This window comes from uncultured Shimia sp. (assembly GCF_947493595.1).
Lineage (GTDB): Bacteria > Pseudomonadota > Alphaproteobacteria > Rhodobacterales > Rhodobacteraceae > Shimia.
This window is the reverse complement of sequence record NZ_CANLRL010000015.1, coordinates 1-43,305: the sequence shown is the minus strand read 5'-3', so window position 1 is coordinate 43,305 and position 43,305 is coordinate 1. Positions and strand designations below refer to the sequence as shown.

The following is a 43,305-nucleotide window of genomic DNA, read 5'->3' as shown; positions in this document are numbered from 1 at the left end:
GGTTTGATCCAATCCACACGCTGGCCATGCTCGCGCCAAAACCCCTCAGGATCAGACATCGATGCGGCGTACATTTCTTGATACTTATCCGCCGTGATGATGGCGTTTTCGGCGAGTTCTTTGGAGGGGGGGAATGTGGAGTCAGACATGTTTGGACCTCGAATGGTAATTCTTTGGGGGCGAGGTTAGGGGGCTGCGCCGCGAGGTCAACTCGACTTTTGGCGCAACCCCGACTTGTTTACGTTAGATTGCCAGATATTCGGCGCGCAGCTCTTCGTTTTCGAGCACTTCGTTGGCGGAGCCGTCAAACACAACCGAGCCGGTGTCCAGGATCACCGCGCGATCAGCCAGTTCCAGCGCGCGCACGGCATTCTGTTCCACAATCACGGTGGTGATGCCTTGCTCTTTGATGATGCGCAGCGTCTTTTCGATCTCGTCCACGATCACCGGCGCGAGGCCTTCATAAGGCTCGTCCAGCAGCAGCACTTTGATGTCGCGGCTGAGGGCGCGAGCGATGGCGAGCATCTGCTGTTCGCCACCGGAGAGCGTGACACCCTCCTGCTTGCGGCGTTCGCCAAGACGCGGGAAGAGTTCGTAGAGGCGTTCGATTGACCAGCCGATGGGCGGGGCAATTTGGGCCAGCTGAATGTTCTCTTCCACGGTCAGACCGGGAATGATCGAGCGATCTTCCGGCACCAGACCGATGCCAGCCTGCGCGGCCTCATAGCTTTTCATCAAGTGCAGCGGTTTGTGGTCGAGCCAGATTTCGCCGTGTGTCACCTGAGGGTCGTCCATGCGGGCGATGGAGCGCAGAGTGGAGGTTTTGCCAGCCCCGTTGCGGCCCAGGAGTGCGAGGATTTCGCCTTCGTGCACGTTGAAGCTGATGTTTTGCACAATGTAGCTCTCGCCGTAGTAGCTCTCCATGTTCCAGATGGAGAGGTAGGCGGGGGCGGTTTCGGCCAGATTGTGGCCTTTGGAAAAGTCGGGTTTGACGTTCATCTGTCCTGTTCCCCTTATGCAGCGGTCTCGCCGAGGTACGCTTCGCGCACTTTCGGGTGACCTTTGATGTTTTCAGGATCGTCCTCGACCAGCGGTGTGCCCTGAGCAAGCACGGTGATGCGCTGTGCCAGAGAGAACACCACATGCATGTCATGTTCGATGATGGCGATGGTGATGTCGCGCTCGTCACTGATCTGCTTGAGAAGGTCGATGGTGTTGTTGGTGTCCGCCCGGGCCATACCGGCGGTTGGCTCATCCAGCAGCAAGAGACGTGGCTCCTGTGCCAGACACATGCCGATCTCCAGACGACGTTTGTCACCGCGAGACATGGAGGCCGCGTGCATGTGATGCTTGTCGGCCATGTTCATGTCCTCAAGCATCGCTTCAGCTTTTTCCACGATGTCCTTTTCACGCATCATGTCTTCGATGGCGCGCATCCGGAACGCCCCGTCCCGTTTGGCAAAACAGGGGATCATCATGTTTTCCATCACGGTCAGATCACCAAAAATTTCCGGTGTCTGAAAAACGCGGGAAATGCCCATCTGGTTGATCTCGTGTGGGGTGCGGCCCAATACCGATTGGCCGTCAAACATGACAGAGCCGGTGTCCGGGATGAGCTTGCCCACGAGGCAGTTCAGCAGGGTGGATTTCCCGGCCCCGTTGGGGCCGATGATTGCGTGTACGGTGTTTTCCTTGACGGAGAGGTTCACGTCGCCGAGGGCCTGAAGACCACCGAACCGCTTACCTACGTCTTTGACTTCGAGAATTCCCATCTTTCAGTCTCCTTATTCTGCGGGTTCAGTGGAGCCGCCAGTGTCTTTGGCTTTGCGGCGGTTTTTGATCCATTTGCTGATGCGCTGACCGCCTTCGACCAGGCCACCTGGCAGGAAGATCACCACCAGCATGAACAGGATACCAAGGGTCAGGTGCCAGCCTTTGCCGATGAACGGGTAGACCAGAAAGACGATGAAATCTTCGAGACCATCCGGCATAAAGGCGAACCATTCGTGCAGAACGTCTTTGTTGATCTTGGACAGGATGTTTTCCATGTACTTGATCACACCTGCGCCGAGAACCGGACCGATCAGCGTGCCAACACCGCCCAGGATGGTCATCAGAACCACCTCACCAGAGGCTGTCCAGAACATACGCTCCGGTCCAACCTGTGTGTCCATAGCGACCAAGAGACCGCCAGCGAGACCAGCGTACATGCCGGAGATCACAAAGGCTGCCAGCGTGTGCGGACGTGGGTTCAGGCCGGTGTAGGACATGCGGGTCTGGTTGGATTTGATCGCACGCAGCATCAGACCAAACGGGCTGCGGAAGATGCGGATCGACACGTAGAAGGCAATCAGCATCACCACGGCTGCAATGTAGTAGCCGACGTTGAAGGTGAAGAGCCAGTCGCCGACGCTCAGCTCAAAGCTCTGACGCATGTCCATGCCAAACAGGTTGGCGCGGCCAGTTTCGCCTTCTGCCAGATTGGACAGCAGCGGACGGTCAGTGGATTTGATCTGCAAGCCAGTTTCACCACCGGTGATTGGTGTGAGAACCGAATAGGCCAGCGCGTAAGACATCTGGGCAATCGCCAAGGTCAGGATCGAGAAGTAGATGCCTGAGCGGCGCAGACAGATGTAGCCCACTGCCACCGAGAAGATACCGGCCACAATCACGCCCATGAAGATGGCCGGGATCACGTTGAGCGAGACCAGCTTCATCATCCAGATGGCGCCATAAGAGCCCACACCCAGGAAGGCGGCGTGGCCAAAGCTGAGGTAGCCGGTGAGGCCGAACAGCAGGTTAAAGCCAATGGCAAAGATGCCGAAGATCACAAAGCGTTGCATCAAGTCGGGGTAGCCCGCGTTGAATTGCGCCATGCCGGAGCTTTCCGGGAAGGGGTTGAGAATGAAGGGCGCCAACATGGTCAGCCCGGTAACGATCAGCATAAGCTGAAGATCTTTTTTGGTGAGACCGAGCATGAGTTAGTCCTCCATGACGCCCTTGCGGCCCATAAGGCCACGGGGACGGGTCAGCAAAATGATGATGGCGACGAGGTAGATGATGATCTGGTTCAGACCCGGCAGAATCTCCAGAACCTCGCGCATGGAGGCGAAACTTTCCAAAATGCCCAACAGGAAGCCTGCCAGCACCGCACCCGGAAGGGAGCCCATGCCGCCGACAACAACCACAACGAAGCTCAGCACAAGGAAGTCCATGCCCATGTGATAGTTTGGCGAGTTGATTGGCGTGTACATCACACCGGCCAGACCGGCGACAGCGGCGGCAAGGCCAAACATGATGGTGAAGCGCTTGTCGATGTTGATGCCCAGAAGGCCAACGGTTTCACGATCTGCCATGCCAGCACGCACAACCATGCCGAAGGTGGTGTATTGCAGGAAGGCAAATACAGCCCCGATGATGATGGCGGAGAAGACAAAGTAGATGATGCGCCAGTAGGGGTAGATGATCAGGTTGGGGTCAAACCCAAGCAGGGCGCCGAAATCAAGCGAACCTGCAAACGCCTGCGGGGCAGGGGTCGGGATCGGGTTGGCGCCGTAGAAATACTTGATCACTTCCTGCAACACGATCGCCAGACCAAAGGTCACAAGGATCTGGTCGGCATGGGGGCGGTTGTAGAAGTGTTTGATCAGGCCGCGTTCCATCGCGTAGCCGACAAACATCATCACCGGGACAGTGAACAGAATCGACAAGGGGACGGCCCAATCGATGATCGCGTCGCCGGTGGCTTGGCCAAAGAGGTCATGCAGATAAGGCACGTCAACTTTCAGCGGGTTGCCGAGAAAGTCGGTCTGTGTCTCATCAATAACTGTGCGTGAGAGGGTCAAGATGCGGCTGAAAGTCACCGCGCAGAAGGCACCAATCATGAACAGTGCGCCGTGCGCAAAGTTCACAACACCCAAGGTGCCAAAGATCAGGGTAAGGCCAAGTGCGATCAACGCATATGCGGATCCCTTGTCCAACCCGTTCAGAATTTGAAGGATAATTGCTTCCATCGGTCCGTCCCTGTGGTTGTCCGATTTCGCCTATGCTGGCGAAGTGGGGCGGGCATTGCTGCCCGCCCGATTGGGGCGTGAATTACGCGCCGTTGTTGCAGGCACCCAGAACGGCCTCTGGGCCGCCCATCTGTGGGTGATCAGGTGCGTAGGTCACCTGCTCAGCCGGGGTCACTTCAACGATTTCCAGAAGGTCGAACTCGGAAGTTGGGTTCTCTTTACCCTTCACAACCAGCACGTCTTTGAAACACTGGTGGTCAGCGCCGCGATACAGCGTCTTACCGTTGCCCAGACCGTCAAACTCAAAGTCTTCCAGCGCTTCTGCAACTGCACATGGGGCAAAGGAGCCCGCACGCTGAACAGCATCCGCATACAGCAGGGTTTGCACGTAGGTGGTGTGCGCCGCCTGGGATGGTGGGAAGCCATATTTGGTGCCGAAGGATTTAACGAAGGCTTTGGAGCCCGCGTCCTGCAGCGACCAGTGCCAGTTGGTGGAACCGAAGATGCCCTTCACGTTGGCACCGGCACCCTTCGCCATCAGGCGGGAGTACAGTGGAACAACGATCTGGAAGTCTTTGCCGTTTACCTGCTTGTCGCGCAGACCAAACTGAACCGCGTTGGTCAGCGAGTTCACCATGTTGCCGCCGTAGTGGTTCAGAACCAGCGTGTCGGCACCGGACTGCAGGACAGGCGCGATATAGGAGGAGAAGTCGGTCTGTGTCAGCGGTGTTTTCACAGCTGCAACAGTTTCCCAACCCATGGCTTCAGTAGAGGCACGTACCGCTTCTTCGGTGGTGTAACCCCAGTTGTAGTCAGCGGTCAGGTGATACGCCTTACGGTCTTTGCCGTAAGCGTTTGCCAGAACCGGTGCCAGCGCAGCACCCGACATGTAGGAGTTGAAGAAGTGACGGAAGCCGTTGGCTTTCTTGTCTTTACCGGTGGTGTCGTTGGAGTGGGTCAGACCCGCCATAAAGATGACGCCGGCTTCTTGGCAGAGCGCCTGTACGGCCACAGCCACACCAGAGGACGAGCCGCCGGTGATCATGATGGCGCCGTCTTTTTCGATCATGGACTTGGCGGATGCGCGGGCGGCGTCAGACTTGGTCTGGGTGTCGCCTGTGACGTATTCCACTTTTTTGCCCAGGATGCCGGTGCCGTCCAGCTCTTTGGAGCTGAAGGTGTTCAGCATGCCGCCGTCGCCGCCACCGTTTAGGTGCTCAACAGCCAGCTGATAGGCGCGCAGTTCGTCTGCACCCTCGTCCGCGTAGGGACCGGTCTGTGGCACGTTGAAGCCCAGAGTAACTGTGCCGCCGGTAGGTTCGTTGGTGAACGCATGTGCGGACTGAGCTGTAAAGATCGTTGGCAGTGCCAAACCGGCGCCGGCTACGGCACTGGTTTTGAGCAAACCACGACGTGTGAAGTTGCTTTTGGACATATAATCCTCCCGTTGTGTCATTTGTGGTTTGGGCTCCTCTTCCCGCCCCACAGGCACTATTTGTGCAAAACTATTATCGCGGTCGGTCCGAAAATTTCGCAACAACTGCTTTCAAAGACACAATTTTTTTGTAAAGTAATTCGCATTGCTTTGCAGCATGGTGTAAAGAAATTATTTTGCAGCGCAGCAAAATGTTGAAACTGGGGGAAAAGCCAATGGTCCAGCAAACCCTTGCAGGCAGTCGCATCAGAGAGCGCCGGGTGATGGCGGGCTTACGCCAGGCCGAACTTGCCCGGCAGGTCGGGATCTCCGGCAGCTACCTCAATTTGATTGAGCACAACCGGCGCAGAATCGGTGGGAAGCTGCTGAATGACATTGCTCAGGCGCTGGACGTTGAACCATCTTTGTTGAGCGAAGGTGCAGAAGCGGCGCTTTTGTCGGCGCTGCGGGTGGCAGCCGCTGAGGTGGAGACGGTGGCCGTTGAGCTCGAAAGGGGCGACGAATTTGCCGGGCGGTTTCCGGGATGGGCGGCGTTGATTTCGGAACAACACAAACGCTTGCGAAGTCTGGAGCACACCGCAGCGACGTTGACTGACAGGCTAACCCATGACCCGCATCTTGCCACTTCTGTGCATGAGATGTTGACCATGGTGACCGCGATCCGCTCGACAGCGGGTATTTTGGCGGACACCAAGGAGATTGAACCGGAATGGCGCAATCGCTTCCACCGCAACCTGAATGAGGACAGTCAGCGGTTGGCTGAAGGGGCGGAGCAACTGGTGGCGTATCTGGATGATGCGGGGGACGCCTCTGCGGGGCTGACCTTGCCGCTGGAAGAGGTCGAGGCGATGCTTGCAGCCCATAAGTTCCGGTTTGACAGTCTGGTTGATGCGACGCCGGATGCGCTGTCTGAGTTTGTGGGCAATCAGTCGCAGCTGACCTCGGATGCGGCGCGCGACATGGCGATGACCGTGGTGCGGCAGTTGCGGGCTGATGCGCGGCTGCTGTCACTGGAGATGTTGGAACGGCAAGTGAACGATGGGGTGGTGGAGCCTGCGCAGATTGCCTCGGACTACGGTGTGCCACTGAGTACGGTACTGCGCCGGTTGGCAGCTGTGTCAGATGACATGTTACCAATGCCATTGGGGCTGGTGATGTGTGACGCATCTGGCACCTTGATGCTGCGCAAGCCCGTGGAGGGCTTTGCCATTCCACGCTTTTCTGGTGCTTGCCCTAAGTGGCCGCTGTTTCAGGCCTTGTCCCGTCCGATGCAGGCGTTGCGCCAGACGGTGACGATGACAGGCCGTGAGGCCAAGCGGTTTGATTGCTACGCGGTGTCTGAACCGATTGGCACGATTCAGGTTAATGTTGCACCGCTGTATCACAGCTACATGCTGATTGTGCCGTTGGAAGAAGCCGGTGAGGCGGAAGCGGAGGTGGGGTCCTCCTGCCGGGTGTGTCCGTTGGCGCAATGTGAGGGGCGTCGAGAGCCGTCTTTGTTGGCGGATGTCGGGTAACGTTGGAAAATCTCTTTTCTTTTTGCGGGTGGTCGCTAAGAATGGCGCACCGCTTGTGGACTTTTGGGGAGGGGAGGCTGCATGGGCAAAAACGTGCTAGTCATCGAAGATGAGCCCAATATCATCGAAGCGATCAGCTTCATCTTGTCTCGTGACGGCTGGTCCGTTGCGACCCATTCCAATGGTCATGATGCTGTTGGTGTGGTGCAAGGTGCGATGCCCGATTTGGTTATTCTGGACGTGATGCTGCCGGGCAAAACCGGTTATGACATCCTGCGTGAGCTGCGCAGCGAAGATGCCACACAGGGACTGCCAGTGTTGATGTTGACCGCCAAAGGGCAGGTCAAAGACCGTGAAATGGCGGAGCGCGCCGGGGCAAGCCGGTTTATGACCAAGCCGTTTTCCAACGCTGAGGTGCTTGATGCGGTGCGAGAGCTGGTGGCCGGGTGAGTGCCAAACACACCATTCCGTTTTTGGAGCGACAAAGCTATCGTCGCCGGCGATTGATTGACACAATCCGCACCCTGCCAGTGATTGGCGCGGTGCTTTGGGCGGTGCCCTTGTTGTGGCAGCAGTCTGAAGCGCCGGATGTGGTGACCACCTCTGACGCGATTGTTTACATTTTTATGGTCTGGCTGTTGCTGGTTGTTGGAGGCGGGTGGTTGGCGCGTAGCCTCAAACGCAGTGATGCGGAGGAGACGGAGCGCGAAGGCTGATGGGTACGCTCAATATTCTGGTTGGCGTCTGTCTGATTTACGTCGTGTTTTTGTTCCTGATCGCGTTTGCAGCGGAACGCGCGGCCCTGGAAGGGCGTGGCGGGTGGCTGCGCAGCCCAATGATTTATACGCTGTCGTTGTCGATCTACTGTACAGCCTGGACGTTTTATGGGGCGGTCGGTTATGCGGCGCGCTCAGGCCTTGAGTATTTGACCATCTATATTGGCCCGTCGTTGGTGATGATTGGCTGGTGGTGGTTGCTACGCAAACTGGTGCGCATTGGGCGCAGCCAGCGTATCACCTCAATCGCGGATTTGATCTCTTCGCGCTACGGAAAATCCAATCTCTTGGCGGTTGGGGTGACCGTTTTGGCAGTGATTGGAACCACGCCCTATATCGCGCTTCAGTTGCAATCTGTAACCGTGAGTTTTGATGTATTTTCAAGCGCTTATGGTGGTGAGTTAACGCAAGCGGCGCAGGGGAGTAACGCGCTTTTGGTGGCCGCTGGCCTGTCCTTGTTCACCATTGTTTTTGGCACGCGAAATTTGGATGTAAACGAGCGCCACCACGGGGTTGTGATGGCTGTGGCCGTTGAAGCAATTGTGAAATTGCTGGCGCTGTTGGCGGTTGGCATTTTTGTGGTTTGGGGTCTGGCCGGTGGCGTCGGCGATACGTTTGCCCGTATCGATGCAAGCGAGATTGGCCAGTGGCAAATGCGGGGGGACCGTTGGGCAACGTTGATCTTCCTGTCCGGTGCGGCGTTTTTGTGTCTGCCACGTATGTTTCAAGTCATGGTGGTTGAGAACGAAGACGAGGACCACCTGCGCACCGCCAGCTGGGCGTTTCCTGCCTATCTGATGGTGATGAGCCTGTTTGTGGTGCCGATAGCGGTGGTGGGGTTGGATCTATTGCCACCGGGAAGCAATCCCGACTTTTTTGTCCTGACAGTGCCGTTGGCAACTGGCAACGACGCGTTGGCGATGTTGAGCTTTCTAGGAGGCTTTTCCAGTGCGACATCTATGGTGATTGTGGCCGCGTTGGCATTGTCGACCATGGTGTCAAACCACATTGTGATGCCGATTTGGCTGAGCATGCAGACCGGCGGTGCATCGGTGTCTGGTGACGTGCGGCATGTTGTGCTGTTGTCTCGGCGCATTTCCATCGCAGCCGTGGTGTTTCTTGGATACCTCTATTTCCGTCTCTCCGGAGGCGGTACCGCGCTGGCCTCGATAGGTCTGATTTCCTTTGCCGGGGTGGCGCAGTTTCTGCCGGTGCTGATTGGCGGGATTTTCTGGCGCGGGGCCACCCGGACCGGGGCGTTTGTGGGCCTGACAGTAGGCTTTCTGATCTGGGCTTACACGTTGTTATTGCCCAGTTTCGGAGCCGGCACATTGGTGTCGGAAACAATGTTGACCGAAGGCCCATTGGGATTGAGTTGGCTGCGCCCGCAAGCGTTCTTTGGTATCTCTGGCATGGACCCGTTGGTGCATGCGGTGTTCTGGTCTATCTTATTGAACACAATGAGTTTCTTCATTGCCTCTTTGGTTGGATTTCCGTCTCCTCTTGAGCGGTTACAAGGGGCTCAGTTTGTAAATGTGTTTGAGCACAGCTCCACGCCACAAAGCTGGGCTGGGAGCTTGGCGCAGACCGAAGACCTGATGGTCATGGCGCAACGTATCATCGGTGCGCGCGAGGCGCAGAACCTGTTTGAACGGGAGGCCAAGCGTCAGGGCATGAGTGGGCTTTTGCCGGAGCCGTCACCGGATTTCTTGCAGCGTTTGGAGCGGGAGCTGGCGGGCTCTGTTGGGGCGGCCACGGCGCATGCGATGATTGGACAAATTGTCGGTGGGGCGTCGGTGTCGGTGGAAGATCTGATGGCGGTGGCCGATGAGACGGCGCAGATGATGGAATACTCCAGCAAGCTTGAAGCCAAATCCGAAGAGCAGGCGCGCACGGCGCGGCAATTGCGACAGGCCAATGAAAAGTTGACGTTGATTTCGGAGCAGAAAGACAGCTTCCTCAGCCAGGTGAGCCATGAGCTGCGCACGCCGATGACCTCGATCCGCGCGTTTTCAGAGATTTTGCGGGACAGTGACCGGCTGACTGAAGATGAAAAGATCAAATACAGCTCGATCATCCACGATGAGGCGTTGCGGTTGACCCGGCTGCTGGATGATCTGTTGGATCTGAGTGTGCTGGAAAGTGGCCGGGTGAACCTGAACATGCAAAGCGGGAAGCTCAGAGGCATTCTGGATCACGCGGTGGCCAGTGCTTTGACCGGGGCTGGTAAGGACAAAATGCGCGTGGTGCGTAATACGGCTGCTGAAGAAATCACGCTCAATACTGATCTTGATCGGCTTAGTCAGGTGTTTATCAACCTTATTGGAAACGCTCAAAAGTACTGTGATTCTCCGTCGCCCAAACTGCGTATCGAAGTGAGCCAAAGTTCAGGAACGTTGGTTGTGGATTTTATTGACAACGGAAGTGGTATTCCAAAAACGGAGCAAGCGGTGATCTTTGAAAAATTCTCCAGAACCGGAGAGCAAAAGGTCAAAGGCGCCGGGCTTGGTCTGGCGATTTGCCGAGAGATCATGACGCGTTTGGATGGCGCCGTAGAATACCTGCCGGGGCAGGGTGGCGCGGCGTTTCGGGTGACCTTGCCAGGAGAGGTCGCCTTGGCGGCGCAATAGACACAATTTCACACGGATTTTGAGGGTCTCGTAGAGGCCCTGTTAACCTTATTGCGGCACATCTGTCGTGTAAGGAGCCACAAACAGGGCAGATCCGGATATGAGTGAAACTCAAGCCACCTCTATTCTAAGACGTAAAGCAGCGGATGGGCGGACCGAGCATCAAGCGCGCGCGATGACCCCCAACAAGGCTCTGCGCCTTGGCCTCGCTTTGGCTGCGGAAAAAGGTATGGATCTGGCATTGGATGTGACCGATGTGCGCCATGTTAAGCTGCCGCACCGCGCCGTTGAGGTGACGCTGGACAATGAATCCCTGTTGATCTTGCTTGAAGGGCAGAATGGTGAGCCCGGCGCCCTGGCGATGGATATGCAAGTGATGGCTGGGTTGGTGGAGTTCCAAACCCTTGGCCAGGTTGTTCCCAAGCCGGTAACGGACCGTGTGCCCACCAAAGTGGATGCCGCGCTGATCACGCCGTTTTTGGAAGATGCGCTCATGCGCTATGTGCGCATGTTGGCAGAGGAAGGTGAAGCGCCTTACTGGCTACAGCACTACAAATTTGGCGCAATGATGCTTGATACGCGCACGCTGTCCTTGGCGATGACGGCGCAGGATTACCATATGTTTGTGCTCGACGTGAAACTCGAGCGGGGCAAGAAAACCGGCACCATGGCGTTGCTGTTCCCGGATGTGCAGGTGTTGGTCAATGAACCCGAAGAAGACGCGGAAACCGACGCCGAGAAGTTTCAGAATGGTGTGAAAGAGGCCACGACGTTGCTGAATGCTGTCGTCGGCAAAATCAGCCTGCCTATAGCGCAGATTCAGGGGCTGCAAGTTGGCGATACCCTGCCTCTGGGGGAAGAGGCGATGCAGAACGCCACTTTGCAGGCACCAACCGGCGAAGAGATTACGGAAGTGCGTATTGGACAGCTCAATGGCATGCGTGCGGTTTGTGTGCCTGGGTTGGTGGGGGCGGTTGCACCTTCAACAGAACTGACGGTGCCGGATACGGCAGAGATGAGCATGGCTGATATGGGCGCGCCGGAGATGCCGGCGATGGAGATGCCGTCTATGGACATGCCGAGCATGGATATGCCTGCGATGGGCGGCATGGATGATATTGGTGGCGATCTGCCGGGTATGGCGGAAATGCCTGCGCTGGATGGTGCTGGTTTGCCTGATATGGGGGGCGATCTGCCGGATCTTGGTGGCGAATTGCCTGATTTGGGTGGCGGTGGCTTGCCGGACCTTGAGCCAATGGGCGAGATGGGTGTTGGTCTGGATGCAGACAACGGAATGGACGATTTTGCTGGCTTGGACGATCTCGATGATCTGATTCAGCTGGGCAACGATGAAATTGGCGATCCAGCGGCGTTGGCCGATCTGGATTTGACAGGCACATAAGACTTTCGAGCAGTCTTAACGAGCAGACACAAAAAAGCCCCGCCGGAAGAGCGGGGCTTTTTGTTTTCAGGTCAGATGCTTATCCCTGAGACTTGAGCGCTTCTAGGTGTGGCACAAGGCCAGAGACATCATAGCCGCCATTGGCTGCGGCGTTCACGATGTCGGCGACATCCATCTCTTTGGCCTGAGACAGTGCCCAGCAGATGGTCGAGCGTGTGCCAGAGCGGCAGTAGGCCAGAACCTTGCCGTCACAGCCCGCGGCGCTGTCACGTTGCAGGGCCTGGCGGTCCGGCGTCATGGTGTCCATGGTCAGCGGGTTGACCACATATTGCAGACCAGCCGCTTCGGCGGCGGCGCGCATGGTCTCGGAATGCTGATCCGGACCAACCTCGTTGTCAGGGCGGTTGTTGATGACAAGCCCAAAGCCGGCCTCGGCCAATGCGGCAAAATCTGCAGCCTCAATCTGAGGCGCGGCGAAAAAGCGGTCGGTGATCTGACGAATATCCATGGCGATTGCTTACTCGGCGGGAACGGCGCTGTCCAGTTGCGCGCGCGCCATAGGAGCCAGTGCCATGCCTGCGAGCATCGCGGCGAAGAAGACCCAATGTGGCCAGCCGCCATAGCTGAGAGACGCTACGGCTGGGCCCGGGCACAGACCGGCGAGCCCCCAACCAACTCCGAATAGAACCGAGCCGAGCACAAGGTTGCGGCCGAGCTTTGGTTCAGGTGGTGCCGGGAATTCGCCTCCCACAGCCGGCTTGCGGCCGTTGGTGAACAGCCAGGCGATGGCCATCGGAATGATCGCGCCGCCCATTACAAAGGCCAGTGTTGGATCCCAGTTGCCAAAGACGTCCAGCCAGCCTTGTACCTTGGTGGTGTCTGTCATTCCGGAAATGAACAGGCCTGCGCCAAACAGGCCGCCTGCGAGCAGGGCGAGAAGAATGCGGGTCATCAGATCACTCCCAGAATATGGCGGAACAAGACCACGGTGAGGCCGCCTGCCATTATGTAGAACACTGTGGCAACCATGCCGCGCAAAGACAGGCGGGAGATGCCGCAAACGCCGTGGCCGGAGGTGCAGCCATTGGCGAGGCGGGTGCCGACGCCCACGCAGAGCCCTGCGGCGATCAGCACGGCCACGTTGGTGGTGGCGTGGGTGTTCACATCAGAGAACAGCGGGTAGAGCAGCACCGGCACCAGAAAGACCCCGGCCAAGAAGGCCAGGCGTTCGGCCATATTGCTTTTGCCAGAGCCATCGACGAGACCGCCGATGATACCGCTGGCGCCCATGACACGGCCGTTGCCAAGCAGGAAAACGGCGCCGCCGAGTCCAATAAGGAGGCCGCCGCCCAGCCCGAAGAGCCAGTCGGTAGGTATTGAGTTCAGCATGATTTTTCCTTTGATGTTCGCGCTTTAAGGATCAAAGTTTATTTACGGGAACCTTGAGGAAGACATCGCCTTCTTCATCCGGTTCCGGCATTTGCCCGGCGCGCATGTTCACTTGCAGCGACGGGATGATGAGTTTGGGCATGGCCAAAGTGGCATCGCGGCTGTCGCGCATTTCGACAAATGTGTCTTTGTCGGCGCCGTCGCCCACATGCACGTTGTTGGCTTTTTGCTCCCCCACGGTGGTTTCCCAGGCGTATTCATCGCGCCCTGGTGCTTTGTAGTCGTGACCGACAAAAATGCGGGTCTCGTCCGGTAGGGCGAGGATTTTCTGGATCGACTGATAAAGAGTCTCGGAAGAGCCGCCGGGGAAGTCACAGCGGGCTGTGCCGAAGTCCGGCATAAACAGCGTGTCGCCGACAAAGGCGGCGTCACCAATCACATAGGTCATACAGGCGGGCGTGTGGCCGGGTGTGTGCAGCACATCGCCTCGCAACTGGCCGATCATGAAGCTGTCGCCTTCTTCAAACAGCTTGTCGAACTGGCTGCCGTCACGCTGGAACTCGGTGCCCTCATTGAAAACCTTGCCAAAGGTGTCCTGTACAATGGTGATGTTTTTTCCGATGCCAATTTTTCCGCCGATTTTTTCCTGCAGATAAGGCGCGGCGGAGAGGTGATCCGCATGGACGTGGCTTTCCAGAATCCACTCCACTTTCAGGTCGTGCTTTTGCACATGGGTGATGATCTCATCAGCGGATTTGGTGTCCGTGCGGCCGGAGCTGTAGTCAAAGTCCAGAACGCTATCAATGATAGCACAGGACGCCCCTTCGGGATCTTTCACAACAAAAGAGATGGTGTTCGTCGCTTTGTCAAAAAAGGCTGTTACGTCAGGTGTCATGGCGATTCCTCTATTTGCAGGAAAACATATATGAAAGATCGCATATGTATCAAGGTGTGGTGTTTAAAACTGGTGAAAACACATGCGGAGCGGCGCATTTTTGGGCGGATATTGATGTGAATCAAGGCGCATTTATGGGGGCACTGTCAAGTTACGTGCGGGTTTTAAAACTGCGCTGCTGTGCAGTTGCCCTGGCGATGGAGGCACCGATGACTGATCACAGTACATACAAAGCTGCCCTGCTTAAACGCTTGTCAGAACTGGATAAACGACTTCATGCCATTGAGGCAGAGCTGGACATGCCGCACTCCAAAGATTGGGAAGATGCGGCTGTGGAGCATGAAGGTGATGAGGTGCTGGAAGGGCTTGGTGCCAGTGGGCAGGAGGAAATCCGTAAAATCCAAGCGGCCTTGGGGCGGTTGCGTGATGGCGCGTATGGTTTCTGTGTAAAATGCGGGGACGAGATTTCTACGGCCCGCCTAGATGTGGTGCCGGACGCGCCGCTGTGCAGTGCGTGTGCTGCTGGTTGAAGAGCGCCGCGGCGCTGATTTGTAAGTTTTACGTTTGGGAGGACGTTGTATGAATGTCGAAACTCTGTTGAGCCGTGCGGAAACCCTGGAAGCGAAAATCCAGAAAGCGGACGATATGGACCGCTATGAGCTGCATCAGCAGTTGCATCGGACTTTGGTCAATATTGAGCAGAATGGCGGGCGTGTCCCCACCCGATTGCGCCGGTTGGATTTGGAGCTGTTGGATCAGGAGATCGAGGACAGTTTCGACAATATGCCTGTTTGACCCTCGGGTAGTGTGACACATGTGCCGACCTGCGCGCACCCTGTGGATAACTGGGCTTGCGCGGGAGGCATGTGCGGCTAAACTCTGAAAACACAATGGCTTGCGCCACAGTTTGTCAGGGTTGAGGCATGACTCAGTTGCTAGATTATTCGGTCGAAGGCGGGGTTGCGATCCTGTCTATGAACCACCCCTCCACAAATGTGCTGACCGCGGAGTTGCGGGCGGCAATATTTGATGCGCTGCAAGATGCGCTCGCCGACAAGATGGTCGGGGCCATTGTCCTGCTGGGGGCTGGAGCGGAGTTTTCGGCCGGACGGGATTATTCCGAACTGGGCAAACCCATCGCGCATCCCAATCTGTCTGAACTGTGTTCGGCCATTGAAACGTCTGGCAAGCCGGTTGTCGCCGGGCTGTCTGGTGCCGTCATGGGTGGCGGGTTGGAGTTGGCCTGGGCATGTCATTATCGTGTGGCGCTGCGCAGTGTTCAGCTCGCTATGCCTGAGGTGGCGCTTGGCGTGATGCCTGGCGCTGGCGGCACACAGCGCGCGCCGCGTTTGTTGGGCGCAGACACCGCGCTCAATATCCTGTTGTCCGGTGTGATGATGCCGATCACCGCTGACGCGGTCTCAGGCATGGTGGATGAGATTATCGAAGACGATTTGCGCGAAGCTGCTATTGTTTTTGCCTTGACCTGCATTGCCAAGTACATGCCTGCGCGCCCGACGTCAGAAGCCACTGGCGGGATTGCAGACTTTCAGGCGTTTCAGGCCGGTGTGAACAAATGGGAAAAACGCATCGAGCCACGGGGGCAGGATGCGGCCCTGGCCATTTTGGAGTGCGTGAAGGCAGCCCCGCTATTGCCTTTTGAGGTTGGGGTGGAGTTTGAGCGCGAGCGATTTGAGGAGTTGGTGACCTCAGATCAAAGCTGTGCACTGCGCCATGTCGCGCTGGCAGAGCGGCGCGCGACGCGCTTGCCGGAAATGCATCAGGCGGAACCACGTCCCGTGAACACAGTGGGAGTGGTGGTTGGTGCAGACCGTGTTGGCGCGGATTTGGCGCTGGCGGCGTTGCAGAATGGCCTGAAGGTGGTGGTGACGGCGCAGGTGCCTGCGGCGTTGGAGTTGGCACAGCGGCGCATTGAAGCGGCGTTGCAACGTATGGTCACCAGTGGACGGATGGAAGATGTTGCCAGCCGCGAGATACTGGCGAGGCTGCGGGCTGAGACGGACTTTGTGGCCTTGTCTCGTGCGGACCTTGTGATTGAAGCTGTGGGGCAGGGCCGCGAGATTTCCCGGCAGATTGCGGCGCAGCTGGATGGTATCGTTAAAGACGACGCTGTGATCGCTGTGCATGATGCTGCGGCTCAGATTGGACCTGTGGCGCAGAGCACAGGCAGCCCGCAGGACGTGGTTGGGTTTTACGTTCCCAACTTGCATCTGCGTACATCAGGGGCGGAAGTCGCTGTGGGCAAAAGCACGGGGGCCGCGGCTGTGGCGACGCTGTTTGCGGTGCTGAGTGCCATCGGGTTTCTGCCGGTGCGCGCCAAGACCTACAACGGTTTGATTGGCCAGAATGTGATCGGCGCCTGCATCCGCGCGGCGGAAGATTTGGTACACATTGGCGCCGATCCCTACGAGGTGGATCGCGTGATGCACAAATGGGGGTTTTCGTTGGGGCCTTTTCAGGTTGCGGATGCTCTGGGCCTGAATGCGCCGGGACTGCGGACAGCGCAGGCGGGGATTAGCACGGTGTTGTATCGCATGGGCCGAGAGGGGCGCGGCGCGCAACGTGGATGGTATCAGTATTCACAGGAGCATCCGTTTGGGGCTGCGGATGCGGATACGCTTCGGATTGTGCAGGCCGCGCTTGAAGAAGACCCCAAACCTGTGAGCAACGTGGGGGTGCGCGATGTGGACATCGAGAAAACCTGTTTGGCTGCGATGGCCAATGCAGGTGCGCGGTTGTTGCGTTTGGGCGTTGCAGCCAAACCGTCAGACATCGATGTGGCGATGATCCACGGCTTTGGTTTCCCACGCTGGTTGGGTGGTCCAATGCAGGCGGCAGACGATCACGGCTTGGTGGACCTGCGCAATCATGTGCGCAAGCTGGCGGAGCAAGGGGATGCTTTCTGGAAGCCGGAGCCGCTGTTTGACACGTTGATCAAAAATGGCCGCGGCTTTGGGGCCTTGAACGGCTGAAGCTTAGGACAGGGAAATTCCAACCATCACAACCATCAGGCCGATCACGGACAGGAACAAAGCGCCCATGTTCAGAGGCACAACCTTTTGAACCGCGACGCGCAGCTCTTCGTCTGACAGACCGGCGCGGCGGGCTTTGGCCACTTTGACGATGGAGAGGATCAGACCAAGCAGGCCAATCATCGACATTAGGGCGCCAACCCAGATCATCCATTGCATCGCGGACTTCCTCTTTTGCGGGCGCAAACCGGGCTGCGCCTTACCTGAGATGGGCAGCTACCGGATTGTGTGGCAACGCGCAAGACAGGTGACGCGCGGCATTTGGCACAGATCACAGGAAATGGCGTTGCGGGCCTTGCAAGGCGATGCGCTTTGCGGTCTATACCTGCTTTAATCTTGGCGCCCGCGCGGCGCGCATAATCGGCACAATAAGAGGTCAGACATGAGCGAAGGCACATCTTCGGACGCGCAATACGGCGTCACCGGTCAGGAACTGAAGCAGTTCATCGAGCGCGTCGAGCGTTTGGAACTTGAGAAAAGCGAAGTGGCTGAGCAGATCAAAGAGGTCTTTGCTGAGATCAAAGGCCGTGGCTTTGATGTAAAGGCGATCCGCACTATAATTCGCGAGCGCAAGCAAGATCCCAATGACATCGCAGAGCAGGAAGCCGTGATTGACATGTATAAATCTGCGCTGGGTATGTCCTAAGATCCATCTGCTGCATGATGTGAAAACGGCTCCCATTTGGGAGCCGTTTTTGTTTTGACCTACGGGGTGAGCACCGTCACGCCAGGGATGCGCTCGATGCGGTAAACGTCTTCGTCGTAAGCTTGGGTCATCTGGTCAACCATGGCCATGGTCCAGCCAGGCAGGTCGAGTTCCTCTTCGATTTCGTCCTCAATGGCAAACTTGTCCAGGAAGGCGGCGTAGATGCGGCGTTTCTGAATTTCGGTTGTGCCGGGGTGGTCCGCGAGGAAGGCCTCCAGACGGGTCATACCCTCGTCACTCATAATGGTGCGCAGCAGATCCGTGCCGCCAGCAACTACGGTGGCGGGGTCGAGTCCCGCCATGTCGCGCATGATCTCTTCCCAAATGATTGGTGTGTCCTCATTGCACCACACCGTAACCGGCATATGCGGCACGGCCTCCCGTATGCGTACGATCAACTCCGACCAATGCAGGGCCAGCGGATCACAATCGTCGGTGACCTGTTCAATCGAATGCGTCGGGGACGCGGCCACAAGCGCGGGCACAAAAGTGGCCGGATTGCGGATCGACATAAAGATCTCCAGATCGTCGCCATAAAACAGCGAAGACACACCGCGCAGGCGCTCGCCCGCACTTGGAAACAGGCAGTTGTCGCGGATTGCCAGACGTGGCACGCCAAAGAAATTGTCATTGGACAGGATCATGCGGTCTGGTTTGGCGTCACCAATCATGCCGTTCATGATCGCACCTTTGTAATCGGTCGCCATCATGGATGAGGACATTTGGCCCAACGTGTCACGGATTTGCCGACGATAGGTCGACTGCGGTGGCAGGGCCACGCCATTGCGCGCCAGCATGTCCTGGTTTTTGGTCAGGCTGCCAAGAAGTTTGCCTTCGTCTGTAAAGTGCGCGCCTGCGTGAAGTACAATCTGCATGTTCTTTTCGTTGTTGGATTGTGCTGGATCAATTATAGCCTCGTTTCTGGACAGTAAAACCAGATTCAGGCAACACAAGGGCGCGTTAAAGGAATCCGCTGTGAAATCACATGTGACAACACCGCCCTCCGGACAGGCTTCCCGGCCCAAGGCGTTAAAAAGACTTCTGTCTTTTGATCCTTGGTCTTTTGGGGCGCTTTTGGTGGCAGCTCTGGTATTGGCGCCGATCTTGGCGGTGGTTTGGATTGCGTTTCATCCCGTGGAGAATATCTGGCCGCATTTGTTGTCGACAACCTTACCGCGTTACATGCGCAATACATTGGTGTTGATGGCTTCGGTGGGTTTCTTTGCGGCTTCAATGGGCGCCACCACGGCTTGGTTGGTGACCCGCTATCGTTTTCCTGGCGTGCGGTGGATTCAATGGGCTCTGCTGCTGCCGCTTGCCATCCCGGCTTATGTTGGCGCCTATGCGTTGGTGGATTTCCTGGAATATGCAGGGCCGGTGCAAACCGGATTGAGGGATTTGTTTGGCTGGAAAACCAGCCGCGACTACTGGTTCCCGGAAATCCGCTCCATGGGGGCGGCGATCCTGGTGCTGTCGGCGGCGATGTTCCCCTATGTTTACATCCTGGCCCGGGCGGCTTTCCGCGAACAATCCGGAGCTGGTGAAGAGGTGGCGCGCTCCTTGGGGGCAGGGCCGTTGGCCCGGTTCTGGCGTGTGGGCTTGCCGATGGCACGTCCCGCCATTGCCGCCGGCACCGCCATTGTGATGATGGAAACGGTGAATGATTTTGGCACTGTGGACTATTTTGCTGTGCAAACGCTCACCACCGGTATTTTCAGTGTCTGGCTGGAGAGTAACAACGCCGGGGGGGCGGCGCAGATTTCCAGCGTGGTGCTGATGTTGGTGATCTTGTTGGTCACCATGGAGAAAATCAGCCGTCGCAAGGTGCAGTTTTTTAGCTTGAGCAACCGCAACCGCCCGGCCGAACCGGTGAAATTAACAGGTGTCTGGGCGTGGATTGCGACAATTGCCTGTCTGTTGCCATTTTTGATTGGCTTTGTGATGCCATTTTCGGTGATTGCGCATAACGCAGCTGGCAGCCTGGACCAGTGGCGGGATCCCGCGCTTCTGTCGGCGCTTTGGAACACGCTGCGGGTGTGCGGCATTGCTGCTGTTGTCACCGTGGTTGCCGGGGTGTTTATGGTCTACGGCGTGCGCCTGTCCGGCAGAAAGTTGCCGCGACTGTTGCTGCCTATCACCACTATCGGCTATGCGGCGCCAGGTGCGGTTCTGGCAGTGGGGATCCTGATTCCCTTGGCGGTCCTGGACCATAAGTTGGCAGATGCGATCGAGCTGATCACAGGCTCGCCGACCGGGCTCTTGCTGACCGGGTCATCTTTTGCCCTGATTCTTGCCTATTGCGTGCGATTCTTCGCGATTGCCCAAGGCGCGGCCGACGGCGCCATGGGGCGCGTGCCGCCTAGCTTGCCTATGGCTGCCCGGTCTTTGGGGCGTGCAAAGGGGCAAGTGTTGCGAGAGGTCTACATGCCATTGGTGCGCGCATCGATTGGTTCGGCTCTGCTTTTGGTGTTTGTTGATTGTGTCAAAGAGCTGCCGGCGACCATGCTTTTGCGCCCATTTAACTTTGATACATTGGCCACAAGGGTGCATGAGCAAGCCAGCCTGGAGAACCTGCCAGACGCCAGCCCGGGGGCGATTATGATTGTTTTGGTGGGGCTTGTTGCGGTTGGATTGCTGGCACGTGCAAATCGCTAAAAAAGCCTCTTGCAGGTTCTGAAAGACTGCCTTAAATGAGGCTCCAGTGCCCCTATAGCTCAGCTGGTAGAGCAACTGATTTGTAATCAGTAGGTCCGCGGTTCGAGTCCGTGTGGGGGCACCATTTTTACTTTCCATTGCGTCCAATAAAGTCCGATAGTAGCCTGTATTTGCAGATTTTTGCGGTTCTTTTTGTTTGATGTTGTCCTGCCACGTATTACTTAGTCCGCCCCGTATGGGGGTATGCTTGGGGGTACGTGCCCTGCAGCACTTTGGAAGATCCCCGCCCAATGACCGTTTTGAGTGAAGCAAAGATTCGCACAATCAAACCCAAGGACAAACCGTTCAAGGAAGCAGACTTCGATGGGTTGTTCCTACTGACAAAACCCAACGGCTCGCTGATAAGCGAGAGAAAGCGTGAGGAGGTTATGAAGTGATCGAATGACAGATAGCCGCTCCTTGGGACGGCATTCTTGTCTACTATCGCCTGCATCAACGGGCAGATAGCCTCGGCGGAGGTTTGGGCGACAAAAGGGCGGTGAGAAGTCATTCTCCGCAGGTGCGTAGTGTTCGATGCGGTTCTGAAAGAACGGATATTCGGATTGAGCCGAAGCCTGCGAAAATTCGGCACCACTGCAAGTCGGCTCGGAGCCCAACCTGTGAATTCGCAACTTTCGCTTCATGCAAACGCAGCGTGAAATTCGCTGCAACCGCGTAAATCTCGACGTTGCGGCGCGGAGAGAAAACCGTTCATTCATGCAAGTCGTCGCGGAAATGACGCCTCATGGAGAAAGTCGCGGACTTTGCCATCGTTTGCTTCGGAGGCGCGAATGGAGGGCTTCCGTTTTCCTCGCAAGATCATCGTTTACCTCCGGCAATCCAAGCGTGACCAAGATTGTTGTCGTATTTGATCGCGCATTTGTCCGATCGCAAACTGGCGCGCTCTCATTCTCTATTGTTTGGTTTCTCCCGACTGAAAGGGATGATTAATGCGATATTCCGGCATTAGAGTGATCAAAGAGGCCCTGAGCGGGCATAAGGGCTGGGGGCCACTATGGCGAGACCCGGAACCGAAACCTCACTATGACTTTGTGATCATTGGTGGGGGCGGGCACGGGCTTGCAACCGCCTATTATCTGGCCAGGGAATTTGGCGAAAGCCGGATTGCGGTGCTGGAAAGAGGCTGGATTGGGGGGGGGAACGTTGGCAGAAACACGACGATCATCCGGTCAAACTACCTGCTCGATGGCAATGAACCGTTTTATGAATTTTCGCTGAAGCTCTGGGAGAGGCTTGAACAGGACTTCAACTATAACGCCATGGTCAGTCAGCGTGGTATTCTGAACCTTGTGCACACGGATGCTCAGCGGGATGCGGCGCGTCGGAGGGGCAATGCGATGATCCTTAACGGATCTGATGCGGAACTTCTGGATACGGAAGGGGTGCGCAAGCTGTACCCTTTCCTGAACTTCGACAACGCACGCTTCCCGATCAAGGGTGGGCTTCTACATCGCCGGGGCGGAACTGTGCGCCATGATGCGGTGGCCTGGGGCTACGCCCGTGGGGCGGATCAGCGGGGCGTGGATATCATTCAGAACTGCGAAGCCACGGGCTTTAAGGTCGAGGATGGGAAATGCCTGGGCGTGGAAACCACACGTGGATTTATCGGCGCAGGTAAGGTCGGGGTGTCGGTTGCCGGATCGTCCAGCCGAGTTATGGCACTGGCGGGTATGCGTCTGCCGATGGAAAGCCATGTGTTGCAGGCGTTCGTATCCGAGGGGCTGAAACCTGTGTTGCCGGGCGTGATCACCTATGGTGCCGGGCATTTCTATTGCAGCCAGTCTGACAAAGGCGGGCTTGTCTTCGGCGGTGATATCGATGGGTACAACTCCTACGCACAGCGCGGCAATCTTCCGGTGATCGAAGATGTGGCAGAGGGCGGGGTTTCCCTGATCCCGGCGCTTGGGCGGGTGCGTCTTCTGCGCGCCTGGGGCGGGATCATGGATATGTCCATGGATGGTTCCCCAATCATCGACAACACCCATATTGAGGGCCTCTCATTCAACGGCGGCTGGTGTTACGGCGGGTTCAAGGCAACTCCGGCGGCGGGCTGGTGCTTTGCGCATCTGCTAAAAACCGGTCAGCCACATGAAACCGCCACAGCCTATCGGTTCGATCGTTTCCGGCGCGGTTACATGATCGATGAAAAAGGCCAGGGCGCACAGCCCAACCTGCATTGAGGAGCATCGGACATGATTATCAACCATCCGCTTCTTGGCCCACGCGACGCGCAGGAATTCACTTATCTGGGGGACGCCTCCCTGATCCATCGTCCGGACTGGCAAGGTGAAGATGCGAGCGGGCAGTTTCACGACTATCTTTACCTGCGCGACAACCTGGCAGGGCAACACCGGGAGCTCTGGTTCCACGAGGTAGGCGACCGGTCCTGGCTGGTCGTGACCCGCAACACCCTGACCCATGAGATCACCAATGTAGAACTGGCCCGGGATGTGGCCCGCAGAGAGGGGCGCGGCAAATGACCCAGAAGAACCGTGTGAACGGGGGGCTGATTGATCGCAGCTCCCGCGTGAATTTCCAATTCGATGGGAAAACCTATCAGGGGCATAATGGGGATACGCTTGCCTCTGCTCTGCTGGCAAATGATGTGCGCCTAATGGGGCGGTCGTTCAAGTATCATCGCCCACGCGGTGTGATGACTGCGGGATCGGAGGAACCCAATGCATTGATGAAACTGCGTACGGGCGCACGTCAGGAACCAAACAGCCGCGCGACTGTGACTGAGCTTTTTGACGGGCTGGAAGCACGGTCCCAGAACCGTTTTCCATCCTTGAAGTTTGATTTCATGGGGATAAATGACCGGTTCAGCAATTTTCTGACTGCTGGCTTCTATTATAAAACCTTCATGTGGCCGCGCGCCTTTTGGGAAAAGCTTTATGAACCGGTGATACGCAAGGCGGCCGGCCTTGGCTCGATCTCCTTTGAAGATGATCCGGACAGTTATGACAAAGGGTTCCTGCATTGCGACCTTCTGGTGATCGGCTCTGGCCCGGCCGGACTGATGGCTGCGCTAACGGCGGGGCGGGCCGGGGCGCGGGTCATTTTGGCGGAAGAAGATTTCATCACCGGCGGGCGGCTGAATACGGAAACCTATGCGGTGGCCGGCATGAGCGGGTCTGACTGGGCGCGCTCTGTCATGGCTGAGCTAGAAAGCCTTGAAAGCGTGCGCATCCTGACCCGCACCACCGTGGTCGGTGCTTTTGATCACGGCATTTACGGCGCGGTAGAACGTGTGTCAGATCACATGCTTGCGCCGGAAAGTGGCAAGCCGCGTCAGATCCTCTGGCGGATCTATTCAAAGCGGGCTGTTCTGGCGGCTGGCGCGACTGAGCGTCCGATCGCCTTTGAAAACAATGACCGGCCGGGGGTGATGATGGCGGGTGCTGTGCGGGCCTATGTCAACCGCTGGGCCGTGACCCCGCATCAGCAGGTTGCTGTCTTTACAAACAATGATGACGGGCATCGAACGGCGGCGGATCTGATTGCCGAAGGTGTTGACGTCACCGGCGTGATTGACGTGCGCCCGGATGCGCCATCTCTAGCCGGGATTGAAGTTTTCGCAGGTGCGCGCGTTGTAAACAGCAAAGGGCTTCTGGGGCTGAAATCCGTGCAGATCCGTCTGGCGAATGGTGAGATACGTGATCTGACCTGTGGTGCGCTTGGGGTCTCCGGCGGCTGGAACCCGAATGTGCATCTAACCTGTCACCAGCGTGGCAGGCCCGTGTGGAACGATGCTATTGCTGCTTTTGTTCCCGGTGGGGAAATGCCTGCCGGTCTCACAGTGGCCGGGGCGGCAAATGGGCATCTCTCGACCGCACAGGCTCTGCAAACCGGGGCGGAAGCGGCGGTAAGTGCCCTGACAGGTCTTGGCGTCAGTGCCGCAGCCCCGGATCTGCCTGAGGCAGAAGATGCGCCCAACTCCCTGACGCCCTTCTGGTACGTGAAGGAAGGCAAAGGCCGGGCCTGGATTGACCCGCAGAATGATGTGACCGTTAAAGACATCAAACTAGCGCATCAGGAAAACTTCCGCTCTGTCGAACATCTGAAACGCTACACGACGCTTGGTATGGCAACCGATCAGGGCAAGACCTCCAATATGGGCGGGCTTGCGGTAATGGCAGAGCTGACTGGGAAATCCATCCCGGAAACCGGTACAACAATCTTCCGTCCCCCCTATACACCGGTTGCGATGGGTGCACTTGCTGGGCGGTCTATCGGCAAGAATTTCCATCCGACCCGCGAAACACCCAGCCATAAATGGGCCGTGGAACAGGGCGCTGAATTTGTTGAGGTCGGCAACTGGCTGCGTGCGCAATGGTTCCCGCAACCGGGCGAAACACACTGGCGTCAGTCTGTTGATCGCGAGGTTCTGCAGACCCGCAAATCGGTTGGCATCTGTGATGTGACCACCCTTGGGAAGATCGATGTTCAGGGCGCAGATGCGGCGGAGTTTCTGAACAAAATCTACGCCAATGGCTTTGCGAAACTGCCTGTGGGTAAGGTGCGTTATGGTCTGATGCTGCGTGAAGATGGCATAGCCTATGATGATGGCACAGCAGCCCGTCTGGCTGAAGATCACTTTGTCGTCACAACCACCACCGCAAACGCGGTACTGGTCTATCGCAATATGGAGTTCGCGCGTCAGTGTCTCTGGCCGGATCTGGATGTACAGCTAATTTCAACGACAGAAGCCTGGGCGCAATATGCGGTGGCTGGTCCCAAATCCCGTAAATTGCTTCAGAAGCTCGTGGACCCGGAATTTGACCTTTCAAATGATGCTTTTCCTTTCATGGCATGTGGTGAAATCACGGTTTGTGGCGGGGTGCGGGCGCGGCTCTTCCGTATCTCTTTCTCAGGTGAACTGGCGTATGAAGTTGCGGTGCCGACCCGTTACGGCGATGCGATGATCCGTGCGCTGATGGAGGCCGGAGAGGAATTTGACGCCGTCCCATACGGAACCGAAGCTCTGGGTGTCATGCGCATTGAAAAAGGACATGCGGCAGGCAACGAGTTGAACGGCACGACCACCGCGCTGAACCTGGGTCTTGGCCGGATGGTCAGCAAGAAGAAAGACTGTATCGGCAATGTGCTGAGCGAACGTGAAGGTTTGAACGCGACGGATGCCCTGCGCCTTGTTGGTCTGCGGCCGGTGGATAGCAAAGAAGTGATTCCGGCCGGTGCGCATCTGATGAATGCCGACGGTTCTGTCAGTGCGAAAACTGATCTGGGCTATGTGACCTCTGCCGCCTATTCCCCGATCCTTGGCTGTTCCATCGCGTTGGCCTTCCTTAAAGGCGGGGGGGATCGCATGGGCGATGTTCTGCGGGTGATAAACCCGCTGGAAGGCCAGGAAGTCCGGGCCGAGGTTGTCAGCGCCCATTTTGTAGATCCAGAAGGAGAGCGTCTGCGTGCTTAAACTTAAGTCCATAACCCCGCTTGGCGCGGATGAAGCCCGCGTTGATCGCTTTACAGGTCTCACGATCACTGAGGTCACAGAGCGGGCGCTTGTCTCTCTCACTGCGCGTAATGACCAGGCTGATGCTATCCGTGACAAAGCCCGCGGCCTTTTGGGTATTGATTTGCCGGATATCGGTGACTCAGCCATGGGTAACATTCGTTCAGTCTTCTGGATTGGACCGGAAAGCTGGATGATTGATATGCCTTATAGCGGGAATGAATACCTAGCGCGCCAGGTGAAACAAGCGATGGGGGATAGTGCTTCTGTTGTGGAGCAAACTGATGGCTGGTGTCGTTTTGATCTTGAGGGTGCCACTATGAACAGCGTTCTGGAGCGCCTGTGTAATGCGGACAGCGCCAATTTGGCAGAGCGTGCCGTGACCCGCACCCAGATCCACCATCTCGGCTGTTTCCTCTGGCGTCAGAAGGATGGCTTCGCTGTCTTTGGCCCGCGTTCTTCTGCGGCTTCCCTGCATCATGCCCTGCTGCAGGCCGCGCAATCCGTCTGCTGACCTTTCACACCGATGGCAGGCAACTGCCGTCGGTCACGCGAAAACTGTTGCGGTTTTTCCGGTCTTCTTGCGGCGTCACGCCGTAAACCTCTTTATAGTGGTTGAGCATTGGCGACGTGGAAGAATAGCCCACAGAAAAGGCAATCTCCGTCAGCGTATCACTGGAATAAAGCACCAGTTGCCGCGCCTGTTTCAGCCGCAGCAGGCGGTAGTATTTCAGGGGGCTTTCCCCGGTGGCGCGGCGAAAACTGCGCTCAAGGCTGCGCGTCGACATGTTCACGGCAGCGGCCACATCCTTGATTTGCACCGGGTCCTCAATATGTTCCGCAAACATCTGAATGGCCTTGCTGACCTGCTTTGGCATCGTATCGGTCGTGGTGGCTGTCGTCAGGGATGGCGTCTTCTGCGAAACCTCGCCCGTGCGCACAAACGGATGCTGAAACCAGCAGGCGACCTCCGTCATGATCTCTGGGCCCAGGGATTTTTCAATCAGGCTAAGCATCAGATCAAACACCGCTGCGGCTCCGGCTGCGGTCAGACGCTGTTCCCCTTCACAGATCACGGTTTTCACGGGTGTGACCTTCGGAAATTCCGCGGCGAAAGCTGCGTCATAACACCAGTGTACCGAGATTGGATGCCCATCCATCAGGCCTGTGCGGGCCAGGGGAAAGATGCCCCCGCTGAACGCGCCAAGTGATTTGCCCACGCGCAGACGCCTTTGCAGGAAGGCGGTTGCTTTCGTGACATTGGCAAACGCCCCGTCGGGGCTTGAGGTCAGGAAGACATGATCGAGTTCTGTCTGATCGGACAGAATACCGTCCGGTGCGAAGACCACTCCCGCAGAAGACGTCACAGCCTCCCCGGTTTCGCTAAGCACGCGCCAGCGGAAAGCTCTAGTGCCGGCGATTTCATTTGCCGCGCGCAGGGGCTCTATCGCGGAAGTCAGACAGGCCATGGGGAAGCCAGGGAAAATCACGAAACCAAGCGTTACCGTTTGTGTCATGGCTGGTTCTCTGGCTGGATCTCTGCAACGGTGGCAAATATCTGTTTTTCAAACTCCCGCGCGGCGGGGGAGCTGGGGAGATCCAATTTGCGCAGCAGGTGAATCTGCCGATCCGGTGGGGAATCAGGCAAGGGCAGGAACGCCAGATCACTGCTTTCTGCCATGCGAAGGGTCATTTCCGGCAATACTGTCACCCCAAGATCCGCCCGCACCATCGCCAGCAGGGAAGTGATGTTATGCACACTCAGAAGCGCTTCAGAGTGGATGTCTCGGAACGCTTCGGCAGTGATCAGTCGGGACAGCTCATTGGCAATAAAGCGGTGCCGGCTTATCGCTTCCCAGGTGAGTGTTTGCCCGGATTTCACCAGGGGATGCTCGGAGGGGCAGATCAGGCCAAACCTGTCAGATAGCAGATTTTGGCGATGCAATACGCCCCCGCTGAGCCCGGCTGAAGCGATACCGATATCAAGCCGGCCACGGGATAATTCATGCAGAATTGTGGCCGAGTCCATATCGCGTAATTCGATCTGAACACCTGGAAAATCGTTTATAAAACGGGCAATTGCTCGTGGCATGACGGTCGATGCAACAGAAGGTACCGCCGCCACTCGCACGCGCCCGTGGCGGGCGTTGGCAAAGCTCTCAATCGCATGAACTGTGCTATCAAACTGGTATAGCTCACGTTCAGCCTGTTCGAGAACGAAACTGCCAAGGGCGGTCAGCCGGTTCTTGCGATCCGTTTTAAACAGGGGTTCCCCAAGGTGATCTTCCAACTGCTTCAGCATCATGGAAACAGCCGATGGCGTGCGCCCCAACTGATGCGCCGCCTCTGACAGTTTTCCGCTCCGCGCCACCGCTGCAAAGCAGCGCAGCATTTCGATTTTTACAGCCATGTTTCAGTTTTATTGAAATTGAGTTCATTTGTTTGAATTTGACTGAAATTATCAAAATTGTCCATGATGATCTCGCAATTGCACGCAGACTTAAGCGGAGACCCCGGATGACCGAAACAAAACTGAACCTCATCGCTGGCACCTGGACAGCAGGCAGCGGTGAGATCGAAAACCGCAACCCATCTGATCTTTCTGACCTGATCGGCATGTTTGCGCAGGCGTCCTCCGATCAACTGGAAGCAACCTTGGATCAGGCAAAAATCGCGCAGGCGGAATGGGCCGCTTACGGGATTGAACGCAAGTACAATGTACTGATGTCCATCGGCAACGAAATGATGGCTCGCGCGGAAGAGCTGGGTACGCTGTTGTCCCGTGAAGAAGGCAAGCCTCTGGCAGAAGGCAAGGGCGAAGTGTATCGCGCCGGTCAGTTCTTCACATATTACGCCGCTGAAACTCTGCGTCAGATTGGTGAGAACGCGGACTCTGTGCGCGAAGGTATCGAAGTTGACGTGCGCCGCGAAGCGGTTGGTACTGTTGCTATCATCAGCCCCTGGAACTTCCCGACTGCAACCGCATCCTGGAAAATCGCGCCGGCGCTTTGCTATGGCAACGCGGTGATCTGGAAGCCTGCGAACGCAACCCCGGCTTCTGCAGTTGCCCTGACTGAAATTATTGAACGTCAGGACATCCCGAAAGGTCTGTTCAGCCTCGTGATGGGCGCAGGCCGTGAAATTGGCCAACGTCTGGTCGAAAGCCCGAAGGTTGATGCTATTTCCTTCACAGGTTCCGTGCCAGTGGGCAAAGGCATTGCCGGTGCTGCGATCCAGAACCTCACCAAAGTTCAGATGGAAATGGGGTCCAAAAACGCGCTGGCGGTTATGGATGATGCGGATCTTGACCTGGCAGTGACCCTGGCACTGGGCGGTGCTTTTGGCGGCACTGGTCAGAAATGTACGGCTTCCTCCCGGCTCGTGGTCCACGCGTCTGTGCATGATGCTTTTGTTGAAAAACTAGTGGCAGGTGCGCAGGCTATGAAAGTGGGCCACGCGCTCGAGGCAGGGACACAGATCGGCCCGGTTGTGACCGAACAGCAATTGAACGAAAACTTGGCCTATGTTGATCTGGGCAAATCCGAGGGTGCGGAGCTGCTTTGCGGCGGTCAGCGTCTCGAGATGCCACACCAGGGCTATTACATGAACCCGGGTGTTTTTGTCGGCACAAGCAATGACATGCGCATCAACCGTGAAGAAATGTTCGCACCTCTTGCGGCGGTGATCAAAGTCGACGGGTATGAAGAAGCCCTGTCCGTTGTGAATGATACAAACTTCGGCCTGACTTCTGGTATCGTGACGCAATCTCTGGCTCGTGCAAACCACTTCCGCCGCAATGCGCAAACCGGTTGTGTCATGGTGAACCTGCCAACCGCAGGCACCGATTACCACGTGCCATTCGGTGGCCGCGGGGACAGTTCGTACGGGCCACGTGAACAGGGCAAGGCAGCGGCTGAATTCTACACGACTGTGAAGACCGCTTATATCTCCAGCGGTTCGCCATTCTGATGCGTCGCACGATGCTGATAGATAGCTTGCAATATGCCAACTGGTCGAAAAAGATTTTCCGCCAGTTGCGCGAAGGGGGCGTGGACGCGATTCACGTTACCATCGCCTATCACGAAAACTTCCGTGAAACGGTTCTGAACTTTGAAAAATGGAACCGCTGGTTTGAACAATACCCGGAACTGATCATGAAAGGTCAGTGGGCGTCGGACATTGATGTGGCTCGTGCAACCGGGCGCACCGCTGTGTTCTTTGGCTTCCAGAACCCAAGCCCGATTGAAGACGACATCGGACTTGTGGAAATCGTCCACACGCTTGGCGCTCGTTTCATGCAGCTGACCTATAATAACCAGTCCCTGCTTGCGACCGGCTGTTATGAAGATGAGGACATGGGCGTCACCCGCATGGGTAAACAGGTCATCAAAGAGATGAACCGCGTGGGTCTTGTGGTCGATATGAGCCATTCCGGCGACCGTTCCACCATTGAGGCGGCGGACCTGTCTGAGCGCCCGATCGCAATCACCCATGCCAATCCGCATTCCTGGGCACCGGCCCTGCGCAATAAAAAGGATGATGTCATCCGCGCGGTTACTGAAAACGGAGGCATGTTGGGCTTTTCTGTCTATCCGCACCACCTGAAAGACAAGGGGGCCTGCACGCTCGAAAGCTTCTGCGAGATGATCGCGCGCACCGCTGAGAAATTCGGGGCAGAGCATCTGGGGATCGGTACCGATCTTTGTCAGGACCAGCCGGACAGCATCGTGGAATGGATGCGCGTCGGGCGCTGGACCAAGGAAATCGACTACGGCGAAGGGTCCGCCAGCTCGCCGGGTTTCCCGGATATGCCGCAGTGGTTCCGGGACAACCGTGACTTCGGCAACATCGAAAAAGGCCTGCGCGCGACGGGACTGTCAGAAGAGGAAGTTGCCGGGATTATGGGGCGCAACTGGTACAATTTCTACGCTGAAAACTTTAAACCACGAGGGTAAAACATGGGGGCATCCGTACAAAACTCCATTCCGCGGCGTGATCCGGCCCTGGTGATGCGTCTGAGCCGCCTTGGTTCCATGCATCAGTGCCGTCTCAGCTTTATGCGGGTGCTGACACGCCGTCTGGCGAATGAAAATTGGAGTTTTGCACGGCCTGTCTTTGATGTGGACGCAAAGGGCGTTGGTCATGCGGTCTATACCGCGACAGGCCCGTCGCGCACTTATTCCCTTGTGGCATTTGCGCATGATCTGCCGCCGGAAGAGCGGTCTGATCGTGTGATTGCCACGGCGTGGGATGCGACCTTTACCCTGTTTGACGGAGTGCCGACGGCCGACGATATCGAACGGCTGTCGCATAATGTTCCCTATCAGGAAGCTGGGCGGGTCAATGAAAAATCCCTTTCTGTGTCCCGAGCCAACCGCTCTGTGCGCCTTTGGGAACATATGGTGGATGCGCTTGCAAAAGGTGATCAGCCGGATGTCGATAAGGTTGTTTCGGTTGGGTATCTTATGCGTACAACGGCGGTTTATGGCTCCGGGAAACTGGGTGCTGCGGATCATGAAACCATCGCGGATCGCCCAGAATTTGACGCGCCCTTCCAGGCGGAAATGCTGTCGGTTTTTCTGACCCGGGCGTTTGTGCGCGACATGATCAATCACATGGCGCGCGCCCGTGGTGGTGCTCAGGCGGCAGAACTTGCCTTGGACATCGCGCATGGTCTTGGGATCGGAAACTCAACCGGTCTTGGCATGGCGCCGTTTCTTATCAATCATCCGGTTCTGCTGAACAACTGGGTCGCCGCCCGGGAAGAAGCCATTGCGCGCGTACGCAGCCTGAACACCGCGCAAGAGGCAGAGGCAAATCTGTTCCGCAGTCTCTTCGCCCGTGCGCAGGTGCTGGTTGAGACTTGGCGCTCAGAGCACCCGGTACAGATCAAAAAACTGGTCGCGTTGAAGGCTGACCTTGAAAAGGTCGAAGCCTTCCTCGGAGGCGATGATCTGACGGCTAACAGCCCCTGGGACCGCCTGCTGAACTGGACGAGCGCGGCCCTGTCTGAAGAAGGACAGGAACTGATCGCATCGCTGATTCTGGAACCCTACGGTGAACTGGTGGACGATCTTTCGCCCGCCATGTCGGATCACCGTCCGGATGCCTTCCGCATTTTGGGAACCATGTCTGTCAAATCCACGCGTAATCTTATGCGCGCAGGTTACGCCCAGGCGCTTGAAACCGACTGGTCCGCACAGGAAAACTGCGCCCGTGCCTGGTATGTTTCAGAAGAAAAGCTGGAACCACGCCTGGGTGAACGGTTTGAAGAGCCGATTGCAGAATACGAACAACCGCTCTCCCCGGGAAGGGACGTGGCCCTTGCCTTTGCGGATCTGAAAACCTGGGATGATGATGCCCCGGTGTCTGAATTCCTACTGAACCACCCGGAACACCGCCACAGCATTCGCCGCGTACAGATCAACGCCTGCGCGCCTTACAGCGAAATTCAGGACAATACGATCTGTGCGGACATGATGCCAATCGACATGCTGCGCTATAAGCTTGCGACTTTTGGTGCGACGCATTTTGACCCACGCTCTGACCGCTGGTTGCGGATCTGTATGTTTGGCAACGCGCCATACCCGGAAGAGCTGACCCCTGAAAACGCTGATCTCTGGGTCTACCCGGATGCGGAGGGGAATTCATGAGCTATGCACTGAACGAAGTCGAAGCCCTCGCCAAACGCGCTGTGCGTGGTGCTGGTATGAGCTGGGGTACGGCAGAAGAAGCAGCGAAAGCAACCCGCTGGCTGTGCCGGAACGGGATTGATGGGGCAGGGGTTCTATCTGCCCTGCTGGATCACAATCAGGGGAAAGCGGAACAGGATCTGCGCCCGGCAGAGACATCGGGGACCTGGTGCGCTGTCGATGCCGCGCAACTCTGCGCCTTGCTGGCCGGCGCTGCCTTGTCTGATGGAGCTCTAAAGCTGAAAGATGCATCCATTACCATGCAGCGGCTTTCTTTCCCGGCCCTTCTGCTGCCTTTCATGGCTTCAGCGGCAGCACAGCTGAACTGCGTTCTGGTGCTGGAATGTGATGCGGGATCTGCTTCTACAGATGGCAACCTGCTTGCCCTGTCAAATGATGCCCTCCTGCAGGCAACCTCTGTTGATGTCGTGATCCGTATCGGTGATTTGACCGGCAACATCCTTTCCCAAGTCAGTCGCGCCAAACCTGCGCCGGAAGCCTGGGGCACCCTCAACACCTACGCCCATAAAACCTATGCCCCCGCGACCGAAGCCTCGCGTCTAGCCGGGGCGGGTGCCGGGCTATCTGACAATGATTAATCAGGACGAATGATATGACCGAAACCAGAAACCTGACACTTGGCGAAATAGAAGACATCGCTTTCCGCGCCCTTGTTGCCGCAGGCACATCAGAGGCAAACGCACGCCCTCTGGCGGCGGCAACGGCGTCAACAGAGGCGGACGGTGTTGCCAGCCATGGTCTCGCCTATATCCCGATCTATGCGGAGCATGTGCAATGCGGCAAGGTTGATGGTCAGGCCCAGGCGGTTCTCAGCCAGCCGCGCCCGGGCGTGATTTGCGCCGATGCGGCGACAGGTTTTGCCCATTCCGCGATTGATGCAGGTTTTGAAAAGCTGATCCCTCTGGCGCGTGAACAAGGCGTGGCCGCGCTCGCGATCCGCAACAGTTATAACTGTGGCGTGCTTGGCATCCACACCGCACGCCTAGCAGAAGCCGGCCTGATGGGCATCGGGTTCACCAATGCGCCGGCCTCTATTGCGCCGTCTGGTGGGGCGAAACCTGTGGTAGGGACCAACCCGTTTTCCATCGCGGCCCCTGGTGCGGATGGCCAGGCAGAGGTCTTGATTGACCAGAGCGCCAGCACCATCGCGAAATCAGAAGTGATGAAACACGCCCGCGAAGGCAAAACCATTCCGGAAGGCTGGGCGCTCGATGCGCAGGGCAACCCGACAACCGATCCCGAAGTCGGCCTGAAAGGCTCCATGGCGCCATCGGGCGGCTACAAAGGTGTCGGTATCGCATTGATGACTGAAATGATGGCCGCCGCCATGACCGGCGCGACCCTGGGAACAGAGGCATCGCCCTTCTCCGGCACCGCAGGTGGCCCGCCCAAAACCGGACAGTTCTTCTTGGCGATCGACCCGGGCGCGACCTCTGGAAATGATTTCGGCGCTCGCATTGCTGCTCTGGCGGCTTCCATCCGGGATCAGGAAAACGCGCGCCTGCCGGGGGACGGGCGCAAAGCAAAACGTGCGCGTGCACAGACAGAAGGGGTAGCCGTCAATGTGGCCACCCTCGATCGGATCAACGCCATCTTCGGCTGATGTTCTGAGGGGAATGACGAGGGTCAGGGGCGTTGTCCCTGGTCCGGGCCAACTGGCCAAGGGGAATAGTGCGAACAGGGAGGAGACATCATGTCAACCAAAGCACCGTTTACGGATCTGGACATTAAAACGTCCGATTCAGGATTTTACGAGGGGTATAGCATCCCGATTGCGCTGTTCAGTAAGACTGTAATGGCCTTGCTTGTGATCTGGGCGCTGGTCTGGCCGGCGAATGCCAATGGCGTTCTGGGCAGTCTGAACTGGAGAATCCTGGGTGAATTCAACGCGTTTTACATCATCATCACAGGCTTCTTTGCCTTCTTCCTGTTTGTTCTGGCAGCACTACCACAAACCGGTAAGATCCGCATGGGCCGGGAAGGTGAGCAACCGGAGTTTTCCAACTTCTCTTGGTTCTCCATGATGTTTGGTGCCGGTTTGGGGGTGGGGCTGATGGTTTTCGCCACGGCTGAACCTCTGGGTCTCTGGGGATCAAACCCTGTTGTTGTGGCCGGTGATGTTGTCGGCAACACGCCTGAGGCTGTACAGTCTGGCTACCGCTACACCTTTGCGCACTACGGCATTCACGCCTGGGCGATCTATGTGGTGACAGGTCTGTCTCTGGCTTACTACGCTTATACGCGCGGCCTGCCTCTGACCATCCGCTCCGCTCTGACACCGCTGTTTGGTAAATACATCAACGGTTTCTTGGGCCATGTTGTGGACGTTCTGGGCATCGTTGCAACTATCCTGGGTGTGTCTGTGACCATCGGTTTTGGCGTCAGCCAGTTCATCGATGGTGTCTATGCAGTCACCGGCATGGAATGGATCATGGATATGGGCGGTGAAGCCCCTGTACCGGGTACTGTTGGACTGATCGCTGGTCTGCTTGTGATCATGGGTCTGTCCATCATCTCTGCGGTGACCGGTGTGGATAAAGGCGTTAAGATCTTGTCCAATCTGAACTTGGTTCTTTCCGTCATCCTGCTATTGACCTTCGTGGTCTTCGGCTCTTTCATCTTCGCTATGACAACCTATGCATCCGCACTGGTGGATTACATCCTGCATTTCGTGCAGATCAGCTTTGGCGCCTGGACGCCGCAGGATCCGGCAGCCTTTGCAGCAGCATTGCCAGAAGCAGCCAAACCACTTGCTGATGATCTGATCGGCGGCGCCACCAATGCCTGGGGCAGCTTTGACGGCTTCAAATCCGGCCTCGAGGGGGCAGCAGCGGAGCTCGACGACGCAACCCTCGCAGCTGTTTATGATGCAGGTAACGCAGGCCGTCAGTTTGGTTGGCAGGCTGGCTGGACAACTTTCTACTGGGCATGGTGGATTGCGTTCTCACCTTTCGTGGGTCTGTTCCTTGCGCGCATTTCCAAGGGCCGTACCATCCGTGAATTCATCTTCGGCTGTGTCTTTGCTCCAACTGCTGTGTGTTTTGCGTGGATGACCATTCTGGGCGCAACCGCAATTGATCTGGAAATTTCCGGCGTGGCAGACGGTGCAATCATCGCAGCCTCCCAGTCTTCCAAGCTCTTTGTGACTCTGGAACAAATCATTTCCGGTGGTTTCCTGACGCTGATCACTGTGATGTGTGTGGTTCTGATCCTGACCTTCCTTGTGACCTCTGCGGACTCAGGCATCCTGGTGATGAACACCATTATGTCCGGCGGTGAAACCCAGGCCGGCGTCAAACACCGCATCGTCTGGGGCGTGATCCTGACGCTGGTGATGGGCACGCTTCTGGTTGCCGGAAAGACCAATGGTGAAGCTGATCCGATGGAAGCGCTAAAAAGCGCGATGATCATCGGGGCGCTACCCTTTACCATGGTAATGGGCCTAATGTGCCTGTCCCTGACCAAGGCTCTCTACAATGACAACAAACGTCGTAATGAAGCGGGGCTGACCTCGCCCGCTGAGTAAGCGATAATTGAGGGGCGGCGGTCAACGGCTGATCGCCGCTCCTTGGTGCTCAGGCCCAAGGTTTGGTGCACCAAATCTTTTCTAGAAAACCTGAGACGGGGATGCCCACGCGAGCCTGGGTGTGCTTCATGCTGTCCAGGAGGCTTTGTCGTCAATGACCGCAAAGGGCCGGAAGCGGAAGTGCTCCGTTTTCGCTTTGAGTGGCAGCTATGCGCAGGAAGCGGCTTTTGCAAAGCCTTGGTGGTTTTCGATTAAGTCAGGAGAGGGTGGTCGGGCAACGCGGATCAGGAGAGTTTTCCCAAACAAGACATCGGGTTTGTACCTTTGAGGAATGGCTGTTGGCGGTCTCTACGAGAGGTCGCGGATCGCCATAAGGATGACGACTCCAATGACTGTAAGCCCACCCAAAAGGAGCAATATAGTTCGCCCGGATTTGGATTGAGCTAACCCTACCCCAATCTGGCGTGGTAACCAGACGAGAATAAACAGCAGAATAATCAGGACGACAAGTAGTTCCACTTCTGCACTCACCAACTAACCTGAGATTTTCCAACTGACATTCTGACGTAAGGATGTTGAAGTTGTCCAGCCAGATCGGGCGAGGCTCGGTACTTGGTCACACAATACTGAATTTTAATGGTCCACCAACGACAGCAATGCGCAGATAGCAATCTTTGCAAAGTCTCGTGTGCAACCGAAACCTGTTCTTGTGATCGCTGGCGCTATGTCAGGTTCCGTCCGGGAAATGGACCTCCAAACGATTGCTTGTCGCGACCGATTGGCAGCACAAAATGTCACCGGACTTGATTTCTTTTTCGTCTAAAGCCATGTGCGCCCTCATGTGGATGTCGCCTGATGTCAACTTGGCGCGACACGCGCCGCAGACTCCTGATTGGCAACTGAACGCCGGGGACAGACCTGCCGCCAGCATCGCATCCAACACAGTTTGATCCGGCGCGATTTGCACTTCTGTTGTTGTCCCGTTCAGGGTCACTAGAGCGGCTGCCGCCTTGCCTGCGATGCCCCTATTGGTTTGCGTTTGCCCGCCAAAGCTCTCCATGTGAATGCGGTTTTGGGGGACATCAAGGTTGGCAAGAGCACGGGCGACGTCTTCGTTCATACTGCCGGGGCCGCAGATCCAGTATTGCGTGTCCTGCGCCACAGGCGGCATTTCAGTAATCGCCGCCTGTACAGCGTCGGCATCCACGCGTCCCTTGCGCCAAGGGGAGAACCCACTCCACATGGATTGTGACGACAGTACATGGCGGACCGTGATCCGCTCCAGATACGCCGTTTGCAATTCTTCCAACGTGTCGTGAAAGATAATCTCTTTTTCCTTTGGGTTGCCCAAAACCAAATGGGCAACTGAGTACGGCTCCTTGGTCAACACATCGCAAATCATGGCGTACAATGGCGTGATGCCACTGCCCGCTCCAAAGAAATAGTGGGTGCGCCGTGCCAAGGGATCGGGGGTTAATTTGAAGGTGCCAAAGGGCGGCATGACTTCGATCAGGGTACCGACGGTGAGTTGATCGGCAACAAAGTTGGAAACCACGCCATTTTGGACACGTTTAACCGTGATCCGTAAGTCGCCATCCGGCGGGTTGGAGATGGTGTAGCACCGCCGGTGCTCTTTTCCGTTGACGTTCAATCGCAAGGTCAGATGTTGACCGGCAACCCAGCGGAACGTCTGTCTGAGGTATTCAGGCACCGCGAAAGTGACGCTGGTTGCACGTCCGGAAATGACGGGCTCAACGCCCTGCACGGAAAGAGAATAAAACTGGGTGTCCATGTCAGACTCCAATGTTGGGAGCGGACAACACCGCCCAGAGAACGCCAAGGCCCGCAAGAATTGTGGTCCACATCCACGCCGGCGGTTCATAGCCTGTCAGCCAGATGACGGCATAGTCGATCGCAAACCATGCCATGAGCCAAACAGCCCACGGACCCAATCCCGCTCCACCCAGAATGAGCCATGCAAAGGCGGCAAGAAAAATGAGGTTTGAAAGGAGGAACAGAAGCATTTTTGGCCTCATCGAAAGTCGTAAGTGGTCGTCACTTTGCGAATGAGATTGCGGCCGAGAAACGGGATGATTTCGAACCGATCGGTTTCTTTCATCGTACCGCTATAGCCATCCCATGTGTATGCAACCTTGGCCGTCGAAGTGACCACGGTTGTCGCGCCGTCCAGCGCGACGGTCTGCTCCCGCGCGGAACGGTCCGTTTCCGCGTATCCTTCCAGCGCAGTTTGCAGCTCCGGACTGGACTGCCAGTCGGGCAAGTTTTCCCAGTCGCTCAGCGCGTAACTGAAAGAGAAGTCCTGACCGGGGAGACCTGTGAAAACGTCGATATGATGCGATGCTTCGGGATGCCAATCGCGCCAATTGGCCACCTGATCCGCCTCCGTTGTGGCGGCGTAGTAGCGCGCCACAAGGTCAGTGGCGCTGTTTGACGGCGCTGCAACAGCCAATCCTGCCGCAAGCACCATTCCAATCGCTGTTGCGGTGATACGGTTCATGAGTGGACCTCCGTTTGGTTGATGCGTCCAGTGATTTCTGAGAGACGAGAGAACGATTGCAGTGTGACAGGCAAAACAAGTGCGCTTTCGACAAAATCCCAGCTGTAAGTCACGATCGAAAAGACCTGCCCTGCGCTGGCGTTTAGCCCCTGTGTGGCAAACCAAAGGTTAAACATCTGCAACCCCAGCAGCGCCACAAAGATCAGGCCATAAACGACGCCCTCTGTGTCAGATATGCGCACTTCAGATTTTCGCAGCGCCAGAAGATGCGCGCCAAGCCGCGGCAGCGAGCGCCCTTCCAGCACCCCGACCTGCTTTTCCGATTGCTCGTTGAGAGCGCGATTGAGATGAAAGAACCGACGGTGGACGGCGCCGTAGAGCAGAGCCGTTACAACCAGCGCGGCCAATGCCGCCAACACAAGTCTGGGATGGAACCCAGCCAGAATGATGATGGCGGCGGTGGCGCGAATTATCGCAGTGACACTTTCCGGGGCCTCCTTTTCCAGAAAGTCCACCAGCTCGCGCCCCATCGACAGCCGCGCGTTTACGCGCGAGACAGGCAAGGCGGCAGACCGTGCAACCAGTGTTTTGCCCAATTCAACCCGCATAATTCCGTAAGCGCGGGTGTCATAGACCCGCCGCACGGTGGCCACGACAATCAACAGGAGAAACACCACGCCAAGCTGGAAAAACGCGACGTAGCTGTCCTGCATTAGCCCATCAATGGCAAAGCCAATCAACAATGGGATGATTGCGAACAAGGCAACCTCGACAAGGGTCATCGCCCAGGTCACGGAGATTTGCGGCCAGAATACTGAAAACAATCCTCCAAGCGTCAGGGATTTGTCGCGCAACAATCCTGCGCGGCGTCTCAGTGCGGCTTTCATTTCGCAGCGGTTTCCTGTTGGGCCATGAACTCAAGGATGGCTTTCTGGTGGTTTGTGATCGGGCTTTCCCCGGTACTGGCCGGGCCGATTTCCAGATACGGGCTGGCCAGAGACTTCTGTTGCTGCTCACAGGCGTAGATGTCTTCGGCGGTGAAGTCGCCTGACGCCATCGGATCGTCTTCGCTGGCGACATCATCGCCGCTGTATTTTGGGCCACCAAAACTCTTCCAGAATCCGGCGCTGCTCCAGGATTGTTTGCTGTATTCCCAGCTAGTGGCATTTGCGAGCTTCGTGCGGTTTTCGATCCGTGTCAGATCAGGTGCAAGCGGGGTGATGACAAACAGGTTCCAGCTGTCTTCGCTTGCCCCCAACCCAAGTCCCGGAAACAACATCGGCACCCATGCGCCGCGATGCTGCTCGGGAATGACCCGCGGTGTTGGCAGATTTGCTTCCAAATCCTTGCCATAGGCCTCTGACGGCGGCTCCCAAAAGTGATAATGCGGTCCCTTCCAGCCGTATTCAGCTTTGGCGTGGTCATACATATGCAGCGTGTTGGAATGCAGGTGGCTGAGGTGGTACACATCGATGTAGTTCTCGACCACGATTTTCCAGTTGGCCTTGATTTCGTAGGTCTGGCGCGCGTCTTCATACTCCACGAGTTCTTCCGGCTTGTGTGGGCCCAAGAGCGGGTCCACTTCGCCCAGATAGGCGGCAAGCGACGGCGGATTGGGATCGGGGTGGACAAACAGCATCCCGCGCCACACATCGACGGCCGCAGGTTTGAGACCAAGACAGCTTTTGTCGATCCCGTTTGGATACTCTCGCGCCTCGTCCGGTACAGAGACCAAATTGCCCTCCAGGTCATAGGTCCAATCGTGATACGGACAGGTCAGCGCCTTTTGCGTTTTGCCTACCGCGCGGATCAGTTGAGTGCCGCGATGGCGGCAAATATTGTGGAACGCACGAAGGCGAAAATCGCGGCCCATCACGATGAAAATGTTGTTCAGCCCGGCCTGAACCGAAACATAGTGGCCGGGTTCGGGCACATCCTCAACCAGACCGGCGTAACGCCACGTGCGCGAAAAAATCAGGCGCTGTTCGCGGTCAAACCAGTCTTGTGAGGTATACGCGTCCAAGGGAAGGTTGTGATACATGCGGGTCATTTCAGTCTCCTCAGACCAGCCAAGCGGCGTATTGGGGGAACAGGCTTGCGGCCACCATCATCGCGCCAAACAGCGCCCACAGGGTGACAACCGCCCAGAACAGAACCGGGTCTTCGACGCGGTTCACATCAAACACAAAATGTGCGTGGCCGCTGCGAATGGCAGGCGCCAGCCACCAGAGAAACAATAGCCCCCACACCCAATAAAGGCTGAACGCAGCCGCAATGACGAGCACGGGGAAGGCAATGTGGTTTAGGATACGCTGACGGCTCATCCTTCCCCCTCCAATGACGCGAGCAGGATGGCAGCGCCATCACGCAACTCGTTTCGCCATGCCTGTGGTGGTGACAAAATCGAAAGGGAATCCAAGTTCACAAGGATTGCCATGACGCCCTGCGCGACTGCGCGCGTCTTTTCCATTGAGCGGTTCGGCGACAGACGTTGAAATGTCCGTGTGAGCGCCTGCAAAAAACGCTCAAGACTGTTGAGCAGCGCATCTCGTTGGTCTGGCTGGTCGCCAACAGAGACGGCCAGGGCCTGCCATGCCACCAACAGTCGGGGATCGTGATCAATGTCTTCTGCAAAAAGCAGGCCGATCACCTCTTCGTATGATTGTGCCTCTTTCAGTACAGCGTCAGCACCATCTGTCATCCTGTCAAAAACAAGCACCACATGGTCGCAGAGCGCTGTTATCATTTGCCCGCGATTGCCCAAGTAGTGACGCAGGAGCGGACGCTTTACGCCAGCCTCCGCCGCGATCCGTTCTTGCGTCGCACCTTCAAGCCCAAACCGCGCAACACAGGTGAGGTAGGCATCCAAAATTTCGTCGGATCTCTGATCCTTTAAGCTGGGGCGCGGCATGGTGTCTCCATAGTTGTCATAATTGACAAATAACAGGGCTTGATAAATTGTCAATTATGACAAAAAATAAAATTGAAAGGACCTCAGTCATCACGCGAGTTGGCATCTGCCGTTGTTCGAGGTTTGCTGCCAGCCGAGTTGTGTCTTGCGAATTGCTCGATTGATGCAGGCCGAGGGCAGACAGAGTGGAGAATGAAAGACTATCGCGCGTTGAAATCCACTTGAATTTGCGCCCGCAAAGTCTCGCGCTTCGTCACTTTATGGGCGAAGGTCAGCGGATTAGACTAAAACACACATCTGCACTAACCGAAGCGAAGGACCGCTTTCTGCCGTCTGCTTGAATGGACTGAGGTCGCCATCGAAAAGGCTCACGTCTGCATGGGGCTGATTTTGTTGAAAAACTCTTGCTTGATCGAAGGGTCAATGGCTGATTCAATTCCCTTATTGATTGGGGGATTTGGCGATGTTGGGACCGAGACAGGAAGCGCAGGCAGCACTGTTTTATGAGTTCTCACTAGAGGACCACGTGCCCCAAGATCATCTACTGCGGTCAATTGATCGGTCTGTCGATCTTGGTAACATCCGGACATACCTCGCCGACTTTTATAGCCATACAGGCCGTCCTTCGATTGATCCTGAGCTGCTGATCCGCATGCTCCTGGTGGGGTATTGCTTTGGTATCCGTTCGGAGCGGCGGCTCTGTGAAGAGGTCCATTTGAACTTGGCGTATCGCGGGTTTTGCCGCCTTGATCTGTCTGATCCCATCCCCAACCATTCCACGTTTTCCAAGAACAGGCACGGGCGCTTCCGCGAGAGCGAACTGCTGCGCCATTTATTTTAGACCACTGTAGCGCGATGCATCGCGGAAGGCCTTGTCAGCGGCCAGAGGATGGCGATTGATGCCAGCCTGATCGAAGCGGATGCAAACCGGCAGTTCTCGGCACCAAAGGAAGAATGGGATACGAAGCGCATCGATATGGATGCGGCCCCACGTGCTGTTCGCGAGTATCTCGACACCCTGGATGAGGAGGCGTTTGGTGCTGCAAGCGAGGTCCAGCCAAAGTTCACATCCTTCTCTGATCCGGCGAGCCAGTGGACAGCGGCCCGCAAAGGCCCAGCATTCTTTGCATATTCTGACAACTATCTCATCGATACCGATCATGGTGTCATCGTTGATGTTGAAGGCACCCGTTCAATACGGCAAGCCGAGGTCGGTTCAACGAAGACCATGCTGGATCGGGTCAAAGACAGGTTCGATCTCGACCCAGAATGGTTGATCGCAGATACAGCCTACGGTTCAGGGCCAATGCTAGGCTGGTTGGTTGATCGCAACATCGCGCCACATATCCCAGTGATCGATAAAGCGGGGCGCACCGACGGAACATGGTCCCGTGCAGACTTCGAATGGGATGCGCAAAACAACCAATACATCTGCCCCAAGGGTGAACCGCTTAAGCAGTTCCGCCGGAATTACTCTGACCTGTGCGTCGTCAGAGTTTTTGGAACCAAGGGCGGCCTAAGCTAAGAGAGAGTTCGGCTCATCTGGTTGGTTTGATTTGTCTGACGTCAGCGCTAATGGGTCCAAATAGGGCGATTTGATAAGGGAGTGTTTCTGGCTCATCGTAACCACTGA

At 56.7% G+C, this 43,305-nt stretch carries 42 protein-coding genes, 1 tRNA gene and 1 pseudogene; 23 read left to right on the top strand and 21 right to left on the bottom strand.

The features are described from left to right. From Q0955_RS20925 to Q0955_RS20760, 6 genes are all read right to left on the bottom strand, one after another. A partial coding sequence (locus tag Q0955_RS20925; protein WP_366140710.1) for an acetyl-coenzyme A synthetase N-terminal domain-containing protein occupies window positions 1-74 on the bottom strand: 74 nt, incomplete at its 3' end. Window positions 75-243: 169 nt separating this feature from the next. Further along, on the bottom strand, window positions 244-999 hold the full coding sequence (locus Q0955_RS20780) for an ABC transporter ATP-binding protein (protein WP_299428812.1): 756 nt from the start codon (window positions 997-999) through the stop codon (window positions 244-246). Window positions 1,000-1,013: 14 nt separating this feature from the next. Further along, on the bottom strand, window positions 1,014-1,772 hold the full coding sequence (locus Q0955_RS20775) for an ABC transporter ATP-binding protein (protein ID WP_299428809.1): 759 nt from the start codon (window positions 1,770-1,772) through the stop codon (window positions 1,014-1,016). 12 nt (window positions 1,773-1,784) lie between these two features. Then, a complete protein-coding gene (locus tag Q0955_RS20770; protein WP_299428807.1) occupies window positions 1,785-2,978 on the bottom strand; it encodes a branched-chain amino acid ABC transporter permease in 1,194 nt (397 codons plus the stop codon). Window positions 2,979-2,981: 3 nt separating this feature from the next. Further along, window positions 2,982-4,013 carry a branched-chain amino acid ABC transporter permease gene (locus Q0955_RS20765; RefSeq protein ID WP_299428804.1) on the bottom strand — a complete coding sequence of 344 codons (1,032 nt, stop codon included), beginning with the start codon at window positions 4,011-4,013 and terminating at the stop codon, window positions 2,982-2,984. A gap of 82 nt (window positions 4,014-4,095) precedes the next feature. Continuing rightward, window positions 4,096-5,448, bottom strand: a complete 1,353-nt coding sequence (locus Q0955_RS20760; RefSeq protein WP_299428801.1) for an ABC transporter substrate-binding protein — start codon at window positions 5,446-5,448, stop codon at window positions 4,096-4,098. Window positions 5,449-5,663: 215 nt separating this feature from the next. Between Q0955_RS20760 and Q0955_RS20755 the strand changes: the two genes are divergently transcribed. The 5 genes from Q0955_RS20755 (at window position 5,664) to Q0955_RS20735 (ending at window position 11,773) form a co-directional block, all read left to right on the top strand. After that, on the top strand, window positions 5,664-6,965 hold the full coding sequence (locus Q0955_RS20755; protein WP_299428798.1) for a helix-turn-helix transcriptional regulator: 1,302 nt from the start codon (window positions 5,664-5,666) through the stop codon (window positions 6,963-6,965). Between the two features lie 81 nt (window positions 6,966-7,046). Then, complete coding sequence (locus Q0955_RS20750) at window positions 7,047-7,415, top strand: response regulator (protein ID WP_299428795.1); 369 nt, start codon at window positions 7,047-7,049, stop codon at window positions 7,413-7,415. Next, entirely contained in the window at window positions 7,412-7,681 is a 270-nt protein-coding gene (locus tag Q0955_RS20745; RefSeq protein WP_299428793.1) for a hypothetical protein, read from the top strand. Before Q0955_RS20750 ends, Q0955_RS20745 begins: the two co-directional genes overlap by 4 nt. Further along, window positions 7,681-10,371 (top strand): ATP-binding protein, encoded by a 2,691-nt coding sequence (locus tag Q0955_RS20740; RefSeq protein ID WP_299428790.1) that lies wholly within the window; start codon window positions 7,681-7,683, stop codon window positions 10,369-10,371. The genes Q0955_RS20745 and Q0955_RS20740 overlap by 1 nt, the downstream gene beginning before the upstream one ends. A gap of 100 nt (window positions 10,372-10,471) precedes the next feature. Next, window positions 10,472-11,773 (top strand): FliM/FliN family flagellar motor switch protein, encoded by a 1,302-nt coding sequence (locus tag Q0955_RS20735; protein ID WP_299428787.1) that lies wholly within the window; start codon window positions 10,472-10,474, stop codon window positions 11,771-11,773. Window positions 11,774-11,852: 79 nt separating this feature from the next. On the opposite strand, the gene Q0955_RS20730 is transcribed toward Q0955_RS20735, so the two are convergent. The 4 genes from Q0955_RS20730 to Q0955_RS20715 are packed head-to-tail and all read right to left on the bottom strand — an operon-like array spanning window position 11,853 to window position 14,057. Beyond that, the gene (locus Q0955_RS20730) at window positions 11,853-12,281 is read right to left on the bottom strand and encodes a TIGR01244 family sulfur transferase (RefSeq protein WP_299428784.1); all 429 of its coding nucleotides are present in this window, start codon (window positions 12,279-12,281) and stop codon (window positions 11,853-11,855) included. A 9-nt stretch (window positions 12,282-12,290) separates the two neighbouring features. Next, a complete protein-coding gene (locus tag Q0955_RS20725; protein WP_299428782.1) occupies window positions 12,291-12,725 on the bottom strand; it encodes a DUF6691 family protein in 435 nt (144 codons plus the stop codon). Further along, window positions 12,725-13,150: a YeeE/YedE thiosulfate transporter family protein gene (locus Q0955_RS20720; protein ID WP_299428818.1), complete on the bottom strand. Its 426-nt coding sequence runs from the start codon at window positions 13,148-13,150 to the stop codon at window positions 12,725-12,727. Before Q0955_RS20720 ends, Q0955_RS20725 begins: the two co-directional genes overlap by 1 nt. A 43-nt stretch (window positions 13,151-13,193) precedes the next feature. Continuing rightward, the gene (locus Q0955_RS20715; protein ID WP_299428779.1) at window positions 13,194-14,057 is read right to left on the bottom strand and encodes an MBL fold metallo-hydrolase; all 864 of its coding nucleotides are present in this window, start codon (window positions 14,055-14,057) and stop codon (window positions 13,194-13,196) included. 209 nt (window positions 14,058-14,266) lie between these two features. On the opposite strand from Q0955_RS20715, the gene Q0955_RS20710 reads away from it, so the two are divergent. The 3 genes from Q0955_RS20710 (at window position 14,267) to Q0955_RS20700 (ending at window position 17,050) form a co-directional block, all read left to right on the top strand. Continuing rightward, window positions 14,267-14,587, top strand: a complete 321-nt coding sequence (locus tag Q0955_RS20710) for a TraR/DksA C4-type zinc finger protein (protein WP_299428776.1) — start codon at window positions 14,267-14,269, stop codon at window positions 14,585-14,587. A gap of 49 nt (window positions 14,588-14,636) precedes the next feature. Next, window positions 14,637-14,852 (top strand): hypothetical protein, encoded by a 216-nt coding sequence (locus tag Q0955_RS20705; protein WP_299428773.1) that lies wholly within the window; start codon window positions 14,637-14,639, stop codon window positions 14,850-14,852. A gap of 128 nt (window positions 14,853-14,980) precedes the next feature. Then, window positions 14,981-17,050: an enoyl-CoA hydratase-related protein gene (locus Q0955_RS20700; RefSeq protein WP_299428770.1), complete on the top strand. Its 2,070-nt coding sequence runs from the start codon at window positions 14,981-14,983 to the stop codon at window positions 17,048-17,050. Between the two features lie 3 nt (window positions 17,051-17,053). On the opposite strand, the gene Q0955_RS20695 is transcribed toward Q0955_RS20700, so the two are convergent. Continuing rightward, window positions 17,054-17,269, bottom strand: a complete 216-nt coding sequence (locus Q0955_RS20695; protein ID WP_299428768.1) for a hypothetical protein — start codon at window positions 17,267-17,269, stop codon at window positions 17,054-17,056. A gap of 223 nt (window positions 17,270-17,492) precedes the next feature. Here Q0955_RS20695 and Q0955_RS20690 point away from each other — a divergent pair, with 223 nt between their 5' ends. Beyond that, window positions 17,493-17,756, top strand: a complete 264-nt coding sequence (locus Q0955_RS20690) for a DUF2312 domain-containing protein (protein ID WP_299428765.1) — start codon at window positions 17,493-17,495, stop codon at window positions 17,754-17,756. Window positions 17,757-17,815: 59 nt separating this feature from the next. Here Q0955_RS20690 and Q0955_RS20685 read toward each other — a convergent pair whose 3' ends face one another. After that, window positions 17,816-18,691: a hypothetical protein gene (locus tag Q0955_RS20685; RefSeq protein ID WP_299428762.1), complete on the bottom strand. Its 876-nt coding sequence runs from the start codon at window positions 18,689-18,691 to the stop codon at window positions 17,816-17,818. A gap of 166 nt (window positions 18,692-18,857) precedes the next feature. Here Q0955_RS20685 and Q0955_RS20680 point away from each other — a divergent pair, with 166 nt between their 5' ends. The 7 genes from Q0955_RS20680 (at window position 18,858) to Q0955_RS20650 (ending at window position 26,518) form a co-directional block, all read left to right on the top strand. Continuing rightward, entirely contained in the window at window positions 18,858-20,471 is a 1,614-nt protein-coding gene (locus Q0955_RS20680) for an iron ABC transporter permease (protein ID WP_299428815.1), read from the top strand. A 48-nt stretch (window positions 20,472-20,519) separates the two neighbouring features. Beyond that, a tRNA-Thr gene (locus Q0955_RS20675) sits at window positions 20,520-20,595 on the top strand. Between the two features lie 166 nt (window positions 20,596-20,761). Beyond that, a complete protein-coding gene (locus tag Q0955_RS20670; RefSeq protein WP_299428760.1) occupies window positions 20,762-20,908 on the top strand; it encodes a hypothetical protein in 147 nt (48 codons plus the stop codon). A 552-nt stretch (window positions 20,909-21,460) separates the two neighbouring features. Continuing rightward, window positions 21,461-22,711 (top strand): sarcosine oxidase subunit beta family protein, encoded by a 1,251-nt coding sequence (locus tag Q0955_RS20665; protein ID WP_299428757.1) that lies wholly within the window; start codon window positions 21,461-21,463, stop codon window positions 22,709-22,711. A gap of 12 nt (window positions 22,712-22,723) precedes the next feature. Beyond that, entirely contained in the window at window positions 22,724-23,011 is a 288-nt protein-coding gene (locus tag Q0955_RS20660; protein ID WP_299428754.1) for a sarcosine oxidase subunit delta, read from the top strand. After that, a complete protein-coding gene (locus Q0955_RS20655) occupies window positions 23,008-25,965 on the top strand; it encodes a sarcosine oxidase subunit alpha family protein (RefSeq protein ID WP_299428751.1) in 2,958 nt (985 codons plus the stop codon). The genes Q0955_RS20660 and Q0955_RS20655 overlap by 4 nt, the downstream gene beginning before the upstream one ends. After that, a complete protein-coding gene (locus Q0955_RS20650) occupies window positions 25,958-26,518 on the top strand; it encodes a sarcosine oxidase subunit gamma (RefSeq protein ID WP_299428748.1) in 561 nt (186 codons plus the stop codon). Before Q0955_RS20655 ends, Q0955_RS20650 begins: the two co-directional genes overlap by 8 nt. A 4-nt stretch (window positions 26,519-26,522) precedes the next feature. On the opposite strand, the gene Q0955_RS20645 is transcribed toward Q0955_RS20650, so the two are convergent. Then, on the bottom strand, window positions 26,523-27,521 hold the full coding sequence (locus Q0955_RS20645; RefSeq protein WP_299428745.1) for a GlxA family transcriptional regulator: 999 nt from the start codon (window positions 27,519-27,521) through the stop codon (window positions 26,523-26,525). After that, the gene (locus Q0955_RS20640; RefSeq protein WP_299428742.1) at window positions 27,518-28,396 is read right to left on the bottom strand and encodes a LysR family transcriptional regulator; all 879 of its coding nucleotides are present in this window, start codon (window positions 28,394-28,396) and stop codon (window positions 27,518-27,520) included. Before Q0955_RS20640 ends, Q0955_RS20645 begins: the two co-directional genes overlap by 4 nt. A gap of 125 nt (window positions 28,397-28,521) precedes the next feature. Here Q0955_RS20640 and Q0955_RS20635 point away from each other — a divergent pair, with 125 nt between their 5' ends. From Q0955_RS20635 to Q0955_RS20610, 6 genes are all read left to right on the top strand, one after another. Further along, window positions 28,522-29,973, top strand: coding sequence for an aldehyde dehydrogenase family protein (locus Q0955_RS20635; protein WP_299428740.1), 1,452 nt, complete (start codon window positions 28,522-28,524; stop codon window positions 29,971-29,973). Further along, window positions 29,973-30,959: a membrane dipeptidase gene (locus tag Q0955_RS20630; protein ID WP_299428737.1), complete on the top strand. Its 987-nt coding sequence runs from the start codon at window positions 29,973-29,975 to the stop codon at window positions 30,957-30,959. The genes Q0955_RS20635 and Q0955_RS20630 overlap by 1 nt, the downstream gene beginning before the upstream one ends. Before the next feature lie 3 nt (window positions 30,960-30,962). Continuing rightward, window positions 30,963-32,657, top strand: a complete 1,695-nt coding sequence (locus tag Q0955_RS20625; RefSeq protein WP_299428734.1) for a hypothetical protein — start codon at window positions 30,963-30,965, stop codon at window positions 32,655-32,657. Then, window positions 32,654-33,295 (top strand): DUF3726 domain-containing protein, encoded by a 642-nt coding sequence (locus Q0955_RS20620; RefSeq protein ID WP_299428731.1) that lies wholly within the window; start codon window positions 32,654-32,656, stop codon window positions 33,293-33,295. The genes Q0955_RS20625 and Q0955_RS20620 overlap by 4 nt, the downstream gene beginning before the upstream one ends. Before the next feature lie 14 nt (window positions 33,296-33,309). Further along, on the top strand, window positions 33,310-34,320 hold the full coding sequence (locus Q0955_RS20615; protein WP_299428728.1) for an Ldh family oxidoreductase: 1,011 nt from the start codon (window positions 33,310-33,312) through the stop codon (window positions 34,318-34,320). 90 nt (window positions 34,321-34,410) lie between these two features. Next, window positions 34,411-36,243 (top strand): BCCT family transporter, encoded by a 1,833-nt coding sequence (locus tag Q0955_RS20610; RefSeq protein WP_299428725.1) that lies wholly within the window; start codon window positions 34,411-34,413, stop codon window positions 36,241-36,243. A 727-nt stretch (window positions 36,244-36,970) separates the two neighbouring features. On the opposite strand, the gene Q0955_RS20605 is transcribed toward Q0955_RS20610, so the two are convergent. Genes Q0955_RS20605 through Q0955_RS20575 form a run of 7 tightly spaced genes read right to left on the bottom strand, consistent with a single transcriptional unit; the run spans window position 36,971 to window position 41,672 of the window. Continuing rightward, window positions 36,971-38,035, bottom strand: coding sequence for a ferredoxin--NADP reductase (locus Q0955_RS20605; protein ID WP_299428722.1), 1,065 nt, complete (start codon window positions 38,033-38,035; stop codon window positions 36,971-36,973). Between the two features lies 1 nt (window position 38,036). Next, a complete protein-coding gene (locus tag Q0955_RS20600; protein WP_299428719.1) occupies window positions 38,037-38,267 on the bottom strand; it encodes a hypothetical protein in 231 nt (76 codons plus the stop codon). A gap of 8 nt (window positions 38,268-38,275) precedes the next feature. After that, the gene (locus Q0955_RS20595; protein ID WP_299428717.1) at window positions 38,276-38,761 is read right to left on the bottom strand and encodes a hypothetical protein; all 486 of its coding nucleotides are present in this window, start codon (window positions 38,759-38,761) and stop codon (window positions 38,276-38,278) included. After that, window positions 38,758-39,648, bottom strand: coding sequence for an ABC transporter six-transmembrane domain-containing protein (locus tag Q0955_RS20590; RefSeq protein ID WP_299428714.1), 891 nt, complete (start codon window positions 39,646-39,648; stop codon window positions 38,758-38,760). Before Q0955_RS20590 ends, Q0955_RS20595 begins: the two co-directional genes overlap by 4 nt. Continuing rightward, window positions 39,645-40,811 carry an aromatic ring-hydroxylating dioxygenase subunit alpha gene (locus tag Q0955_RS20585; protein ID WP_299428711.1) on the bottom strand — a complete coding sequence of 389 codons (1,167 nt, stop codon included), beginning with the start codon at window positions 40,809-40,811 and terminating at the stop codon, window positions 39,645-39,647. Before Q0955_RS20585 ends, Q0955_RS20590 begins: the two co-directional genes overlap by 4 nt. 10 nt (window positions 40,812-40,821) lie before the next feature. Beyond that, on the bottom strand, window positions 40,822-41,085 hold the full coding sequence (locus Q0955_RS20580) for a hypothetical protein (RefSeq protein WP_299428708.1): 264 nt from the start codon (window positions 41,083-41,085) through the stop codon (window positions 40,822-40,824). Further along, the gene (locus tag Q0955_RS20575; RefSeq protein WP_299428705.1) at window positions 41,082-41,672 is read right to left on the bottom strand and encodes a TetR/AcrR family transcriptional regulator; all 591 of its coding nucleotides are present in this window, start codon (window positions 41,670-41,672) and stop codon (window positions 41,082-41,084) included. The genes Q0955_RS20580 and Q0955_RS20575 overlap by 4 nt, the downstream gene beginning before the upstream one ends. A gap of 463 nt (window positions 41,673-42,135) precedes the next feature. On the opposite strand from Q0955_RS20575, the pseudogene Q0955_RS20570 reads away from it, so the two are divergent. Next, window positions 42,136-43,152: pseudogene (locus Q0955_RS20570) on the top strand (IS1182 family transposase); the annotation flags it as partial. Window positions 43,153-43,305: the final 153 nt, after the last annotated feature.

Coding starts and splice junctions, on each gene's coding strand:
- Q0955_RS20780 (WP_299428812.1), bottom strand. CDS start 999: ATGAACGTCAAACCCGACTTTTCCAAAGGCCACAATCTGGCCGAAACC.
- Q0955_RS20775 (WP_299428809.1), bottom strand. CDS start 1,772: ATGGGAATTCTCGAAGTCAAAGACGTAGGTAAGCGGTTCGGTGGTCTT.
- Q0955_RS20770 (WP_299428807.1), bottom strand. CDS start 2,978: ATGCTCGGTCTCACCAAAAAAGATCTTCAGCTTATGCTGATCGTTACC.
- Q0955_RS20765 (WP_299428804.1), bottom strand. CDS start 4,013: ATGGAAGCAATTATCCTTCAAATTCTGAACGGGTTGGACAAGGGATCC.
- Q0955_RS20760 (WP_299428801.1), bottom strand. CDS start 5,448: ATGTCCAAAAGCAACTTCACACGTCGTGGTTTGCTCAAAACCAGTGCC.
- Q0955_RS20755 (WP_299428798.1), top strand. CDS start 5,664: ATGGTCCAGCAAACCCTTGCAGGCAGTCGCATCAGAGAGCGCCGGGTG.
- Q0955_RS20750 (WP_299428795.1), top strand. CDS start 7,047: ATGGGCAAAAACGTGCTAGTCATCGAAGATGAGCCCAATATCATCGAA.
- Q0955_RS20740 (WP_299428790.1), top strand. CDS start 7,681: ATGGGTACGCTCAATATTCTGGTTGGCGTCTGTCTGATTTACGTCGTG.
- Q0955_RS20735 (WP_299428787.1), top strand. CDS start 10,472: ATGAGTGAAACTCAAGCCACCTCTATTCTAAGACGTAAAGCAGCGGAT.
- Q0955_RS20730 (WP_299428784.1), bottom strand. CDS start 12,281: ATGGATATTCGTCAGATCACCGACCGCTTTTTCGCCGCGCCTCAGATT.
- Q0955_RS20725 (WP_299428782.1), bottom strand. CDS start 12,725: ATGACCCGCATTCTTCTCGCCCTGCTCGCAGGCGGCCTGTTTGGCGCA.
- Q0955_RS20715 (WP_299428779.1), bottom strand. CDS start 14,057: ATGACACCTGACGTAACAGCCTTTTTTGACAAAGCGACGAACACCATC.
- Q0955_RS20710 (WP_299428776.1), top strand. CDS start 14,267: ATGACTGATCACAGTACATACAAAGCTGCCCTGCTTAAACGCTTGTCA.
- Q0955_RS20705 (WP_299428773.1), top strand. CDS start 14,637: ATGAATGTCGAAACTCTGTTGAGCCGTGCGGAAACCCTGGAAGCGAAA.
- Q0955_RS20700 (WP_299428770.1), top strand. CDS start 14,981: ATGACTCAGTTGCTAGATTATTCGGTCGAAGGCGGGGTTGCGATCCTG.
- Q0955_RS20695 (WP_299428768.1), bottom strand. CDS start 17,269: ATGCAATGGATGATCTGGGTTGGCGCCCTAATGTCGATGATTGGCCTG.
- Q0955_RS20690 (WP_299428765.1), top strand. CDS start 17,493: ATGAGCGAAGGCACATCTTCGGACGCGCAATACGGCGTCACCGGTCAG.
- Q0955_RS20685 (WP_299428762.1), bottom strand. CDS start 18,691: ATGCAGATTGTACTTCACGCAGGCGCGCACTTTACAGACGAAGGCAAA.
- Q0955_RS20670 (WP_299428760.1), top strand. CDS start 20,762: ATGACCGTTTTGAGTGAAGCAAAGATTCGCACAATCAAACCCAAGGAC.
- Q0955_RS20665 (WP_299428757.1), top strand. CDS start 21,461: ATGCGATATTCCGGCATTAGAGTGATCAAAGAGGCCCTGAGCGGGCAT.
- Q0955_RS20660 (WP_299428754.1), top strand. CDS start 22,724: ATGATTATCAACCATCCGCTTCTTGGCCCACGCGACGCGCAGGAATTC.
- Q0955_RS20655 (WP_299428751.1), top strand. CDS start 23,008: ATGACCCAGAAGAACCGTGTGAACGGGGGGCTGATTGATCGCAGCTCC.
- Q0955_RS20645 (WP_299428745.1), bottom strand. CDS start 27,521: ATGACACAAACGGTAACGCTTGGTTTCGTGATTTTCCCTGGCTTCCCC.
- Q0955_RS20640 (WP_299428742.1), bottom strand. CDS start 28,396: ATGCTGCGCTGCTTTGCAGCGGTGGCGCGGAGCGGAAAACTGTCAGAG.
- Q0955_RS20635 (WP_299428740.1), top strand. CDS start 28,522: ATGACCGAAACAAAACTGAACCTCATCGCTGGCACCTGGACAGCAGGC.
- Q0955_RS20630 (WP_299428737.1), top strand. CDS start 29,973: ATGCGTCGCACGATGCTGATAGATAGCTTGCAATATGCCAACTGGTCG.
- Q0955_RS20625 (WP_299428734.1), top strand. CDS start 30,963: ATGGGGGCATCCGTACAAAACTCCATTCCGCGGCGTGATCCGGCCCTG.
- Q0955_RS20620 (WP_299428731.1), top strand. CDS start 32,654: ATGAGCTATGCACTGAACGAAGTCGAAGCCCTCGCCAAACGCGCTGTG.
- Q0955_RS20615 (WP_299428728.1), top strand. CDS start 33,310: ATGACCGAAACCAGAAACCTGACACTTGGCGAAATAGAAGACATCGCT.
- Q0955_RS20610 (WP_299428725.1), top strand. CDS start 34,411: ATGTCAACCAAAGCACCGTTTACGGATCTGGACATTAAAACGTCCGAT.
- Q0955_RS20605 (WP_299428722.1), bottom strand. CDS start 38,035: ATGGACACCCAGTTTTATTCTCTTTCCGTGCAGGGCGTTGAGCCCGTC.
- Q0955_RS20600 (WP_299428719.1), bottom strand. CDS start 38,267: ATGCTTCTGTTCCTCCTTTCAAACCTCATTTTTCTTGCCGCCTTTGCA.
- Q0955_RS20595 (WP_299428717.1), bottom strand. CDS start 38,761: ATGAACCGTATCACCGCAACAGCGATTGGAATGGTGCTTGCGGCAGGA.
- Q0955_RS20590 (WP_299428714.1), bottom strand. CDS start 39,648: ATGAAAGCCGCACTGAGACGCCGCGCAGGATTGTTGCGCGACAAATCC.
- Q0955_RS20585 (WP_299428711.1), bottom strand. CDS start 40,811: ATGACCCGCATGTATCACAACCTTCCCTTGGACGCGTATACCTCACAA.
- Q0955_RS20580 (WP_299428708.1), bottom strand. CDS start 41,085: ATGAGCCGTCAGCGTATCCTAAACCACATTGCCTTCCCCGTGCTCGTC.
- Q0955_RS20575 (WP_299428705.1), bottom strand. CDS start 41,672: ATGCCGCGCCCCAGCTTAAAGGATCAGAGATCCGACGAAATTTTGGAT.